The 56694-nt window shown below is 38.4% G+C and carries 67 protein-coding genes and 4 riboswitches (1 of these 71 only partly in view); of the genes, 52 read left to right on the top strand and 15 right to left on the bottom strand.

Annotated features, from left to right (window positions below; all coding sequences use genetic code 11):
• Window positions 1-126 precede the first annotated feature (126 nt).
• A riboswitch (FMN riboswitch) is annotated at window positions 127-257 on the top strand.
• A gap of 152 nt (window positions 258-409) precedes the next feature.
• The 9 genes from ribD to RST01_RS11485 all read left to right on the top strand — a co-directional run bounded on the left by ribD (window position 410) and on the right by RST01_RS11485 (window position 8830).
• On the top strand, window positions 410-1495 hold the full coding sequence (ribD, locus tag RST01_RS11445) for a bifunctional diaminohydroxyphosphoribosylaminopyrimidine deaminase/5-amino-6-(5-phosphoribosylamino)uracil reductase RibD (protein WP_147196937.1): 1086 nt from the start codon (window positions 410-412) through the stop codon (window positions 1493-1495).
• A 10-nt stretch (window positions 1496-1505) separates the two neighbouring features.
• Entirely contained in the window at window positions 1506-2144 is a 639-nt protein-coding gene (gene ribE / locus RST01_RS11450) for a riboflavin synthase (RefSeq protein WP_147197149.1), read from the top strand.
• 18 nt (window positions 2145-2162) lie between these two features.
• Window positions 2163-3353: a bifunctional 3,4-dihydroxy-2-butanone-4-phosphate synthase/GTP cyclohydrolase II gene (locus RST01_RS11455; RefSeq protein ID WP_147196939.1), complete on the top strand. Its 1191-nt coding sequence runs from the start codon at window positions 2163-2165 to the stop codon at window positions 3351-3353.
• 15 nt (window positions 3354-3368) lie between these two features.
• Window positions 3369-3839, top strand: coding sequence for a 6,7-dimethyl-8-ribityllumazine synthase (gene ribH, locus RST01_RS11460; RefSeq protein ID WP_147196940.1), 471 nt, complete (start codon window positions 3369-3371; stop codon window positions 3837-3839).
• 180 nt (window positions 3840-4019) lie between these two features.
• Window positions 4020-5144, top strand: coding sequence for an NAD/NADP octopine/nopaline dehydrogenase family protein (locus tag RST01_RS11465; RefSeq protein WP_147196942.1), 1125 nt, complete (start codon window positions 4020-4022; stop codon window positions 5142-5144).
• A 206-nt stretch (window positions 5145-5350) separates the two neighbouring features.
• On the top strand, window positions 5351-5785 hold the full coding sequence (locus RST01_RS11470) for a MarR family winged helix-turn-helix transcriptional regulator (RefSeq protein WP_147196944.1): 435 nt from the start codon (window positions 5351-5353) through the stop codon (window positions 5783-5785).
• Between the two features lie 19 nt (window positions 5786-5804).
• Window positions 5805-6455, top strand: coding sequence for a beta-barrel domain-containing protein (locus tag RST01_RS11475; RefSeq protein ID WP_147196945.1), 651 nt, complete (start codon window positions 5805-5807; stop codon window positions 6453-6455).
• 8 nt (window positions 6456-6463) lie between these two features.
• Window positions 6464-8287: a DHA2 family efflux MFS transporter permease subunit gene (locus RST01_RS11480; protein ID WP_147196947.1), complete on the top strand. Its 1824-nt coding sequence runs from the start codon at window positions 6464-6466 to the stop codon at window positions 8285-8287.
• Between the two features lie 108 nt (window positions 8288-8395).
• Complete coding sequence (locus RST01_RS11485) at window positions 8396-8830, top strand: hypothetical protein (RefSeq protein WP_147196949.1); 435 nt, start codon at window positions 8396-8398, stop codon at window positions 8828-8830.
• 44 nt (window positions 8831-8874) lie between these two features.
• Here the strand turns inward: RST01_RS11485 and RST01_RS11490 are convergent, their stop codons facing one another.
• From RST01_RS11490 to RST01_RS11505, 4 genes are all read right to left on the bottom strand, one after another.
• Window positions 8875-9156: a hypothetical protein gene (locus tag RST01_RS11490; protein WP_066790495.1), complete on the bottom strand. Its 282-nt coding sequence runs from the start codon at window positions 9154-9156 to the stop codon at window positions 8875-8877.
• A gap of 9 nt (window positions 9157-9165) precedes the next feature.
• The gene (locus RST01_RS11495; protein WP_147196950.1) at window positions 9166-9555 is read right to left on the bottom strand and encodes an SHOCT-like domain-containing protein; all 390 of its coding nucleotides are present in this window, start codon (window positions 9553-9555) and stop codon (window positions 9166-9168) included.
• 15 nt (window positions 9556-9570) lie between these two features.
• Window positions 9571-9933, bottom strand: a complete 363-nt coding sequence (locus RST01_RS11500; protein ID WP_066790488.1) for a DUF2089 domain-containing protein — start codon at window positions 9931-9933, stop codon at window positions 9571-9573.
• Between the two features lie 224 nt (window positions 9934-10157).
• The gene (locus RST01_RS11505; RefSeq protein ID WP_147196952.1) at window positions 10158-11987 is read right to left on the bottom strand and encodes a hypothetical protein; all 1830 of its coding nucleotides are present in this window, start codon (window positions 11985-11987) and stop codon (window positions 10158-10160) included.
• Between the two features lie 181 nt (window positions 11988-12168).
• Between RST01_RS11505 and RST01_RS11510 the strand changes: the two genes are divergently transcribed.
• The 7 genes from RST01_RS11510 (at window position 12169) to thiE (ending at window position 17332) form a co-directional block, all read left to right on the top strand.
• Window positions 12169-12897 (top strand): hypothetical protein, encoded by a 729-nt coding sequence (locus tag RST01_RS11510; RefSeq protein ID WP_147196954.1) that lies wholly within the window; start codon window positions 12169-12171, stop codon window positions 12895-12897.
• 1 nt (window position 12898) lies between these two features.
• On the top strand, window positions 12899-13633 hold the full coding sequence (locus RST01_RS11515; RefSeq protein ID WP_147196956.1) for a hypothetical protein: 735 nt from the start codon (window positions 12899-12901) through the stop codon (window positions 13631-13633).
• A 26-nt stretch (window positions 13634-13659) separates the two neighbouring features.
• The gene (locus RST01_RS11520) at window positions 13660-14088 is read left to right on the top strand and encodes a GNAT family N-acetyltransferase (protein ID WP_147196958.1); all 429 of its coding nucleotides are present in this window, start codon (window positions 13660-13662) and stop codon (window positions 14086-14088) included.
• A 71-nt stretch (window positions 14089-14159) separates the two neighbouring features.
• A riboswitch (TPP riboswitch) is annotated at window positions 14160-14258 on the top strand.
• Window positions 14259-14312: 54 nt separating this feature from the next.
• Window positions 14313-14411, top strand: a riboswitch (TPP riboswitch).
• Window positions 14412-14472: 61 nt separating this feature from the next.
• A complete protein-coding gene (gene tenA / locus RST01_RS11525; RefSeq protein ID WP_147196959.1) occupies window positions 14473-15153 on the top strand; it encodes a thiaminase II in 681 nt (226 codons plus the stop codon).
• Window positions 15140-15889 carry a hydroxyethylthiazole kinase gene (gene thiM / locus RST01_RS11530; protein WP_147196961.1) on the top strand — a complete coding sequence of 250 codons (750 nt, stop codon included), beginning with the start codon at window positions 15140-15142 and terminating at the stop codon, window positions 15887-15889. The genes tenA and thiM overlap by 14 nt, the downstream gene beginning before the upstream one ends.
• Window positions 15889-16755, top strand: coding sequence for a bifunctional hydroxymethylpyrimidine kinase/phosphomethylpyrimidine kinase (thiD, locus tag RST01_RS11535; RefSeq protein ID WP_147196963.1), 867 nt, complete (start codon window positions 15889-15891; stop codon window positions 16753-16755). The genes thiM and thiD overlap by 1 nt, the downstream gene beginning before the upstream one ends.
• Entirely contained in the window at window positions 16700-17332 is a 633-nt protein-coding gene (thiE, locus tag RST01_RS11540; protein WP_147196964.1) for a thiamine phosphate synthase, read from the top strand. Before thiD ends, thiE begins: the two co-directional genes overlap by 56 nt.
• 57 nt (window positions 17333-17389) lie before the next feature.
• On the opposite strand, the gene RST01_RS11545 is transcribed toward thiE, so the two are convergent.
• On the bottom strand, window positions 17390-18091 hold the full coding sequence (locus tag RST01_RS11545; RefSeq protein WP_147196966.1) for a hypothetical protein: 702 nt from the start codon (window positions 18089-18091) through the stop codon (window positions 17390-17392).
• A gap of 144 nt (window positions 18092-18235) precedes the next feature.
• Here RST01_RS11545 and RST01_RS11550 point away from each other — a divergent pair, with 144 nt between their 5' ends.
• The 5 genes from RST01_RS11550 to RST01_RS11570 all read left to right on the top strand — a co-directional run bounded on the left by RST01_RS11550 (window position 18236) and on the right by RST01_RS11570 (window position 22046).
• Window positions 18236-18775, top strand: coding sequence for a GNAT family N-acetyltransferase (locus RST01_RS11550; protein ID WP_147196968.1), 540 nt, complete (start codon window positions 18236-18238; stop codon window positions 18773-18775).
• Window positions 18732-19205 (top strand): GNAT family N-acetyltransferase, encoded by a 474-nt coding sequence (locus RST01_RS11555; RefSeq protein ID WP_147196970.1) that lies wholly within the window; start codon window positions 18732-18734, stop codon window positions 19203-19205. The genes RST01_RS11550 and RST01_RS11555 overlap by 44 nt, the downstream gene beginning before the upstream one ends.
• A 24-nt stretch (window positions 19206-19229) precedes the next feature.
• The gene (locus tag RST01_RS11560) at window positions 19230-20129 is read left to right on the top strand and encodes a TIGR01777 family oxidoreductase (protein ID WP_147196972.1); all 900 of its coding nucleotides are present in this window, start codon (window positions 19230-19232) and stop codon (window positions 20127-20129) included.
• Between the two features lie 115 nt (window positions 20130-20244).
• Window positions 20245-21048, top strand: coding sequence for an alpha/beta fold hydrolase (locus tag RST01_RS11565; protein WP_147196974.1), 804 nt, complete (start codon window positions 20245-20247; stop codon window positions 21046-21048).
• Between the two features lie 17 nt (window positions 21049-21065).
• A complete protein-coding gene (locus RST01_RS11570) occupies window positions 21066-22046 on the top strand; it encodes a sensor domain-containing diguanylate cyclase (protein ID WP_147196976.1) in 981 nt (326 codons plus the stop codon).
• 76 nt (window positions 22047-22122) lie between these two features.
• Here RST01_RS11570 and RST01_RS11575 read toward each other — a convergent pair whose 3' ends face one another.
• Entirely contained in the window at window positions 22123-22317 is a 195-nt protein-coding gene (locus tag RST01_RS11575) for a hypothetical protein (protein ID WP_066790465.1), read from the bottom strand.
• A gap of 251 nt (window positions 22318-22568) precedes the next feature.
• Between RST01_RS11575 and RST01_RS11580 the strand changes: the two genes are divergently transcribed.
• The 5 genes from RST01_RS11580 to RST01_RS11600 all read left to right on the top strand — a co-directional run bounded on the left by RST01_RS11580 (window position 22569) and on the right by RST01_RS11600 (window position 26535).
• The gene (locus RST01_RS11580; protein WP_184117600.1) at window positions 22569-23906 is read left to right on the top strand and encodes a TrkH family potassium uptake protein; all 1338 of its coding nucleotides are present in this window, start codon (window positions 22569-22571) and stop codon (window positions 23904-23906) included.
• 18 nt (window positions 23907-23924) lie between these two features.
• Window positions 23925-24578 (top strand): potassium channel family protein, encoded by a 654-nt coding sequence (locus tag RST01_RS11585; RefSeq protein WP_147196980.1) that lies wholly within the window; start codon window positions 23925-23927, stop codon window positions 24576-24578.
• A 68-nt stretch (window positions 24579-24646) separates the two neighbouring features.
• Window positions 24647-24940 carry a plasmid mobilization protein gene (locus tag RST01_RS11590; protein ID WP_147196982.1) on the top strand — a complete coding sequence of 98 codons (294 nt, stop codon included), beginning with the start codon at window positions 24647-24649 and terminating at the stop codon, window positions 24938-24940.
• 262 nt (window positions 24941-25202) lie between these two features.
• Window positions 25203-25685, top strand: a complete 483-nt coding sequence (locus RST01_RS11595; protein ID WP_147196984.1) for a KGG domain-containing protein — start codon at window positions 25203-25205, stop codon at window positions 25683-25685.
• 292 nt (window positions 25686-25977) lie between these two features.
• Entirely contained in the window at window positions 25978-26535 is a 558-nt protein-coding gene (locus RST01_RS11600; RefSeq protein WP_147196986.1) for an integrase, read from the top strand.
• A 47-nt stretch (window positions 26536-26582) separates the two neighbouring features.
• On the opposite strand, the gene cypC is transcribed toward RST01_RS11600, so the two are convergent.
• Window positions 26583-27845, bottom strand: a complete 1263-nt coding sequence (gene cypC, locus RST01_RS11605) for a CYP152 family fatty-acid peroxygenase CypC (RefSeq protein ID WP_147196988.1) — start codon at window positions 27843-27845, stop codon at window positions 26583-26585.
• A 171-nt stretch (window positions 27846-28016) separates the two neighbouring features.
• On the opposite strand from cypC, the gene RST01_RS11610 reads away from it, so the two are divergent.
• The 7 genes from RST01_RS11610 to RST01_RS11635 all read left to right on the top strand — a co-directional run bounded on the left by RST01_RS11610 (window position 28017) and on the right by RST01_RS11635 (window position 34282).
• Window positions 28017-28775 (top strand): polysaccharide deacetylase family protein, encoded by a 759-nt coding sequence (locus tag RST01_RS11610; protein ID WP_244946710.1) that lies wholly within the window; start codon window positions 28017-28019, stop codon window positions 28773-28775.
• Window positions 28772-29314 (top strand): NADPH-dependent FMN reductase, encoded by a 543-nt coding sequence (locus RST01_RS11615; protein WP_147196992.1) that lies wholly within the window; start codon window positions 28772-28774, stop codon window positions 29312-29314. Before RST01_RS11610 ends, RST01_RS11615 begins: the two co-directional genes overlap by 4 nt.
• A gap of 93 nt (window positions 29315-29407) precedes the next feature.
• A complete protein-coding gene (locus RST01_RS11620; protein WP_147196994.1) occupies window positions 29408-29779 on the top strand; it encodes a DoxX family protein in 372 nt (123 codons plus the stop codon).
• 107 nt (window positions 29780-29886) lie between these two features.
• Complete coding sequence (locus RST01_RS11625; protein ID WP_147196996.1) at window positions 29887-30816, top strand: hypothetical protein; 930 nt, start codon at window positions 29887-29889, stop codon at window positions 30814-30816.
• A 339-nt stretch (window positions 30817-31155) separates the two neighbouring features.
• Complete coding sequence (kimA, locus tag RST01_RS11630; RefSeq protein WP_371859448.1) at window positions 31156-32964, top strand: potassium transporter KimA; 1809 nt, start codon at window positions 31156-31158, stop codon at window positions 32962-32964.
• A 123-nt stretch (window positions 32965-33087) separates the two neighbouring features.
• Window positions 33088-33255: a hypothetical protein gene (locus RST01_RS16025; protein WP_158512605.1), complete on the top strand. Its 168-nt coding sequence runs from the start codon at window positions 33088-33090 to the stop codon at window positions 33253-33255.
• Window positions 33256-33385: 130 nt separating this feature from the next.
• The gene (locus RST01_RS11635) at window positions 33386-34282 is read left to right on the top strand and encodes a DMT family transporter (protein ID WP_147197000.1); all 897 of its coding nucleotides are present in this window, start codon (window positions 33386-33388) and stop codon (window positions 34280-34282) included.
• A 22-nt stretch (window positions 34283-34304) separates the two neighbouring features.
• Here the strand turns inward: RST01_RS11635 and RST01_RS11640 are convergent, their stop codons facing one another.
• From RST01_RS11640 to RST01_RS11650, 3 genes are all read right to left on the bottom strand, one after another.
• Window positions 34305-34739, bottom strand: coding sequence for a GNAT family N-acetyltransferase (locus RST01_RS11640; protein ID WP_147197002.1), 435 nt, complete (start codon window positions 34737-34739; stop codon window positions 34305-34307).
• 76 nt (window positions 34740-34815) lie between these two features.
• A complete protein-coding gene (locus RST01_RS11645) occupies window positions 34816-35130 on the bottom strand; it encodes a DMT family transporter (protein ID WP_147197004.1) in 315 nt (104 codons plus the stop codon).
• Window positions 35130-35471, bottom strand: coding sequence for a DMT family transporter (locus tag RST01_RS11650; protein ID WP_147197006.1), 342 nt, complete (start codon window positions 35469-35471; stop codon window positions 35130-35132). Before RST01_RS11650 ends, RST01_RS11645 begins: the two co-directional genes overlap by 1 nt.
• 53 nt (window positions 35472-35524) lie before the next feature.
• Window positions 35525-35621, bottom strand: a riboswitch (guanidine-I (ykkC/yxkD leader).
• 123 nt (window positions 35622-35744) lie between these two features.
• Here RST01_RS11650 and RST01_RS11655 point away from each other — a divergent pair.
• Window positions 35745-36674 carry a 1,4-dihydroxy-2-naphthoate polyprenyltransferase gene (locus RST01_RS11655; protein ID WP_147197008.1) on the top strand — a complete coding sequence of 310 codons (930 nt, stop codon included), beginning with the start codon at window positions 35745-35747 and terminating at the stop codon, window positions 36672-36674.
• A gap of 21 nt (window positions 36675-36695) precedes the next feature.
• A complete protein-coding gene (locus tag RST01_RS11660; RefSeq protein WP_147197010.1) occupies window positions 36696-37553 on the top strand; it encodes a putative RNA methyltransferase in 858 nt (285 codons plus the stop codon).
• A 228-nt stretch (window positions 37554-37781) separates the two neighbouring features.
• On the opposite strand, the gene RST01_RS11665 is transcribed toward RST01_RS11660, so the two are convergent.
• Window positions 37782-38261 carry a VanZ family protein gene (locus RST01_RS11665; RefSeq protein WP_147197012.1) on the bottom strand — a complete coding sequence of 160 codons (480 nt, stop codon included), beginning with the start codon at window positions 38259-38261 and terminating at the stop codon, window positions 37782-37784.
• 178 nt (window positions 38262-38439) lie between these two features.
• Here RST01_RS11665 and RST01_RS11670 point away from each other — a divergent pair, with 178 nt between their 5' ends.
• The 8 genes from RST01_RS11670 (at window position 38440) to RST01_RS11705 (ending at window position 44099) form a co-directional block, all read left to right on the top strand.
• Complete coding sequence (locus tag RST01_RS11670; protein ID WP_147197014.1) at window positions 38440-39432, top strand: YecA family protein; 993 nt, start codon at window positions 38440-38442, stop codon at window positions 39430-39432.
• Window positions 39433-39568: 136 nt separating this feature from the next.
• Window positions 39569-39757, top strand: coding sequence for a hypothetical protein (locus RST01_RS16030; protein WP_066790425.1), 189 nt, complete (start codon window positions 39569-39571; stop codon window positions 39755-39757).
• Between the two features lie 336 nt (window positions 39758-40093).
• Window positions 40094-40384, top strand: a complete 291-nt coding sequence (locus RST01_RS11680; protein ID WP_244946711.1) for a helix-turn-helix transcriptional regulator — start codon at window positions 40094-40096, stop codon at window positions 40382-40384.
• A gap of 156 nt (window positions 40385-40540) precedes the next feature.
• Complete coding sequence (lepB, locus tag RST01_RS11685; protein ID WP_066790420.1) at window positions 40541-41080, top strand: signal peptidase I; 540 nt, start codon at window positions 40541-40543, stop codon at window positions 41078-41080.
• Between the two features lie 10 nt (window positions 41081-41090).
• Window positions 41091-41558: a low molecular weight protein-tyrosine-phosphatase gene (locus RST01_RS11690; RefSeq protein WP_147197016.1), complete on the top strand. Its 468-nt coding sequence runs from the start codon at window positions 41091-41093 to the stop codon at window positions 41556-41558.
• Between the two features lie 144 nt (window positions 41559-41702).
• Window positions 41703-42551: a KPN_02809 family neutral zinc metallopeptidase gene (ypfJ, locus tag RST01_RS11695; RefSeq protein WP_066790415.1), complete on the top strand. Its 849-nt coding sequence runs from the start codon at window positions 41703-41705 to the stop codon at window positions 42549-42551.
• 131 nt (window positions 42552-42682) lie between these two features.
• Window positions 42683-43396: a YebC/PmpR family DNA-binding transcriptional regulator gene (locus tag RST01_RS11700; protein WP_066790412.1), complete on the top strand. Its 714-nt coding sequence runs from the start codon at window positions 42683-42685 to the stop codon at window positions 43394-43396.
• Between the two features lie 127 nt (window positions 43397-43523).
• Window positions 43524-44099 carry a YdcF family protein gene (locus RST01_RS11705; RefSeq protein ID WP_244946712.1) on the top strand — a complete coding sequence of 192 codons (576 nt, stop codon included), beginning with the start codon at window positions 43524-43526 and terminating at the stop codon, window positions 44097-44099.
• Between the two features lie 101 nt (window positions 44100-44200).
• Here RST01_RS11705 and RST01_RS11710 read toward each other — a convergent pair whose 3' ends face one another.
• Window positions 44201-45223 carry a YecA family protein gene (locus RST01_RS11710; RefSeq protein WP_184117596.1) on the bottom strand — a complete coding sequence of 341 codons (1023 nt, stop codon included), beginning with the start codon at window positions 45221-45223 and terminating at the stop codon, window positions 44201-44203.
• Between the two features lie 222 nt (window positions 45224-45445).
• On the opposite strand from RST01_RS11710, the gene RST01_RS11715 reads away from it, so the two are divergent.
• The 4 genes from RST01_RS11715 (at window position 45446) to RST01_RS16035 (ending at window position 49078) form a co-directional block, all read left to right on the top strand.
• Entirely contained in the window at window positions 45446-47143 is a 1698-nt protein-coding gene (locus RST01_RS11715; protein ID WP_147197022.1) for a M3 family oligoendopeptidase, read from the top strand.
• A gap of 178 nt (window positions 47144-47321) precedes the next feature.
• A complete protein-coding gene (locus RST01_RS11720) occupies window positions 47322-48401 on the top strand; it encodes an AI-2E family transporter (protein WP_147197024.1) in 1080 nt (359 codons plus the stop codon).
• A 23-nt stretch (window positions 48402-48424) separates the two neighbouring features.
• Window positions 48425-48892, top strand: a complete 468-nt coding sequence (locus RST01_RS11725; RefSeq protein ID WP_147197026.1) for an RNA 2'-phosphotransferase — start codon at window positions 48425-48427, stop codon at window positions 48890-48892.
• A 24-nt stretch (window positions 48893-48916) separates the two neighbouring features.
• Window positions 48917-49078 carry a hypothetical protein gene (locus RST01_RS16035; RefSeq protein ID WP_184117597.1) on the top strand — a complete coding sequence of 54 codons (162 nt, stop codon included), beginning with the start codon at window positions 48917-48919 and terminating at the stop codon, window positions 49076-49078.
• A 49-nt stretch (window positions 49079-49127) separates the two neighbouring features.
• Here RST01_RS16035 and RST01_RS11730 read toward each other — a convergent pair whose 3' ends face one another.
• Both RST01_RS11730 and RST01_RS11735 read right to left on the bottom strand, forming a co-directional pair.
• A complete protein-coding gene (locus tag RST01_RS11730; RefSeq protein WP_147197028.1) occupies window positions 49128-50129 on the bottom strand; it encodes an inorganic phosphate transporter in 1002 nt (333 codons plus the stop codon).
• A 15-nt stretch (window positions 50130-50144) separates the two neighbouring features.
• Window positions 50145-50765 carry a DUF47 domain-containing protein gene (locus RST01_RS11735; protein ID WP_066790398.1) on the bottom strand — a complete coding sequence of 207 codons (621 nt, stop codon included), beginning with the start codon at window positions 50763-50765 and terminating at the stop codon, window positions 50145-50147.
• A 241-nt stretch (window positions 50766-51006) separates the two neighbouring features.
• Here RST01_RS11735 and RST01_RS11740 point away from each other — a divergent pair, with 241 nt between their 5' ends.
• The 4 genes from RST01_RS11740 (at window position 51007) to fumC (ending at window position 55329) form a co-directional block, all read left to right on the top strand.
• The gene (locus RST01_RS11740) at window positions 51007-51534 is read left to right on the top strand and encodes an NfeD family membrane protein (protein ID WP_147197030.1); all 528 of its coding nucleotides are present in this window, start codon (window positions 51007-51009) and stop codon (window positions 51532-51534) included.
• A 76-nt stretch (window positions 51535-51610) separates the two neighbouring features.
• Window positions 51611-53137, top strand: coding sequence for a flotillin lipid rafts scaffold protein FloT (gene floT, locus RST01_RS11745; protein WP_147197032.1), 1527 nt, complete (start codon window positions 51611-51613; stop codon window positions 53135-53137).
• 133 nt (window positions 53138-53270) lie between these two features.
• Window positions 53271-53816 carry a PCYCGC motif-containing (lipo)protein gene (locus RST01_RS11750; protein ID WP_236717647.1) on the top strand — a complete coding sequence of 182 codons (546 nt, stop codon included), beginning with the start codon at window positions 53271-53273 and terminating at the stop codon, window positions 53814-53816.
• Between the two features lie 130 nt (window positions 53817-53946).
• Window positions 53947-55329, top strand: coding sequence for a class II fumarate hydratase (fumC, locus tag RST01_RS11755; RefSeq protein ID WP_147197034.1), 1383 nt, complete (start codon window positions 53947-53949; stop codon window positions 55327-55329).
• A gap of 49 nt (window positions 55330-55378) precedes the next feature.
• On the opposite strand, the gene RST01_RS11760 is transcribed toward fumC, so the two are convergent.
• Entirely contained in the window at window positions 55379-56233 is an 855-nt protein-coding gene (locus RST01_RS11760; protein WP_147197036.1) for a LysR family transcriptional regulator, read from the bottom strand.
• A 113-nt stretch (window positions 56234-56346) separates the two neighbouring features.
• Here RST01_RS11760 and RST01_RS11765 point away from each other — a divergent pair, with 113 nt between their 5' ends.
• A protein-coding gene (locus RST01_RS11765) for a YeiH family protein (protein ID WP_147197038.1) crosses the window boundary here: on the top strand, window positions 56347-56694 show its beginning. 633 nt of this gene lie beyond the right edge of the window; only the first 348 of its 981 coding nucleotides appear in the window; its start codon is at window positions 56347-56349; its stop codon lies off the right edge, out of view.

A 56694-nucleotide genomic window follows, 5' to 3' on the forward strand; every position in this document is an offset into this window, starting at 1 on the left:
ATGAAGAAAAAAAGCACTTCAATAGGTTTATTTGGTGATGTCTTTGCAGCCAAATTCCACAATGTACCCCGTAGAGAAATCTATGGGTTTTTCTTTTTTCTAAAGCTCATACACAATTTTATATGGTTTGTCCTTCGGGGTCGGGTGAAATTCCCAATCGACGGTGATGAAGTAATTCTAAGCCCGTGAGCCTTTTTTAGGCAGGATTTGGTGAGAATCCAAAGCCGACAGTATAGTCTGGATGGGAGAAGGACGTATGGTGAGTGGTACCAGCCTTTGGAAGAAAAATACACCTTCCTAGGTTTATTTAGTGCACCCATTTTTACATACAATCTCCTAAACTCCTTAGTTGACAATAGCTAAGGGGTTTTCTATTTGTAATGAACTACAGCAGATAGGGAGGAAAGAAATGACGGATGAATTTTATATGAGCCTTGCTTTAGATTTAGCAGGAACTACTAAGCAGCAAACGTCGCCAAATCCAGCAGTAGGAGCCGTTATTGTTTTAAATGGCGAAATAGTAGGCCTTGGCGCACATTTAAAGGCGGGGGGCCCGCATGCTGAAATTCATGCCCTACGAATGGCAGGATCACAAGCGAATGGAAGCACTGTTTATGTAACGCTGGAACCTTGCAGCCATTACGGAAAAACACCTCCTTGCGCTAACGCATTAATTGAAGCAGGTGTAAGTCGTGTAGTCATCGCTGCACAGGATCCCAATCCATTAGTTGCGGGCAAAGGATTGCAGCTTTTAAGAGATGCTGGGATTGAAGTAACAACAGATATTTTGCTAGAAAGAGCGCAGGCGTTAAATAAAGAATTCTTTGCTTATATTCAACAACGAAAACCGTTTGTTACTTTAAAACAGGCCATCACATTAGACGGTAAAATAGCAGCAAAAAGAGGAATCGGAGAGCAAATTACAAGTGAGGAATCACAGGTGGATGTTCATAAGGATCGCGAAAATCATGATGCCATTTTAGTAGGGATCGGCACGGTATGTTCAGACAATCCACGCCTTACCAATCGACTTGGAAATACAAAGAAGCAACCGATTCGAATAATTTTAGACACGCATTTAAGGATTACGCCAGATAGATTGGTGATAATGGATAGTTCCGCGCCAACGTGGATTGTAACAGGTTCAAAAGCTTCAGCAGAAAAGATTGCACAGTTAAGCCAGATATCACATGTGGAAATTCTGCAGCTTACAAAACCTTTAATTGACATAGAAGAATTATTACTAGAGCTGGGAAAACGCCAGATTATGAAGCTGTATGTAGAAGGCGGCCAAACGGTCAATGCAAGTTTTTTGAAATCCGGTTCAGTAAATCAATTAATCACATATATAGCGCCTAAAATTGTCGGTGGGACAAATGCTATTCCAATGTTTTCTGACTTAGGAGTGACACAAATGGAGGATGCTTTGGAACTCGAATTGCAAGAAATCCACAAAATCGGTGAAGATTTGAAAATAGTATCTGTATTGAAATGAGGTGGAATTCATTTTTACTGGAATAGTAGAAGATATAGGCAAGGTCAAAGCAATCAAACGTGGTGGCCAAAGTATGCAATTAACAATAGAATCTCGAAAGATAACAGATGACATTCATTTAGGTGACAGCATTGCCATTAATGGGGTTTGTTTAACGGTTACCTCTTTTTCGGAAAGTGCCTTTACGGTTGATGTAATGCCGGAGACAGTGAAAGGGACGAGTATTCAATCATTGCAATTGGGTCATAGTATCAATTTAGAACGAGCAATGCCGGCAAATGGCCGTTTTGGCGGGCATTTTGTATCTGGACATGTGGATGGTACAGGTATTATTTTGCGCAAGCGCAAAGTGGAGAATGCGATATATATTGATATTGGTATTGCAGAGGAGCTCAGAAAATATTGTATTTTAAAAGGCTCGGTAGCTATTGATGGCATCAGCCTTACTATTTTCGATATTCAGCCACGCCAGCTCACAGTTTCAATCATTCCGCATACTTTAAGTGAGACAGTGTTAGGCATAAAAAAGGAACAGGATCTTGTCAATATTGAAAATGATTTGCTTGGCAAATACGTGATTCAGCATGCTGAGAGGCAACAAAAAGAAACACCAATGACGATGGATTTTTTAATGCAAAATGGATTTTAAAAAGAGGCGGTGTTTAATATGTTTCATTCAATAGAAGAGGCAATACAAGATTTGAAAAAAGGAAAAATGATTATTGTAGTGGATGATGAAAATCGTGAAAACGAAGGAGATTTACTCGTCCTTGCGGAGTATGCAACACCCGAAAACATCAATTTCATGGCTACTTATGGTAGAGGATTAATTTGTACGCCAGTATCACAGGAGCTGGCGGAACACCTTGAACTTTATCCAATGGTTCACAACAATACAGACAATCACCAAACAGCCTTTACAGTGAGCATTGACTATAAGGATACAACCACAGGCATTAGTGCATTTGAACGTTCGGAAACCATTATGCAGCTATTAAACAAAGATGCAGGTGAGGCTGACTTTCGGCGACCGGGACATGTTTTTCCACTCATTGCTAAAGAGAATGGCGTTCTCGAACGCCAAGGGCATACTGAAGCAGCAATTGATTTTGCTAGGATTTGCGGCAGTGAACCCGCAGCCGTTATCTGTGAAATTATGAGCGATAATGGTGAAATGTCTAGAGTACCGGAATTACTAGTGTTAGCTGAAAAATATGATTTAAAAATCGTTACCATTGCAGACCTCATTCGCTATCGTTATATCCATGAAAAACTAGCAAAACGCGAAGCATCTGTGAAAATGCCTACAACACTTGGTGAATTCCAAATGGTTGGCTATTCAAACAAAATAGATAGCAAAGAGCATATAGCTTTAGTAAAAGGGGAGTTGCGGGAGGAAGATGCTCCGTTAGTGCGTATTCACTCGGAATGCTTGACGGGAGACGTGTTTCATTCAAAACGGTGCGATTGCGGACCGCAATTGGAGAAGGCGATAGAAAAGATTGAAGCTGCTGGTACAGGTGTCATTCTTTACATGCATCAAGAAGGAAGAGGGATTGGACTGTTAAATAAACTGAAAGCCTATGAGCTTCAAGAGCAGGGCTTGGATACAGTGGAAGCAAATGAACAATTGGGCTTTCCAGCTGAAATGCGTGATTATGGACTTTGTGCCCAAATGCTCCGCGACTTGGGTGTAACTAGGGTTCGCTTAATGACGAACAACCCAGAGAAAGTAGAAGGGCTAAGGAAATATGGAATTGAGATTGTAGAACGAGTAGCGCTTGAAACTGAGGCTGTTGCTGAAAATCAATATTATTTACAAACGAAAAAAATAAAAATGAATCATATTCTTGCATAGGGAGTGTTACAACACATGGGACAAGTATTAGAAGCACAATTAATAGGAACTGATTTAAAAATAGGGATTGTTGTAGGTAGATTTAATGAATTTATAAATGCCAAATTGCTAGGTGGAGCAATGGATGGTTTAAAACGCCATGGCGTATCTGAAGATGATATAGATGTAGCTTGGGTGCCGGGAGCATTCGAGGTACCATTTATTGCAAAGAAATTGGCGGATACGAAGAAATATGACGCCATTATTGGTCTAGGTACGGTGATTAGAGGCTCCACATCTCATTATGATTATGTTTGCAATGAAGCGGCTAAAGGAATTGCAAATGTTGGATTAACTACTGGAGTGCCGGTTATCTTTGGTATTGTTACAACGGAAAACATCGAACAAGCAATCGAACGTTCTGGAACTAAATCAGGAAATAAAGGATATGATGCAGCTGTTTCTGCGATTGAAATGGCTAATTTAAATAGTTTGATTGGAGAATAAGCAATTATAAATGGTATGAGGCTTAGCATTTTAGCTAAGCCTCTTATTTTATTGGAAAAAATCAGGATGTTTAATGTGAGGGAAGTACGGGAATAGAAACATGAAAATGAAAAAATATGATGATTAATTTTAAATAGAAAAAACATGAAAACGCTATCATAGAAAGGGAGACTGTTATTTATGAAAATTACAATCGTTGGTTCTGGGCATGGAGGATCTGCTGCAGCAGCAGCGATGGCACAGGCAGGGCATGAGGTCAGCATGCTAAAACTAAGCAACCGACCAGATCAGCATTTTGAAAAGCTAAAAGAAACAAAAGAAATCAAGTTAGAAGGCATCGAAGGCAATGGTACATATCAGCTAGCAAATGTAACAAATAACCCTGCAGCGGCTATTCCTGAAGCGGATATCATTTTAATTTATTACGTTTCGAATTACCACGAGAATTTAGCTAAGGCGCTTGCCCCTTATCTCCATGCTGAGCAAACGGTTTATATTTGCCCAGGGTATTTAGGTAGTTTACTCTTTAAGAGAGAAATGGAACGAATCGGACGAATTCAAGAGGCCCCATTATTTGTAGAAGGCGAAACACTTCCGTATAGCTGCCGTATTACATCCCCGGGTGCAGTAACTATTTATTCTAAGAACTATGGACACCCAATAGCAGCATTGCCGGCGAACCGTATTGAAGAGGCATGCAGAATATTAGAACCAGTACTGGACAACCCTATACCACGCGACCATATAGTAGAAGTCGCTCTCCACAATCCGAATCTCATCATGCATACTGTAGGGATTGCAATGAATGCTGCATATATTGAAAATTCAAATGGAACTTTCTCTATGTATACAGAAGGTTTTACCCCATCTATTTGGAAAGTGGCTAATGAACTGGATTGCGAAAAAATGGCGGTCTTAAGAAAAATCGGTTCATCTCCTCTTTCTTATATCGATGAATTTAAAGTGCGGACTTTTACAGATCCAGAAAAATACTCTGAAAAAGAAGCGTTCGCAATCTACGCAGACAGCGTAAGCGATTTGCATACGGATAAAGTTGAAAATCGGTATATTACGGAGGATGTACCAATGGGTCTTGGCTTACTTTATTCGCTTGGTAGAGAGCTTGGTGTTCCGACACCTGTTGCAAATTCCATTATGACATTGTCTGGCATTATGACAGATTCTGATTACTATAAACAGGCCCGTACGGTAAAAAGTCTTGGCTTCAAAGATGCAAGCGAGCTAATGAACGAAGTGGGCAACAAAGAAGATAAAATCTTTTTACAAACAGCACGTCAAAAGTAAAATAAGTAAAACACGTGTATGGCTGGAGAAGTTGCAGCATACCGTGTTTTTTATTTGGTTTTAAAGGGAAGAAGTTGGAAGCACTTTTTTATTTTTAGGATAAAGAGTTATTGTTGACATACTTTTTAGATGGTGTTATAAATGTATAGTCTTATTTCGTATGCGAAATATACGGAAGCGAATTAAATGTAAGCAAGGGGGAAGAAATGAAGAACGTCTTTAATAATGAGATTATCAATTCTTTCTATAGTATCTACATGCAGGAAAGAAAAATTTTACAAAGTGACGCAGAGAGAGTGGGTCTGACTGTTGTCCAGTTGAGAGCTCTTTATAAGATATCCGTTCGTCCGAATGTGCGATTGGCGGAACTTGCTGAGCGAATGAAATCGACGAACAGTACGATTAGTAGTGTGATTGATCGGTTAGTAGATAAGGAGCTTGTAGAACGGAAAACATCCGAGAACGACCGCCGGGCTATAACCATTTGCCTTACTATAAAGGGTGAGGAGAAATTGAGAGAATTTCAGGAGAGTAAATCGGAGACGGTTCAAAAGCTCCAAAGAATTAACGATTTGCCTGCGGAGGATATAAAACGTTTGTTAGAAATTCACCAAAAGATATTAAGTATTTTAAAGGATTAATGAAGGAGGAAGTTTTTTTATGAAGGCCAAACGCATGATTTTATTAAATGTGATTTTGCTTATAGTCTTAGTTGGAGGTGGGTTTGTAGGCTATTATTATTTCAATCAATCTATGAACTATATCTCTACAGATAATGCACAAATCGCAGGTCAACAAGTAAATATCGGAGCACCAGGCAATGGCAAATTGGTAAGATGGGATGGCAAGGTTGGAGATACATTTAGCAAAAACGATACAATCGGTACAGTTGATATGCAAGGTGCTGACGGGAAATCTGTTAACATGCCAATCAAAGCTCCACAAGATGGCACAGTCGTGCAAAGCAATGCTGTAGAAAATGCAATGGTTGCTGCTGGCACACCTCTTGCTATCAGCTATGATTTAGATCATTTATGGGTTACTGCAAACATTGAAGAAACAGATCTAGATAGTATTAAAAAAGGTCAAGACGTAGACATTACAGTCGACGCATTCCCTAACACAACATTAAGCGGTAAAGTACAAAAAATCGGTTTAGCAACAGCCGGCACATTCTCATTGCTGCCATCAAACAATTCATCAGGCAATTACACAAAAGAAACACAAGTAATTCCTGTGAAAATCTCAATCGATAGTTACGGAGTAAAATTAGTTCCTGGAATGAATGTAACCGTGCGAATTCATAAGTAGGTGATAGCATGTCAATTTATATCATTGGTTATATTCTCATATCCGTCATTCTGCTGATTGTTGTGAACTTTATGGTAAGAAGACAAAAGAATAGTAACACAAAAGATGAAAAAGTGACGCAAGGAACAATGGCTAACAAGAATCAAAAGATGGATTCTAAAAAGCCAGTAGAAGTACAAGAGTTTAACAATGCTGCTCCTCAGCCAGTACAGGAGGAAGAGCATGCAGAAGAAATACAAGAACCTAAAAAAGAAGAGGCTACGGAGGAAGTGCCGCCTGTAAGAGAAGAGGCTAAAACTCCGCCTGCTAAAGTCATAGACAATAAGGGTAAATTACTCGTTACGATGATGATTGGTGCATTCGTTGCTATATTGAACCAAACATTATTAAATGTAGCCATCCCGCACATTATGAATGATTTAAGTGTATCTGCAAGTACTGTGCAATGGTTATCAACAGGCTACATGCTGACGAATGGGGTTTTCATTCCGATTACTGCGTTCCTTATCACAAGGCTGGGGACCAGAAAACTATTTATATCGGCCATTACGTCATTTACAATCGGCTCGATTATTTGCTCGCTTTCCACAACATTTTCACTATTAATGCTCGGAAGGGTTGTGCAAGCGGCGGGTGCCGGCGTTATCATGCCTTTGCTTATGACCGTATTCCTTACCATCTTCCCGCCTGAAAAACGCGGAGCGGCGATGGGACTATTCGGTGTTGCAATTTTATTCGCACCAGCAATTGGGCCAACATTATCCGGTTGGTTAATTGGCCATTATTCTTGGCGCGTACTATTTGATATCGTTATTCCAGTCGGTATAGTTGCAATTCTAATGGCACTTAAATGGATGGTTGATGTTGTAGAAATCACCAAACCAAAATTTGATACATTCGGTTTTATCTTTTCAACAATCGGTTTTGGCTTCCTGCTTTATGGCTTTAGTGAAGCAGGTAACAATGGCTGGGACAGTAAAGTTGTATTGATTTCATTAGCCATTGGTATCATCGGCTTAATTGCCTTTGCTTGGCGTGAATTAACAGTAGAACAGCCAATGCTGGATTTAAGAGTATTTAAATATGATATTTTCACGCTAACAACAATTATTAGTATGATTATAAATATGGCAATGTTCGCAGCCATGCTCTTGCTACCTATTTACTTGCAAAACATCCGCGGTTTCTCAGCGCTGGATTCTGGCTTGCTCATGCTGCCTGGCGCGATTGTCATGGCGATTATGCTACCAATCTCAGGGAAACTATTCGATAAAATGGGAGCAAGATGGTTGGCAGTCATTGGATTGGTTATAACAGTAGTCACTACTTATCAATTCTCTAAACTATCAATGACTACTTCCTATAGCTATATCATGCTACTTTATGTAATGCGTATGTTTGGTATGTCGTTCTTGTCCATGACCGTATCAACAGAAGGGATGAATCAGCTACCTCAACATTTGGTGGGCCACGGGACATCTGCTTCCAATACAGCTAGAACCGTTGCGGGAAGTATCGGTACCGCCTTTTTAGTCACAGTCATGACAACGAGAAGTAATTTCCATACAGCAAATTACGGAAATGTCATCTCAAGCGACAATCCATATTTAACAAATCAGTTGCACAGTTTAGGTAGTACATTCTCAGCGATGGCTGGACTTCCTGCACAAGGAGGCCAAGTGTTGGCGACTAGTTCAATTTACGGGCAAGCTGTCAAACACGCGACAGTCAGTGGAATCAACGATGCCTTTATTGTTGCGACAGGCATTGCGGCTGTGGCATTAGTTTTAGCTTTCTTTATTAAAAGAGCTAAACCAAATGCAAAAGATTAATCTGTTTAATAGGCTGGATCCTTATTGGATTCAGCCTATTTTTTTGAGAAATTGAGTATAATAGAATGTGAAAAATGATTATGTACCAATGAGGATGAGAATTTATAAGTGAGTGGAAGAAAAGAGAGAAAGCATCGGAATAGAGTAAGGAATTGGAAGCTTGCTCTTTTTCTAGTGATAGAAGCAGGCTGGATTATATTGTTTCGCGAATGGTTTGATGAATGGCGGCAAAAGGGTTGGTTATATGTTGCTTCATATACAGCCTTATTTGCAGTAGGATGTTTTTATATAAATGAGAAGTTGAGCCCCTTAAAGGACGAACGAAAAGAAGAGAAATTCAACAAAAAATATCCTTTTATTAAAGATCTAGGGGAAGAGCAGACTTTCACTATTTATATGAAAAATGGCAAAGTTATAGAGAATGCTAGTCTTATGGTCCACATAAGCATGGAAATCATCGTTGCGACAAATTTAACGTTTGATGAGCTTGAATCAGAGGTGCATACAATAAAGCTAAAACACATAGAGTCTGTCAGTTTCTAATATATAGCCTTTTAAAAAAGAACCCTAATCATCAATTAGGGTTCTTAAAGTTTTACCTTCACCTCTGTACCATCTTTTGCTTTCACATCTACTAGTTGAATACCCTTATAATTCTTCAGTTCTTTAAGGATTGGCTTCAATGTTTTTTTGTCGAGATGAGGAAAGGTGAAGTCTATTTCTTTTCGTTCAAAATGATTTTTTGTCCATTTATTTAGATTTTTATGGAAAAGATTAGATGAAACAACGGTAATGGCAATATTTAATAATACATAAGGAACTGGAATGATAAATCGGAAGCCTTTTGTTTTTATTTTTACGTATATCATAAGAAATCACTAATCAATGATGACCGAAACGGTATCACCGTTTGCTGATTTGATATCAACAATTTGGCCATCTAGTTCATTTTCGATTGCTTCAATAATCAGGTTTATGTCTATATCCTTCATGTATTTCTCTGATTGAGGAATACTTGCTGCGATGCTATATCCAGCCACCAATACAACTTTTACAAGCTTAATCGGCACATTGACTGTTACATTATCACTTTCAGTTGATACCACACGAACCTTTAACGTTTTATCTAAATAGGTTGTTGGTTTTTCAGTAAGCTGATTATTTGGTTCTTCTTTCTCTTTTAAGATGTGAATCAATTCGGCTCCTTTATCAGCATCAATCTTTCCTTCTTGAATCATCGTGATGACTCTTGTAATTTCTTCTTTCATGTGGAGCGCTCCTCTCTACTCTTTTAAAAGCTTAATGGCTTCTTCTGGTGTAATTTCACCGTTTTCTAACATGGTAACAACTTTCTTTTCGTCTACTTCATTTTTCTTCTTCTGTTCATATCCAAGGGATGAGATGATGTCTGATAGCTTGCCTCGAACTGTCGGATACGAAATGCCCAGTTCTTTTTCAACTTCTTTAATATTTCCTCGGCATGTCAAAAAAACTTCTACAAATTCTAGCTGCTCTTTAGACAACGATGCCAGCTTTGATAATTCAAACTCATTTTCAATCGTAGTTTGGCAGTGTGAGCAATGTAACTTCGTGATTTTCATTGTATTGTTGCAAACAGGGCAATTTGTGATTACTTTATAGGCCATAATGAAATTCCTTTCTTTGATTGATTTGATTATATAACAAGGATTAGAATTTTTAAAGTTATAATTTTAATTTTTTTATATAAAAATTTAAACAATATTAATAAAGGTATTAATAATATTAACTTTAAATTTAATAATTTGCAATTGAATTTAAATGATGGAATTGGGGCAAGGAATAATTAAAAATGAAATAAAGCGAAAGCAGTTGCTTTCGCTTTTAGTATTTATTTTAGAAGACTTTTAGCTATTTTGCGATTTTCTCTATCTTTAGATTCTTTAGCCACTCGTTTGATGTGGGAAAGAATTGTAGGAGTATTCCAGTAATCTGTATCCCATTCATAAAAGGCGTTTAAAGCCATGTATTCAAATCTTCTATTATTTAATTGCATACATTTTTCTATAAAAGAAAGACCTATTCCTTCATAATCACTTATATAAGAAATCGCTATATCAATGCATTCTTCTTGTTCAGGCGTCATGTGTTGTAAATCAATTGCTTGCTGAATAAATTGGATAAGCTTTTCTACTACCTGCCGATTATGAGATTGCATGATGTATATGTAGAGCGATATATCATAGTTCCCATGCATGATCTTCTCCAAAAAAATATGAGATAAATCAAATTGTATTGCCTGTGCAACGCGTATAGGAATATAAAGGTCAGGCTCTACATCTAAAGACTGTACTATAAGTGGTTTCCATTTAGAATTTTCAAGGATGGATTTAATCTCATTTTCAAGTGAAAGTTTTTCTGCCAGTGTTCCGTTATATTCCACGTAATCCCCCTCTACCTCACCCGTGATAAAGCATTGGATGACGGCAACGGGGTACAGTTTTTTAAGGGTAGTGGCATGTTTTTTTGCGTGCTGAATATAAAAATTTAGGACTTCTCTTGCATGTGGGTATTCGTCAATTGTATAGGATGGCCCTTCTTCTATAAGACCTTCTATTATTTGGCCTGCTCCGTTGTACAAGGATTCAGATATGGTAGGCTGTGCCAATGCCACGTCTAGCTCGCCTTTCATAGCGCAGTTATAGGCTAGATAGTGATTCATAATTGAATTTTCACAGCCATTTGTTAAAAGCCATGCTTTTATTTCGGCTGTTATAGGCTCCAAACGCTCTACGCAAGCGATTTTGCCCCAACCATTTACTTCTTTTGCTAGCAAATATAAATTTTCATTTGGATTCTTTGTACCCTGCAAAAAAGCATCTGCTACATATAATGTAAACTCTTCGTGCAATCCTATTGTGTGTAAAAGTGTCAAATCCTCTTCACAATTTGAAAAACCAAGAATCATAATACCAAATTGCATGGCATACCGATGTGACGAGTGGTGAATAAACCAAAGTGCTTCATTGTGCAATGCTTCTCGATCTATCCCTTCTTCTTGTTTTAACAACTCCCGAAAGATTCCAACATATTCAGCAAATTCCTTATCTCTTACTTTTTCATAAATAGCTCTGCGGGTTTTATGGTTAGGTGTATTTAATTGTTTTAACAGTAATTTCAATAATGATTTTGCGTCAGAGGAAAAGCCGTATGTATCATCTATCAGCTGATCGGCTGCGCCAGGAGCAAAACGAATATCATCGTCTTCTAGAAAATAATAAGATTCATCCGGCAATGTTTCATTCACAACTTTACCGTTTACTTTCACCTGATTAATGATAAAGGGGAGGATAGCTTGTCGATATTCTGATGGATTGAAGTCTAATACTTCTTTTTCTTTAAAAATAGTTGTGCCATCGACTTTTATAGTACAAACATAGGAAGTAAAGCCTCCTATGTCCGCGTCAATGATATAAGTTTCACCATCTATTTCAACTTTTTCTTTTAGTTTCTTGAATGTATAGAAGTGGGAAACAAAGCTTGGATATTGAACTTGTTTCACTAATGTTTGATCTACAAATAATTGTTTTGCATGAATATCCATAACGACTTTAATTATATGTCCCTTATAGTTTGTTTCCCATTCATAATGAATGTCCTCTTTAAATTCTTCTTTAAAATTCTGCCACTCTAAACGCATGAATCGCTTAAATTTTGACATGGGTCACCTCTTTAGCTCTCTTAATATACTGTCTATCATATAATAAAAGCTTATTGGTTTGTTAAATGCATTTACCAAAAAGGTAAAATTATGCTATATTGGTTGGATTCCTTATGACATAATGATGTATATAGGAAGTAGGGACATCATCCGAAAATGAGAAGCAGAAGGGGGAGAGAGTGTGGTTACAATTGATTATTCATCCATTGCTATTATACCTGTCATAACTCTACTTTTAGCATGGTGTATCTGTGGTTACCTATTCTACCGTAACTATAAAAAACATGGAGGCGGCATTAAAATTTGGAAGGCTGTACTCGTGTTATTCGTAGGTCTTTTTTCTTTTTCTATTAACTTGAATATCTGGAACACAGCGCTAAAACTATCCATTTTGCCTTTAGGGGTATGGATTTTATACTTTATATTAAAAGGCAGAAATCGATGGAAATCATATCGCTCTTTTGCTTGGCTGGGGTTTAGCTTCAATTTCATTTTTATAGTAGCTTCACTTGTAGCAATACCCTTTCAACAATGGATTTTTCCAGACAAAAAACCAGCAACATACCTAGCGAATTTAGAAAATGCAAAATTAATTACTATTCATCCTTCAGCAAAAAAGAAGATAGTGTTAGATAGAAAGAAGCTAGCAGGGAAATTCACACATATGAAACAGCGGGAAATCTATAGCGATAAGTGGTTTTCAAGCCTATATGGGATGAGTCCCTCAGAAATTAACAAAAAAGATGAACATTTTCCTTATCAGCTTGCAGGAGTAAAGCCGAAATGGGGAAGTGGGCTTCCATCACCGGTACTGTACATAGAAAAAGACGGAAAAGGAATTTTGATAACTACACCTCAGCAACAGCTTTATTACCGTTTAAATAATTCCGTGCTAAAGGAGGAGCAATAATATGAAGAAAAGAAAAGGAATGTTTGCTCTTTTAGTGGTGGTTATTGGTATTATAGGTCTATTCTTCTATTCTTCTTTTTCAAAACCAGCGCCTTTTCCAACAGAGGAAGCGCTGAAAAAGGATATAAATCAGACCTTCCCTGAGGCTAGCGTAAAAACAATACAAGATATAATCCACGTTGATGAACGCCATAAAGTGGTTCCTTTTATTTCTTTGAATAAAGACTATGGACTTAGCTATTGGATTTGGAAGAAGAATAAATGGCGAGTCGCTGAAGTGGATAATCGAGAAGAACCGATGATATGGAAGATAGAAGATAGAAAACGTCCAAAGTATGTATATGTGTGGAATATTTTCCATAAAAACAAGGTGGATTCATTTACATTTTATCTACTGAGGCAGCGTGATTATATCACCTACGATAGGCAAAGTCTTTATATTCCACCAGTTCAAATGACAGAGAAAGTGCTATTGCATAATAAGACATATGGGGTTTTTTCTATTCCAGAAGATTGGGCTACGATTAAAGATTATGCTAGACCTGTTCAAACGGATTGGCTCTTCGTAAATGGGGAGGATGGAGATGCGTTTAATTTTGGATGGAGACCGAATGCCAAGCCTGGCGTAAAAGAGCCGATTATTTTTACTAATAATGGAGAAAGTTTTTCAAACGGAGATATCATTTTACGCTTTCCGGAACGTTTCGAAAAGGGAAGTCGTGATCTTTATGAATGAGTATCGATAATCTAGGAGGTGTTTTTATGAAAATGATAAAAAATTTAAACTCAAAAGATGAAATTATGGATGCCTTTCCGGTCATGAGCCAACTCAGAACACATTTAGATATAAACACATATGTAGAATTAGTGATGGAAGCGATGGAAAAGGAACAGTATAAGCTCTATGCACTCGTTGACTCTGATGAAATAGTTGCGGTGGTCGGTTTCCAGCCAATGATTACACTTTATTATGGAAGATATATATGGGTATGTGATTTAGTGACAGATGCATCTAAGCGCTCGTTCGGTTATGGAGAAGAGTTGCTTGAATTTGTAGAAGCATGGGCGAAAGAATATAAGTATGAGTGTGTGGCCTTATCTTCTGGGTTGCAACGTACGAAGGCACACCGTTTTTATGAGGAAAAGATGGGGTACGACAAGGTAAGTTATGTGTTTAAGAAAGAATTCTAATATGTTGTAAAAAGCTATGCTTGTTTTATCCTTGAATGGCATCCAGTTGAATGGTACGATGAATATAACTTAAATATTTGCAGGGGGACACGAAAGTGTTGAGAAGGTTTAAGCCTGACCCTTAGAACCTGTCAGTTAATACTGGCGTAGGGAGCAAAGTACATATGATCGTTTTGTACAGCAGCTCTCCGTTTATGGGAGAGTTTTTTTGTACCCAACCAAATATTTTAGTGCGGGGGGACACGAAAGTGTTGAGAAGGTTAAAACCTGACCCTTAGAACCTGACAGTTAATACTGACGTAGGGAGCAGATGAAGGTATGAAATCTCTATGTCTACTCATAGGGATTTTTTGCGTCTACGTCCACTTTAAAGGAGGACGAACAGTGAGATTTGATGAAGTTGTTAGAGAAGAAGCAGATGCATATTGGGATGATAGCATGGTACACCCATTCGTGAAAGGGTTAGTACAGGGCACACTGCCAATGGAGAACTTTAAATTTTATATGATGCAGGATGCCATTTATTTAAAGCATTACTCAAAAATATTGGCAATAGCAGCATCCAAATCAGAGACGAACCAGGAAATGGCCTATTATCTTGAATCAGCTAGAAGTATAAATGAAGCAGAACTTGAGCTCCACCGGACTGTTTTCAAAGAACTTCATATTGGAGAACAAGAACAAGCGGAGCTTATTCCTGCGCCGGCCAACAACAATTATATTAACCATATGTATAACGCCGTTCTAAACGAAAGCCTGCCAGTTGCATTTGCCGCGTTGCTGCCATGTCCTTGGTTATACCAAAGTATTGGTGAAGCGTATAAAGATGAAAAACCGACACAGAAGTTATACAGAGATTGGATTGAATTGTATAGCGGTAAAGAGTTTAAAGATCAACTGGACATCCAAAAGCAGATGCTCAATAAGTATGCGAAAGAACACCCAGCTGACCATCAAAAGATGAAAGCATTTTTCCAAATGAGTGCCTATTACGAATGCAAGTTTTGGGATATGGCCTGGTCTTTAGAAAATTGGAAGGAGCTTTCACCTTATGAGCTTGCTTAAAATAAATCAGAAAAATCCTTTAATCCACTGTATAACAAATTATGTAGTAGCAAATTTTACAGCAAACGGACTGCTCGCGATTGGGGCATCGCCAGTTATGGCAGATGAAATCGCAGAGGTAGGAGATATGGTTTCTGTTGCAAGTGGTTTACTTGTTAATATTGGTACCATTAATGGCCGAACAAAAGAAGCAATGATTGTAGCTGGACGCAAAGCGAATGAAGTGGGAATTCCTGTCGTTCTAGATCCGGTAGGCGTAGGCGCCACTGCCTTTCGTCGCGAGACGGTGAAGAATTTATTGAGAGAAATTAAATTTGATCTTATTCGCTGCAATACTGGAGAACTTGCAGCAATCGCAGGTGTCAATTGGGACTCAAAGGGAGTAGACAGCGGCGTAGGAGAGATGGATACCGAGCAGACAGCAAAAGCTATAGCGAAACAGTACAACTGTTTTGTTATTGTCACCGGCGAGGTGGACATTGCAACAAACGGCGAAAGTATTGATTATATAGCAGGCGGTCATGAGCTCATGACGAAGATTACGGGTACGGGGTGTTTGCTTAGCGCTATTTGTACAGCAGCCTTAGCAGTAGAAAGAAATAACCTTTCTATCTTAACCGACGTTTTGAAAGACTATAAAAAGGTTGCCGAGATGGCATGCCAGAAGGAATGGTTAGGTGCTGTTCAACAAGAAGTACTTAATCAATTGCAACAGGTTTCAGGGGGGCGAGCATAATGAATATTGCCATGACTATTGCCGGTTCTGACAGCGGTGGAGGAGCAGGTATTCAAGCAGATCTAAAGACTTTCCAGGAGCTTGGCGTTTTTGGCACATCAGCTATTACGGCATTGACTGCACAAAATACGCTAGGTGTTGAAGGTATATACCCAGCCCAACCAGAATTTGTTCAGCAGCAAATCGAAGTAGTGATGAGGGATATGCCGATAAAAGCGGTGAAAACGGGCATGTTGTTTTCTGCCGAGATTATTGAAGCTGTAGCACATAGTTTGCGAGATAAAGAGACACAATTGGTAGTAGACCCAGTGATGATTGCGAAAGGTGGAGCATTTTTGCTACAACATGAGGCAGTGACTGCGCTGAAAAAATTCCTATTGCCGCGTGCAACTATTCTTACGCCAAACATACCAGAAGCAGAGGTAATAAGCGGAATCGAAATAAAAAGCCCAAAAGACTTAGAAAAGGCTGCAAACGCAATGCTTGCAATGGGTGTTTCATGCGTCATTATAAAAGGCGGTCATTTAGAAGGTAAGGATGCAGTAGATACTGTATTTTTTCAAGATGGTTCGTTCTTTTCAATGCAAACGAAGCGAATTTCCACTGTTCAAACACACGGTACAGGATGCACCTTCTCAGCAGCGTTAACCGCTTTTTTGGCACAGGGCTTCTCTTTAAAAAGTGCCATAATAGAAGCGAAAAAATTCGTCCATTTAGCTATTCAACATCCATTAAATATAGGGAATGGACATGGTCCTACAAACCATTTTGCGTATAAAAAATTAAGCGGCAACTGTGAGGTGACAATTAGTGAGGAAAGAGGATTTAGCAGTTTATCTGATTATGGGCACGCAAAACTGCATTGAACCACCCCTCCAAGTGCTCGAACAAGCATTACAGGCTGGTATCACAATGTTTCAGTTGCGTGAAAAGGGTGAAGGGGCATTAACTGGCAAAGATCTTGAAATGTTTGCGCGTGAGTGCCAGAGGCTCTGCAAGCAATATGAGATCCCATTTATTGTCAATGATCATATCGAATTGGCTTTGAAGATAGAAGCGGATGGTGTGCATATCGGGCAAGAAGATATGGAGCTGGAAAAAATACGGCCGGAATTTAAGGGGAAGATGATTGGTGTATCAGTGCATACAAAAGAAGAATTGGTGCAGGCAGTGGATCAAGGTACAGATTATGTCGGGATTGGCCCTATATATGAAACGAAGTCTAAACAAGATGCCAAGAAGCCTGCAGGAGTAGCTTTTTTACAACAAGCTAGAATTTTGTATCCAAACCTCCCTATTGTGGCTATCGGTGGTATTACGGTCGAGAACGCACAGCCGTTAAAAGAGAGCGGAGCAGATGGTGTGGCCGTCATTTCAGCGATCTGCCAAAGTGAAGATTGCAGACCAGTGATTGGATCCCTTCAATCTATTTTTAAAGCATAATAAAAGCTGCATGAAATGTCTTAGCGACAACTTCATGCAGCTTTTTTAGTTCATGTATTATTTTGTTTCCTCTTGATCAATCCAGCTATAGCTTAGCTCCTCTGCTTTACCATGCTCATCTGTCTCGATTCGAACCGTTTTGTTTTCCAATTTGTTTTGAGATTTCGCTTCATCATCTAACTCAAAGTCATGCGTTTTCTGGAATGTTTTATTGCCATTTGGCGTTTGAAGAGTTAACCCTTTTGAATCGTTTTTAACGAGTTTGCCAATGATCTCTTTTTCATCGCCATCTCTATCATATACACCATCCTGATCTGCGAGTGTTTTGTCTGTTGGCTTAACACTTTCTGCAACGGCTTTATTTGTGGATACTTCCACAACCACTTGCTTGTCTTGCCAATCTCCTTTCATACCTTTTTTGTCGCTTTCAAATGATACTTTTTTTTGAATGGCTATTTGCTTTCCATGTACCTCTAAGGTAATCTCGTCGTTATTTTCTTTTACATATTTTCCTACTAGATCAAAGTCACCTTCTGATGAATCATTTTTATCTGGATCCTTTGAAAGGTTTTTTAGAGTTTTTAATTCGGTATTTTCATTACTGCTTGTACTTGTATTACTGCTCTCAGTTTGTTTAGGCTGAGAACTGTCCTTTTGAGGGCTTGTGCTTTTGGTATCATTGCCGCACCCTGCTAAGATAACCCCTGCTGCCAGAAATAGTGATGCTTTTGGTAGATACTTTTTCATATTATTGTTCAATTGACTTCACTCCCTAAACAATAGTATTTCCTTTTTCTTTAAAAGTGAAACGTAAAAGTTAGATTTAACAACAGAAGCAGGAAATAGTATGTGGTAGATAGAAGTTAACTAGAAAGAGTTATATATAGAAGGGAGTACAAAAACATGAAGTTAGTAATTCGGAAAATGAGTTATCCAGATATCCAAGAGGTCCAAGAAATCGCGCAGACGAGTTGGCATTCAACATACGAGGGAATCATACCGCGTGATGTGCAGGATCGGTTTCTTGCACAAGCATATAATCCAGACATGTTAGAAAAAAGATATTCTGGATCTCCTTTTTATGTGGCTGAACAAGAGGGAGTAATCGTTGGTTTCGCCAATTACTCGAATATACAGACTGGCCAATGGGTTGAATTGGCTGCCATCTATCTTCATCCTGAATATCAGAAGCAGGGGATAGGGACTGCTCTTTTACAAAAAGGCATTGAAGATTTGAAGCCAGCGTATGTATGCATAAATGTAGAAAAAGATAATACAATCGGTATGAACTTTTATAAGGCAAAGGGGTTTAAAGTAGTAGAGGAATTTGAAGAAGATTTCGATGGGCATCAATTACAAACGGTGCGGATGAAGTTAGATGTTAAAGAGGGAGAAACGTATGAAAAATCATCAGTCCAACAAGCTCCATTTTCAAAGAATTGAAGAGAATGAGCGCGCTAAGTATGTATCCTATTTGAAGCTAGCCGATGAGGAAGCAATAGTGCGTACTTATTTAAATAAAGGTGTACTTTATGGCATATGCAGCAATGAGGAGACTATCGGTGTGGCGCTATTTATAGAAATAGACGAGCATACGATTGAATTGAAAAATTTAGCTTTAGAAAATGCTTGGAGAGGGAAAGGGTTAGGTAAAGAAATTATAGCTGAATGTACGTTCCTGTTCACACAAGCTGGTTTTAAAAAAATGATTGTGGGAACGGCTAATTCTAGTATTGATAACATTGCTTTTTACCAAAAATGTGGCTTTCGTTTATCTGGGGTGAAAAAAGGCTTTTTTGCTGCGTATCCTACCCCTATTTATGAAAACGGGATTAGAGCGCTGGATATGGTAATGTTTGAGAAAGAGCTATGATAAGAATTTGGAGGTTATAACTATATGAAAGTGGGTATAACGGGCGGTTCCGGATTTGTAGGGAAAAGGCTAGCAGAGCTGCTACTGGAGATTGGCCATGAAGTTTATATCCTGACAAGAGGGCATTCAAAAAAAGAAAATGGAATAACCTATGTGAAGTGGCTTGGTGAAGAAGATGCTCCTGAAAAGGAATTGGATTCAATCGATGCATGGGTTAACTTGGCAGGAAAATCGATTAATGATGGGCGTTGGACAGAAACGCATAAAAAAGAAGTAGTAGATAGCCGTATGTTAGCCACGGAGGAATTAATCCGCATTATCAAAGCAGTCTCATATAAACCGACTGTACTTGTTAACGCGAGTGCGATTGGCATCTATCCAGCTTCTACGACAGCTAGTTATACCGAAACATCTACAGAAAAGGCAACAGATTTTCTAGGTGGAACAGTTCAAAAATGGGAAGGTATGGCGAATAGAGCAGAAGAGGCAGGAGTAAGGACAGTCCTAGCCAGATTTGGCGTAATTCTTGGGGATGAGGGCGCATTACCGCTTATGGCATTGCCTTATAAGTTATTTGTAGGCGGTACAGTAGGAAGCGGAAGACAATGGGTTTCCTGGGTTCATGTAGACGATGTTGCTCGTGCAATCTTATATGCAATTAACACCTCATCTTTAAAAGGGCCAATTAATGTCACAGCGCCTACCCCACTTAGAATGAAAGATTTTGGTCGTGCAATTGGTGAAGTTTTAAGGCGGCCTCATTTTCTTCCTGTCCCAAGCTTTATGATGAAGCTATTGCTGGGCGAAAAAAGCACAATAGTACTCGAAGGCCAAAACGTGTTCCCTCAAGCGTTGTTAGATTCAGGGTTTAATTATAAATACCCAACAGCAGAAGAAGCGCTACAAAATATACTGGGTATATAATACTATATAAATTATTTATTGTATGTATGTAATAGGTATTACATTATGGTATAATTTATTAAAAAATAAAATAAATAAGTACTATATTGATGCTAAAATAAAAGGTGATGACAGTATGCTAGATTTTATAAAAAAGAATAATGTAAAAATGAGCGGTGAAGGAGAACAAGCTATCATTTTTGCCGCGGGTTTTGGCTGTGACCAAACTATGTGGCGCTATGTTGCACCGCAATTTGAAAAAGAATATCGCGTCATTTTATTTGATTATGTAGGAGCGGGAAAATCTGATTACTCTGCATATCAATCTGAAAAATATAAAACCTTAGAAGGCTATGCGCAGGATGTAGTGGAAATGTGCAAGGAGCTAAGACTGAAGGAAGTCATTTATGTTGGGCATTCTGTCGGTGCTACGATAGGTATGCTTGCATCACTACAAGAACCGGCGCTTTTTAAGCAGCTAATCATGCTTGGACCATCTCCTTGCTATATAAATGATTTGCCTTCCTATAAAGGTGGATTCGAACGAGAGGATTTAGATGGGCTTTTCGAAATGATGGAGCTTAACTACATTGGCTGGGCTAACTATCTTTCTAAAGTGGTCATGAAAAATTTGGAAAGACCAGAGCTTGCTGCTGAATTGGAGGGAAGCTTTTGCTCCACAGATCCACTATGTGCAAAAGAGTTTGCAAGGGCTACTTTTTTATCTGATTATCGCCATGTGCTTCAACAAGTAACTGTTTCAACGTGTATTTTACAGTGTAAAGACGATTCAATAGCACCGAAAGAGGTAGGCATATATATGAATGAACATATAAAAGAAAGCGCTATCTTTTTTATGGAGGCAACTGGACATTGTCCACATGTAAGTCAGCCGGAAGAAACAACGCAGTTAATTTTCTCATGTCTAGCGAATATTTAAGAGGTAGATGATTAAGTATGAATGAACAATTAAATTATGCCCCCTGTAGTTATTTACTGCTTGCAGAAAATGGGCGAATTTTGGATGCTAATTTTATGCTACTTCAATTGCTTGAATTTGAAATGTCTGAACTCAAAGGAAAGTCCATTCAGTCCCTTTTGACGGTTCCAAGCCAAACGTTCTATCAATTATTCGTATTGCCAATTATTGAAATGGAAGAAAGCGTAGAAGAAGTGTACATATCTTTAATGTCAAAGACAGGCAAAGAAGTTCCTGTTATTATGAATGCAATAAAGCAGTTAAACGATGGGGAAATAACAATTTCGTGTGCCATGATAGCAATAAAAAAAAGGCGTGAATACGAAAAAGTGATATTAGCAGCTAAGAAGGAAGCTGAGGAAAGAAATATCGCTAAGAAAAAGGCAATCCAGGAACTAAACGGATTACGCAAAGAACTGGAGAATAAGCAACAGGAGTTAATCGGTATGAACACCATGCTTCAAGAGCTGGCGATGACAGACGAGCTTACAGGTTTGCATAACCGAAGGGGTTATTCAGAGAAGATGGTAGAATGTATCAGTCTATTTAATAAATCAGGCAACCCTTTTTCCCTATTAATTATCGATATTGATCATTTCAAGAAAGTGAATGACACATTTGGCCATCCGATAGGTGACCAAGTGTTAAAAACAATTTCCCAAATGATTCAAGAGAAGATAGGCGGCGAAGATATTGCGGCTAGAATTGGCGGAGAGGAATTTGCTGTAATTTTGGGAGAGGCCAATCAGAGAAAGGCTTTAGAGGTAGCAGAGGGTCTACGCGAATATGTAGCTGGTTCATTATGGACGATTCCTACCGTCACGATCAGTATAGGAGTAGCGACAGCGACAAGGGGCGTTACTGAGCAATCAATTCAAGCGCGTGCAGATGAAGCACTTTACACATCAAAAGAGAAAGGGCGCAATATGGTAACGCATGTAGCAGAGATTTATATGTAAAAAGTGAAAAGACGATTTTTTGTGAGCAGGGGGGCAAAAAAATCGTCTTTTTATATTAATAGGAATGGTAGCTGTCTTATTTTTTAAAAGAGAACATTTTAAATAGTTGTAATCTCTTTTTATCAATAATTTGTAATTCTTCTTTAATGATATGATGTTCATGTTTGGCTAACCATTGTTTTAATTCATGTTTATCCTTGCAGTTTGTTAGGTAAATTTGTCCTTCTGTACCAACAGCATTTACGGTATATCGGTTGTTTGTTTGTCTCATGTTAGCCACCTTTAAAGAGTAGTTATAGGGAACTTGTAAGTCGCTGCCTTTTTCTTCGTAAATCAATCTGTCATGTATAATATATGATATTTGAAGTTATTGTCAATACCCAAATGATTGATATAATCATATGCAGTTAAAGTAAAATTATTCGCATAATTCTAGTTAGCATGTGGTAATATATGAGATAAATTTAAATCAATCCGCGTTTAAAATAGGATGTCGGAAATTTCAAGAAAATAGGAGTAGCGATAGTGAAAATAAAGAGAAATATAAATCCATCTAAAACGTTGGTGCTCGGTTTTGCGATATTAATTTTGTTAGGCGCAACTCTTTTATCTTTGCCAGCTGCAACGGAGAATGGTGAGGGATTGCCCTTTTTGAAAGCCTTATTTACAGCTACGTCCGCGACGTGTGTTACAGGCTTAGTCGTGGTAGACACTGGGAGTACATTTTCTCTTTTTGGCGAGTTAGTCATTCTTTCTTTGATCCAAATCGGCGGACTAGGATTCATGACCTTCGCATCTTTTATTTTTATGCTACTAGGAAAGAGAATTTCCTTGAAAGAAAGGTTGGTATTAAAAGAGGCTATTAATGTAAATGACTTTACAGGTATTGGGATTCTGGTGAGAAGGATATTGCTTTTTACAGGTGTAATTGAATTATCGGGCGCTCTTCTTTTAGCGATTCGTTTTTCGTACGATATGCCAATTGGAAAAGCTATTTATTACGGAATCTTCCATTCCATTTCAAATTTTAATAATGCTGGTTTTGATTTATTGGGAGGATTTCGTAGTTTGACATCTTATGTGGATGATCCCGTCATTGTTCTAACCATCTGTGTTCTAATAACACTAGGAGGAATTGGCTTTATTGTAATGAATGATTTGTATGAGTATAGAAAAACAAGGAAACTATCCTTGCATACAAAGATTATGCTAATCACATCTATATCTCTTACGCTTTTCGGGACAATAGCTATATATTTGCTTGAACTTGGCAATACCAAAACACTTGGTCCACTTTCACCATTAGGTCAAGTATTGGGTGCGTTATTCCAATCTGTAACTTCTCGTACTGCAGGCGCCAATACATTGCCTATAGGAGATTTAACGCACGCAACGTTGTTAATTATGATGTTTCTTATGTTCATTGGAGGAGGATCAGGTTCGACTGCAGGCGGTATCAAAGTAACAACCTTTGTCGTCTTAGTTGCAACAGTTTGGAGCCAAATAAAAGGGCGAGAAGATATTGTGATTTTTAAGAAAAGACTGGTAAAGGAAATCGTATTTAAAGCATTCACAGTAGCAATGTGTGGTTTTGCTATAGTTGCTTTTGTCACCTTCATATTAAGCATTACAGATACAGGGCATTACTTTATTATGTATTTATTTGAAGCAACATCAGCTTTTGGAACGGTAGGTTTGACAATGGGTTTAACAACTGAACTTTCACCGATCGGCCAACTGCTCATTATACTCACGATGTTTGCAGGGAGACTAGGTCCACTTACAATTGGTATTGCCATTACACGGAGACGCCAAAAAGAAACGTTCCATCGACCAAAAGGTAATATTATGATCGGTTAATGAATAGGAGTGAAAATGATGGTAGTTAGACAATACGCAGTCATTGGATTAGGTAGATTTGGAACAAGTATCGCACGCAGGCTGCATGAGGCTGGCCAAGAGGTGTTAGGTATCGATATTAATGAAGAACGAGTCAATGATGCTGAACAATATGTAACAGAAGCTGTTATTGCAGATGCTACGGAGAAGAAATCGCTTGTTTCATTAGAAGTTGATACGTTTGATTGTGTCATTGTAGCAATTGGTGATGACTTACAAACAAATATATTAACAGCGATGCTTTTAAAAGAGTTGGGTGTTAAAAAGACGATTGCAAAAGCCCTTGGCCGACGTCATGGAATTCTTTTAGAAAAAGTAGGTGTTGATTGGGTTATTTATCCGGAACGAGATATGGGCGAGAGGGTAGCGAACCAACTGTTATCCCCTAACATGCTAAATTATATTGAGCTTTCTAAAAATTATAATATCGAAGAAATAGTCATACCTAAGCACATGGAAGGTAAGACATTAAGGGAACTTGATATCCGTGCAAAGTATAATTTAAGTGTTATCGCATTGTTGCGGGACGGAGAAATCATTGTTACACCACCTGTTGATCAACAATTCGAAAAAGAAGATCTTCTGGTAATGATTGGTCATAGAGACGATTTGGCGAAATTTTCGAGTTTATAGGTTGTGTGTTTGAATTTCCGAGAAAGTAGGTAAAGGTAGATAGAACTACTAGAAAGGATGATAAACATATGGCACAACAAATAACAATACAGCTGCAGGATGAAGAGATGACACAACTGGAAGCGAAGGCAAAAGAGCAAGGTTTGCCACTAGAAGAGTATGTACGTCGACTTGTTGAGAATAATCTATTAGAAGAAAAACAATCTAATCCATCTGTAAGCGGTACAAGTGATGGCGACCAAATCGAAATTGCTGCAAATGAAGCGGTTTCTTCTGAAGGCAAACGCCGACAAGCATTAAGCAATGAAAATGATGTGAAGTTTAACGAATATTCTAGTACAGATGGAAGAACAAATCCGTAAAAAGAACTGCAGGCTATGGCTTGCGGTTTTTTATATAATGAAGGACATTCCTATGAAGACATGTTTAATAGAAAACGATAAGAAGGGGGGAAATCAGAAAGCAATATAATTACTAATTAAGCGATAAGTATATAAATATCTAAAAAATTTCAAAAAAAGAGTTTAATAATTTGGTCCGCGGGAATATAAATAATGAGCTTAACTAAGAAAGAATAAGTTCAAAAAAACATCAAAATACCAAACATACTAGGAGGAATTTAAAATGGCTAAAGACAATAAAGAACGTAAAGATGCAAAAATGACAGTGGAAGAAGCAGGACGCAAAGGCGGAGAAACAACAGCTGAAACACATGGCCGTGAATTCTACGAAGAAATTGGTAAAAAAGGTGGAGAAGCAACAGCAGAATCACATGGTCGTGAATTCTACGAAGAAATCGGTAAAAAGGGTGGAGAAGCAACAGCTGAAAACCATGACCGTGACTTCTATGAAGAAATCGGCAAAAAAGGTGGAGAAGCAACAGCTGACAACCATGATCGTGATTTCTACGAAGAAATCGGTAAAAAAGGTGGAGAAGCTACTTCTAAAAACCATGACCGTGACTTCTATGAAGAAATTGGCCAAAAAGGCGGAGAAGCTCGCAGCAACCAACGCTCTGATAGCGATGACAACGACGGCAAAATGAGCCGCGAAGAAGCTGGCCGTAAGGGCGGAGAAGCTCGTGCTCGTAAAAACCGCAAAAAATAAGACAGAGATTAATCAATAATTAATTAATCTCTATCATTACTAGGTGTATTTATTTTAGCACACAAAAGTGAAAATTACTAGGTAAGAGTGTTTGTGAGGATTTATTCCTCACAAACACTCTTTTTTTGTGTCAAAAATAGTATTTTTTAATATTTAGAATGATTTTTTTTATTGTGATGAATATTTTCCCTTGAATTTACATATTACTTCGTATATATTATATCAAGTTTGATTTTTATTGACGGGCTTGGCCCATTTCTTGCGAACGAACATTTTGAGGAGTTAATGCATTATGCAAGCACAGTACACATCACAACATTTTCAAGAACTTATTCAATCAATTATGGAAGTCGTTAATATAGGAAAAGAACTTAGAGAAGATCAATCAGGAATTAATATGAGCTATAATTTTATTGGAGATTATGTTAGTTTTGATCCATCTCGTTTGTTGAAGGCAAATGACGAACTAACACATAGAGTTTCAATTGAAGAATATGTAAAAGCCATTACGATTCATGAACTTGGCCATGCTATGGACAGGGATGCTTTGCTAGCATCGTTGACTAGAACTTTTGAGATTTTTGACTTAAAGGAGTGCCATACTTTTGATGAGTTTTATGCTGATCAAACATTAATGAGTGTGCTTATAGAAGAGCATGAAATGAATATAGTATTTGAAGAAACAGCATGGGAGAACGCAGAAAAGTTAAATCGTCTTTATCAACTTGTTGAGGAAGAAAGCTTTCATCTAATAAAAGAACATAGTTTATCTACTTATCGCAAATTATATCAGGAAGATTTGGAACACTTTCAAAAACTTCAAAGTGTGCCAAGTTTACAGCCTGCCTAATGAAAAAAAGCCCCCATATGGAGGCCTTTTTTATTGTAGAGAAAAAATTACCCTTTTTTAGGTTCCACATTCGTAAGAATAATTTTGCTCTTAGGGATGCTCGGAATGTCTGACATGCTATAGCTTAAATCTTGTGGGGGCATTGTATATGTTAATTTGTTTACTAGATAATCAAGGCAGACCTTCAAAATCTCTACCGTTGCCCATTCACCAGCACAGCGATGTCCCATTACAAAATCACCGCCACCTTGTGGAATAAATGAAAAAGGACTTTCCTTCCAATCTTTAAATCGTTCAGGTAAGAACTTATCAGGATTTTCCCACTCATCAGGATCATGGTTTGTTCCATATAAATCTAATAGGGTAAGTGTACCTTCTTCAAAGTCATACCCCTTCCACGTAAAGCTTTCTTTTGTTGTGGCTCCTGTGAACGGGAAGAAAGGATAAAAGCGTCTTACTTCTTGAATGAACATTTGCGCATACGCTGGATCACCTGTTTCAAGTTTTTTTCGGTCTTCTGGATAATTGTGTAGAGCTAGAGCTAAAAAGTTTACAAAAATAGAAACAGCTACAATCGGGCGCAAGATGTTTAATATTTCGACCGCAACCACATGCTTATCCAATAAGTGATTATCTAAATCACGATGTGTAGCAAAAATCGATAAAATAGAATCCGCTGAAACGGTCACCTTTTCTTCCCGAATAGCCTCTACTAACTCAATGAGTGATTTTTCAATTCTATTACGTGACATTCTGCCACCCCAATTACGAGGACCTACTGCCGCTGGTGTCTCAAATAAAGATGTTAAATCTTTCGAAAGCTTTTGTATTTGGTCTTTTGATAGAGGTACACCTGCCCACTCACATGCAACTTTGGTCAGAAGTAATTGCATTTCTTCAAATAAAACGACCTGTTCTTGGCTTCGCCATTTGTCTACAGCCATAGCGAATTGCTGGCCGGTGATATCTGCAAGCTGTTGTAGCCGTTCCTTTGTCATAACGGACATAAACATTTTTTTTCGATGTGTATGTTCTTCACCATCAAGTCCTTGTACACCGCCTTTTCCAAATAGGGTTTGAATAACCCGTTCGGGTACGACCCCGTGACGAATAAATTTTTTATTATCGTAGAATAATTCTGCTGCTTCTTTGCCACTTAGACAAATTGCCTTTTTTCCAAGTACTCGCGTCTCAAAAACTTTGGAATTCAGCGTATTACGGCGATTTGCTAAAAATAAATAGCCTTCTTTTAATAAACTGAGAGTGTGATCAACGCCTTCTTCTTTGGGTAAAGTATTTTCATTTGGCATCTGTAAATTCATCCTCCTAAAACGCATGATTACTTAATATAAAGTGTTCCCTTTTTTACATAAAAAAAACTGCATTAAACTTATTTGAAGTTAATTTTCTATGTCTTTTTTATGAGGCATAAATTATCGCTATTTGTAAATAGTAATAATAAACGCTTTGGAGGTGATGATGTGACAAGGAATAAATTAATATGGATTGCTGTTTGTGTTCTAGTCATCTCCATTGGTTACGCTACCTTAAGCAAAGCGGAAAATAAGGGACGGCAATACTATGAGCAAACAGGACAAGTACTGTGGGATGTGAAAACAGATGAAAAAATGATTGCATTAACTTTTGATGATGGGCCAGATCCAACATACACGCCGGAGATTTTAGATGTGTTGTCAAAATATAATGCGAAGGCCACTTTTTTTGTGCTGGGCAAAAGCGCAGAAAAGCACCCAGATATTATTAAGCGTCAATACGCTGAAGGCCACGAATTAGCAAACCATACTTATTCACATCCGTATAAGGTCAATAGCAAGACATTAGTGGAAGAATTGAACCAAACGAATGAAATAATTCACAATATCACCGGGTTTACACCAAGTCTTTTTCGACCGGTTGGCGGCAATTACAATGACCAAATGATACGGATAGCACAAAAAGAAGGCTATAAAGTCGTGATATGGTCATGGCATCTAGATACACAAGATTGGAAAAATCCTGGCGTTAACAAAATTACTAAAAAAGTATTAAATGGAGCGAGACCAGGCGATGTTGTACTATTCCATGATGGAGGCGGGAATCGGAAGCAAACTATTCAGTCTCTTGAGGTCATCTTAAATAAATTGCAGAAAAAAGGGTTCAAGTTTGTGACAATATCAGAATTAATGGGTAATATAAAGAAGGAAAATAATGAAAAGAGTTTAGAGGAGGAATTAAAGTGAAAGTCGTAGCAATTGTCGGAAGTATTCGAAAAGAGTCTTATAATTTAATGTTGGCACAATATATCGAGAAAAAGTATTCTAACCAATTTGATTTAGAAATTTTACGTTTAAATGATATCCCAATGTACAATCAGGATACAGAAAATGAGCCACCACAATCGGTGATTGATTTTAAACAAAAAGTAAAAGAAGCAGATGCTGTTCTTTGGGTAACTCCTGAGTATAATGCTTCTATTCCAGGTGTACTTGGTAATGCGATTGACTGGTTATCTCGTGTTGACCAAGTAATGATTGGTAAACCATCTCTTATTATGGGTGCTTCTATGGGCAACTTGGGCACAGTTAAAGCGCAAGGACATCTACGCGATATTTTATTTGCCCCAGGCTTAGGTTCTCCAGTTCTTCAACGAAATGAAGTATATGTGGGAGCAGCACACAATAAATTCGATAGCAATGGAAACTTAACTGATGAGAGTACAGTGAAGTTTTTAGATTCTGTTATCGAAAACTTCATCGAATGGATGAAATTATACGTATAACGTTTAAAACAGCATAAATTTGCCTTTATAGATTCTAAAAAAGATCCCTCGCCTATATATAGTAATAATGAATATATAGTAGGGGGATTTTTAATGCTTAGAAAATATTCAGCACATGTTATTCAATTGCTCTTGTCTGTTGGCTTTATGTATTTTGGCTATTTGAAGCTGACCGCACATTCCATGCATGTTTCAAACTTTACGGAAGTATTTGGCTACGGAAAAGTAATCATGTACGGCGTGGGTGCACTCGAAGCAACTTCAGGGGTAGGCCTATTGCTTGGCTTCTGGAAAAAAGGTTTTGTGCCAATTTCTAGCTGTATCTTGGCTGCATTGATGGCAGGTGCCGTTTCCACACATTTAATTGTTGGACAAGGCTTGGATGTCGCTATTAAACCATTCATCCTTTTCGTCTTATCTGCTGTCATTTTTTTAATAGCTACGAGGGAAATTCCGAAAGTATAGAGCTGTCCTATGACGGCTTTTTTTATTGGAAGCAGGAGACAAGGCTACGTTTAGATTTAACAAAAATGGGAAGTGATATAATGAGACAAAAAAGGAGAGATGCCAACATGAAATATTCTGCAAAAATTTTAAGCTGTTTTGTCGCTGTTGGCTTGCTGACGGCATGTTCAAGCAATACTGACAAGAGTGCAGATCACCGAAATAATGATGAAGATAATCAAAAAACAGGACAAGTAGAAAAAAGTGACAATGACAAAAAAACAAATGAAACAGGTAGCACAAACACATTAGGTGGCACAGAGCCTGAGGCGGATATGGAAAAGGCGAATAAGGTAGAAGGGCAAGGCAATAAATCGAGCGATGATTCTTCTTCAAGTACGTCTAAAACGGGAAAAGAAGTAGACAAAACAAATAGTACAGTGGTTGAATCCATCCGGAAACAAATAAAAACAAACTTACCAGTGATGCTGCCAACTGATTTACCAGTAGAAGGCGGTAAATATTTGACTGCAAAAGTGCAATCAAATAACAATAATTACTCAGTTGTCTATTACCAAACGGACAAAGAAGTACCGATTAATGATGAATCTGTCAAAAAGTTAAGTAAAGACGATGTGATTGCGAAATTTACAGGACATCAATATGCGAGCACTGACGAGGCTTCCGACCAAATCGGTTTTGAAGAGTACAGTAAAGCCGGTGGGGAAAAAGTAGATCTAGGACATAACATTACAGGCTATCAAGATGCAGGTGCAGGTTCATTGTGGATTGGTTGGAATGAAGGTAGATGGTCACTTGCTGCTCGTACGACAACAGACAAGCCAAAAGATGGACTTGAACTTGCAAAGCAAGCCGTAAATTATTTAGAAGACAATACGTTGCCAGCACCTAAAGACCACGGTATGATTCACCTATCTGCCAAAAAGTCATCAGGTAACTTTGTGAAATGGCAAAATAATGGTGTCGTGTATTCATTAGAAAGAATAGAAGATTCAATGGATATGTTAAAAACCGCTACATCAGTGAAAAAAGACTAGAAATAAAGGGGAGGCTCATACAAATGAGTCTCTTTTTTTTTCTTCAAAATAACCTATTTACTTTTAATAAAAATGGGAGTAATATTACGGCACGCTTCATAATTTGATTGTCAGGCTACGAGCTAAAGAGATGCTTTTATAGAGCGGCGAAACTCATTGTAAAGCTTTTTTAGCTTAGGTCGGCCATCTTAAAAAAAGAGAAACTGAGGCTTGCATGGCTGCATAATATCTACAAGGAATTTATGCTCCTGCAGGTTATTTCTGCCTGCTTATAAAACAAGGTTATGAAGCGATACGCATCCAAAGTAGGTGTTTTTATTGAGAATTTCAGTAAAACGAATGTTAATTGGCAAACCACTAAAATCAACAGAGCTAGGTGAGCAAAAACTGAGTAAAACAAAGGCGCTCGCTATTTTGTCATCAGACGCGCTATCTTCTGTTGCTTATGGGCCTGAACAAATATTAATTGTTCTAATGGCATTGGGGGCAGCAGCGTTTTGGTACTCCATCCCAATTGCCGTGTTTGTCGTGGTTCTGTTAGTGGCGCTTATTTTATCATACAGGCAAGTCATTTTTGCCTATCCGCATGGTGGGGGGGCCTATATTGTTTCTAAGGAAAACCTAGGGATAACTGCGGGCCTTATATCTGGCGGTTCATTATTGGTCGATTATATTCTGACAGTAGCGGTAAGTGTATCTGCAGGAACAGATGCTATTACATCGGCATTTCCAAGCTTGCATGAATATAATATAGAAATCGCCATACTATTTCTTTTGTTTTTGACAATCATCAACCTGCGAGGAGTAACAGAATCTGCTTCAATCCTTGCATATCCTGTGTATCTCTTTGTTGCAGCCCTTATTATACTAATTGTCACAGGTATTTATAAAATCTTGACTGGGCAATTTTCGCCTAATCTCCATGCGGCAATTGGTACGCCAGTTGCGGGAGTCAGCTTATTTATACTGCTGAAGGCTTTTGCTTCAGGTAGTTCCGCTCTTACAGGAGTTGAAGCCATTTCAAACGCGATTCCTAATTTTAAAAAGCCTGCTCCTGTCAATGCAGCCAAAACTTTATTGGTTATGGGCGGATTGTTGGCTGTGCTGTTTGCCGGGATTGTTTTCTTGGCTTATTATCTAGGGATTGCGCCGGATCCAAAGGAAACTGTTGTATCCCAAATGACAAGAGACGTTTTTGGACGGTCATGGCTTTATTTCTTTATCCAAGGAATTACAGCGCTCATTTTAGTATTAGCGGCTAATACAGGCTTCTCAGCTTTTCCGCTATTAGCGGTCAATCTTTCGAAAGACAAATACATTCCAAGAATGTTTCAAGTAAGAGGTGACCGTTTAGGCTATTCAAACGGCATCATTATGCTGGGCGTATTTGCCATGTTACTTATTCTTGTTACACAAGGATCTACAGAAAAATTGATCCCTTTATATGCAGTCGGCGTGTTCATACCGTTCACATTGGCGCAAACAGGTATGATGGTGAAATGGTGGCGAGAAAGGCCTAAAGGATGGCAAGGGAAGTTTTTGATCAATACAGTCGGCGCCTTTATTTCATTTGTTGTTGCGGCGATTTTCTTCTTAACGAAGTTTGATCATGTGTGGCCAGTGCTCATCTTTTTGCCAACATTGATTTATATTTTCCATAGGATTAAAAATCATTATGATTTAGTTGGCGAACAATTACGCGTAAATAAATTAACAAATGAACTTCCACGTATTGATGGAAATGTTATTTTAGTGCCGGTTGGAGGCATTAGTAAGGTAGTAGAACATTCTATCAGCTACGCAAAGTCATTGTCTCCAGATCTGTTAATTGCTATTTATGTAGCATTTGATAAAGAAGAATTGCATGCGTTTGAGAAAAAATGGGAAAGTAGATTTCCGGATGTTAAGCTTTTAGCTCTTTATTCACCATATCGGAGCATCGTTTCCCCGTTAACGAAAGCCATTGATAAAATTGAACATAAGGCTAACTGTGAAAACCGACAAGTGTCGATTATTATTCCACAGTTCATACCGAAAAAAGGGTGGCAAAATATATTGCACAACCAGTCTAGCCTATTGATCCGAACATGGCTTTTGTATAAACGAAATGTAGTGATTATTTCAGTACCTTATCATCTGACTAAATAAGAAAGTTTCAAAATGATAATAATAGGGTATATATAAGCATCTGAAATTTTGGGCATATTAAGTGAAGAAAACGTATAAAGCGCAAGGATACACTTTTCGCCACAAGTAAGGAGGCTTTACCCAATGAGATATTTACTGTTTTATGCTGGCCTGCTCTTATTGATTATTGGGCTGGCACATCCGCTTGGTATTGTTGAAGCTAATCTATTTAAATATATGTTGTACACCGGCATTATAGCGTTCGGTATAGGTGTACTATTATTGCCAGGTGAAATGGAAAATAGAGAATAGGACGATTGAGCGCCTTATTCTTCTGATAGGAAGAAGCTGCTGAGGAAGCAGCTTCTTTTTTTGCGTACGAACTATAAAATTAGTAGTATAGTTATTATAACATTCAGTTAATTGAGAGAGGAGAGATAAGTTGAATAAATCTGCTGCAGTAAAAATGGCCGTTTCTATGGCGATATTTGGATCTGTCGGTTTTTTTACAATCCATACTGGTATTCCAGCTGAGGAGCTAGTTTTTGTCCGGTGTATTTTTGCAACTCTTTTTTTAAGCGCAGTTTGGGCTTTGACAGGTGGTTACAAAAGCGAAACATGGAGCAAAAAAGAGATGCTTTACACAATTATATGCGGCGTATTTCTTGTATTGAATTGGGTCTTTTTATTTAAAGCCTTCCATGATATGGCCATTTCACTCGCCATCTCTATCTATAATGTAGCGCCCATTTTTTTACTTCTTTTAGGAAGTGTTTTTCTAAAGGAAAAAATGTCGATTGGTGCAGTATTAGCAGTAATCGTCTGCTTTTTAGGAAGCTTTTTGATTGTCGGCACAAAGCAGTTTTCTTCATTCAGTATGTTGATGGATTCGGGATTTGTCTGGGCCATTCTTTCAGCCATCTGTTATGCGATGACAATGTTTATTGGGAAGGGGATTAAAGAGCTTAGCACTTATGCTTTAACGTTTATTCAAACATCTGTTGGTATTGTGATGCTATTGCCGTTTATGGATTTTGGAGTCTTTAATGGTTTGAGCGGTTTAAATTGGTTTTATATTTTAGGGACTGGCATCATTCATACTGGCTTTGTATATTATCTCTTCTTTGATAGTTTACGTAGCCTTCCAGCCATCATTGTGTCTGCCTTAGTGTTTTTAGATCCGCTTGTAGCTATTTTGCTTGATATCACTATTTTGGATTTTAGTCCAACCATCTGGCAAACGCTTGGCATGATTCTTATATTTGGAGGCATTCTTTATACACTAAAACAGCCGGAAAAAAATACAGATAAAAAAGAAGCTGTCCAGGAAGCTAGTTGACTTCCTGAACAGCTTTTGTTCACTATAATGGTTTAACCATGAGCACATGCTCTATACCTGCATCTAAAAAGACGTCTGATTTAACTTCGTAGCCAAGCTTTTCATAAAAACCCTGCGCTTGCACTTGTGCATCTAATTTCGCTTTTTTAGCGCCCAGTTCTTTCGCTTTGTCTTCACAAGCTTGGATGATTAAGCGCCCGATTCCATGTTCACGGTATTCTTTTGATACGGCAACACGTTGAATCTTTCCATAGTCTTCAAGTAAGCGAACACGTCCTGTACCTACAGCGATATTGTCATCAGTAGTGACAAGAAAATGTTTGCAGTTGCCGCCAAGATGATCTTGATCATCTAGTTCTTCCTCCGCTGGCACCTTTTGTTCGTCTACAAAAACCTTTAGACGGATATCAAATTCTCTTTGCAAATCTTCTTGTGTAGTAACTTCAAATACTTTCATCTCAAAACCCCAACTCCTCTTTTGCTCTATTATAGCTAAAAAAATTTTCAGAATATAGATTCTACACAAAAAAGAATTAAGAAGCTAGTTTTAATCCGACAGCTGCAGTCAAAATCATGATGATGAAAAGAATACGACGCCAATTGGTCGACTCGCCAAAAAAGATCATGCCAACCAAGGCGCCGCCAACTGTACCGATTCCAGTCCAGACGGCATAAGCAATCCCCATCGAAACAGTGTTCATGGCATATGACAATAATAAGAGGCTGACACCGAAGCTGATAATTAGGAGCAGAACCGTCGACAGTTTTCGATCTAATTGAAAACGGTTCATCATTGCAACTCCAAAAACTTCACAAAATCCAGCCAATATAATAGCAACCCAAGCCATTATGAATCACCCTCCGTCTCTGTTGATGCTGGCGTGACCAATTTTAGGCCTATTACTCCTGCCATTAAAAGAAGTAGCAATACAATTTTTATAGCATTAAGCGATTCACCAAATACAAAAGCACCTACGAGTACAGTGCCTGCTGTCCCTAAGCCTGCGAAAACAGTATAAACAGTCCCAACAGGCAAATATTTGCCTGCTACTAATAAAAGATAAAAAGTAAAACAAACAGCAATGACAGTCACAATCCATGCAAGTGGCGTGTGGGCATGTTTCAAGCCGACAACCCAACCTACTTCAAACAATACTGCGATTAAAACAATTAACCAATGTCTAAGCATAATATCTCCTTTCATGGAAAAAAGCCTGAAGAATACTGATGCGAACATCAGTAATCTCCCAGGCTTTTCTCCTTCCGTGGCATAGCAATTGCTATGTGATTTCTCTCGGACCAGACCAAATCACATTGCGGAACCCTAGAAATCAATCATTTATTTAATTAGCCTTATTCTAACAAATCATTTAGCCAAATTCAAACCACAATCCTTTTTGGCACAGTAGCGAAAAATCAGTTAAGATAGAGTAGTTATACAAAGTAGAAAGGAAGACTTACGATGAATCAAACTTCTTCACAGATTGAGGAAATTAGCACATTTAAGTTAATGTGGCAGCTGACTCGGCCCCACACATTAACAGCTACTTTTTCACCAGTCATATTAGGGACAGTACTTGCGCTGTTCGATATTAAAATAAATTGGCTTTTATTTATTGCGATGTTGGTGTGCTGTTTATGCCTCCAAATTGCTACAAACCTATTCAATGAATATTACGATTTCAAACGTGGTTTAGATACGGCTGAATCAATTGGGATTGGTGGTGCGCTTGTTCGTCATGGGACGAAGCCAAGTACTATATTGAATTTTGCCTTGATACTATATGCATTAGCTGTCGTTATAGGTGTATATATCTGTATGGAAAGCAGCTGGTGGCTAGTTGTTATTGGTCTTATAGGTATGGCAATCGGTTACTTTTATACAGGTGGGCCTTATCCGATTGCTTATACGCCATTTGGTGAATTATTTGCAGGGCTCAGCATGGGTTTTGCATTTGTATTGATATCTTACTATATTCAAACAGGGGATATTAGTTTAACAAGCGTTCTAGTTTCCGTCCCTCTTGGCATTTTAGTCGGTGGTATTAACATGGCAAACAATATTCGCGATATCAAAGAAGACACAAAAGGCGGACGAAAAACGTTAGCAATACTAGCAGGGCGTGAAAAAGCAATTAATATATTAGGCTGGTCATTTATCGTTTCATATCTTTGGATGATCGTACTCATCCTTTGTGGTATTGTCAGTCCTTGGTTGTTGGTTGTGTTGATTAGTGTACCAAAACCTATTAAGGCCATTAAAAGCTTTAAAGAAGCAGAATCTAATCCGCCAAAGTTGGGCCTAGCGATGAAGTCCACAGCTTTGACGAATACGCTTTACGGACTACTTTCTTCTGTAGGCTTATTACTTAGCTATATCACGGGATATTAAAATTTGCCGGGAGGTGTTTTGATGGGAATGACGAAGAAAGAAGCGAGCGCCAATTATATGCGGAAACACCAAGATATATTGTCTTGCCCTCTTTGTCAAAAAGAGATGAAGGTCACAGAGGAGTCCACCGTGATCTGCGAAAATCGCCATACATTTGATCTGGCAAAGCAAGGCTACGTTAATTTTATGACTCATCCTGCTCCATCTATGTACGGCAGTGAACTTTTCAATGCAAGAAAAAAGGTTATTGATAGAAATCTCTATCACTTGATGTATGAAACAATCGTTGAGCAGTTGAATCTTTATGAAAAAGATTTGACTGTATTAGATACAGGCTGCGGTGAAGGCTCCCATCTGGTAAAAATAAAAGAAGCTTATGAGCAGTCTGGGACATACAAAATGCACGCTGCTGGAATTGATATTGCTAAAGAAGGTATAGTGGCTGCTGCCAAAAATTACGGTGGAATGATGTGGTATGTGGGTGATTTAGCTAAAAGCCCATTTAAAGACCAAAGTTTCGATTGTATCTTAAATATCCTTTCGCCTGCTAATTATAGTGAGTTCCAAAGGCTTCTAAAACCCGATGGAGTCGTGGTCAAAGTCGTGCCACAAAGCGGTTATTTGAAAGAATTAAGAGATCAATTCTTTGTAGATGAAGATAAAAAGACATATTCTAATGCCAAAACGGTTGAACGATTTAAAGAACAGTTCAAAGAAGTAACGGTCGCTCGCATCACAGCAACCTTGCCGCTTGAAAAAGAACTCGTACCAGATTTAGTCCATATGACACCGCTTGGCTGGCATCAAAAGGAAGATATAAACGAGAAATCATTAAGTAAGGTAACTATTGATTTGGACGTATGTATCGGCAAGTTTTAATGAAATGCTGGTATAAGCTGAATTAGAAGCTAAGAAGAACAAACTTAAAGATAGAAATAGAAGGCGTCGATTTCTGTAGGAATAGCTTGAGCTGAAATTCCCACAGGTACGTAGTGACGAGAAGACTGTCACGGAATACAAAATAATAAAAAGATAAACCGAACAAATGTGAAATTATCACATATAGTTCGGTTTTTTCATTACCTTATTTTTTTGTCATAGTCACTTTTAATGTGCTTTCTTTTTCGCACGTCGTTTCACAAGGATTGAGATGCCATTCCAGATGAGCAATAAGACAATGGCTCCACTAGTGTCTAAGAGTACATCTTGATAGGAAGCGGTACGTCCTGATGTAAAATACTGATGAAATTCATCTATCACCGCTAAAAGGCATGCTGCCAAGACAGCTAAGACAAAACGATACTTTCTTCTTGGTAAAGCAATATATACAGCAATCCCAATGGCACCAAATGTAAAGAAATGGGCAGCTTTTCGACATAGGAATTCAAGGAAATAATAGTAGCCTCTTGTATCTACAGAGATATCCATCCCATAGTAATAGAAGTGAAGTTTTGATAGTAAACCTCTGAATGGTTCATTTGGAAAATATGCTTGCAAGGTAGGGACAATAGTTTGCTGCTCATAGGATTGGCTTGAAGAAATAAAGATAGCCAAAATTAGAATAAGGAGCGGGATATATTTTTTCATATAAAAACAGTAACACACTTATAGTAAAAATTCATAGATTTTATGTAAACTTTCACTAGCTATCAAAAAATGATATGCTAAAAAAGCTCTTTATTTTTAATAAAGGCTTCGGTCAGTAAACCAGCTATAATTAGCGAAGGCTTGCTGCCGTAAGAGCAGGATAAAGGAAGTGTTAAGAATGCCAGGACGTAATGATCCATGCCCATGCGGGAGCGGAAAGAAATACAAAAAGTGCTGTGCGCAAAAAGCGGCTATAACAGTAGAAGATGTTTATATAGAGGAATTAGATCGTGTATTGCAAACTTTTTACGATGTGTATCCGTTAAGGAAAGACTATCAATCTTATATACAAATGGCGGATGAATGGAAAAAAAGCCTCTCCCCTTACTTAATTGAGGAGATGACAGAGGCCATTGTAATGGATTATTTCTTTTTCCATGAACGTACTGATATATGGACAAGTTATTTAGAGAAAACTAAAAAAGAAATGGTTCGACCTAAAACAATTGAAGTTCTAGAGACATGGAATCATCCGTATATGATTCTAGCTAGAGTTGTTGGAGTAGAGGACCACTATATTGTTGTTGAAGACATACTGACTAGAAAGCAAGTAAAAGTAAGAAGAGAAGGCGAAAAACCAGTTCCGCTGGATGTCCATGTTTTCTGCTTTATCTTGCCAGATGGTTCTGGAATGGAAGAGAGCTATTTAGCCATTTCAAGCATGATCTTCTTCCCGAAAGACCAACAACAGGTATTTGATACGTGGATCACGAGTTTTAAAGAACAAGAGCAAAGTGCAGAAGATTTCTACAAGGCACATTCAATTGAATTGTGGGAGAGCTTAGGGGAAAATGGCTTTGACGGTTTAGAGTTTACTGATTTCGAAGCAGATGTATTCTTAAAAATAGAAGCATTCTTGGAAGAACGAAATCGTCCATGGGAAGAACTTGTAGATATAGTAGAAGACTATGTAGTTGAAATTCAGCCAAAAGCCCGAAAAGCCGTCGCCATCGCTGCAGGTGCCATCCGTTTTGGTAGCGAGGCAGGGCTATTCGAGCCTGTTGGAATGACAATCAAGGAAATAGCGGAGGAGTTTGGAGTTTCTGCTTCTTCTCTAAACAAATATTATAACGAAATAAAATCTTACTCAGAAACACGCGTGGCACAATAAAGAAAACTTTCATAAAGAATGTAAAAAAGCCTATTGGAAATATAGGCTTTTTGCATATTATTTTATATACAGAACGGTAGAAGATTCCTATTGCTAATGATAAGATGAAAAAAATAAATAACAGGAAGTGAGAGCCATGTTAAAAGGACTGCCATTTTATGTAGTATTAATAGCTATCGGTTCATTAAGCATTACGTTCGCTGTCACAAGAGATATCCCTATGAAAATGCAATGGGTATTGCTTATAGGCGGAACGTTAATCAATATTATCAGCCTGATTGCACTTATGATTTTTTTGGCAAAAAGTGACCGCCAGCCCAAATAAGAATAAACCATTTAGAATATTATCCTAAAAATATGATAAAAGTTATTACACTTTTAGAAAATTTAGATTACAATAGAATGAATGGCAAATAAATAGAGTCAAAACCAACCATTGTTAGTTTATGCAATGGAGCAACTTAAATTATAAGAATATTAACTATATTTCAATTTTCTGTAAATTTAATGTTGTATAGTCAATATTCTTGTTTAATCATTCCATTAGTTACTTACAATAATTTTAAGAGGGAATTTTTCATCTATGTTTATGCAACAATTAGCGGAAGTAACTACTGGCAAGGAAACAGAAAGCCTAATAATTCTTTAAAGGAGTGGTCTAGTGGTTACTTCAAATGTATATGACCCACAAGATGAAAATGTAGTACAACAAGAAAATTCACCAGATGCAATGATGGCAGTAAAGCGTAGTGAATTAATCTTTAAATATCGGATGGCTGTCGGTCTTACGCAATCAGAGCTAGCACAGCAAGCAAATGTAACGCAGAAGACAATTAGTCGGATTGAGCGTGGAGATCGCAATGTAAGGCAAACAACATTGAAAAAAGTGTATCAGGTATTAGGTATACCGGATGAGGAGCTAGAGGCACTAAAAGTACAGCTCGATACATAAGGAAACAATGACCATATTTTAGGCAACCTGTACACCGATGTAGCTAAAAGGATTTATTTGGAGAATAATTTGTTTTTTAAATGACAGTTCCTTCTTGCTAGTGGCATAATATGATAGAGTTATTAAAGAAGGCCGCACATATAGAAGGTGATAAAAATGGAAAAAAGAAATATAGGCAAGGAATTGCTGTCATGGGTTTGGCCAATATTGCTTGCAGTCATTATTGCTGTAGTATGCAGACAGTTTTTGTTTTCTCCTGTAACGGTCAAAGGTGAGTCAATGGAGCCTACTTACCATAACAATAATAAAATTATTATTAGTAAGGTCAGTCATATCGACCGTTTTGATATTATTGTTTTTGATTCACCCGTTGAAGATGACCATTACATTAAGCGAGTTATCGGTTTGCCCGGCGATACAATAAAAGTAAAAGATGATCAATTGTATATCAATGGGAAGAAGTACAAAGAGCCATACCTCAAACAAGGCATTAAGGAATACGAAAGTCTAGGCGACAACTTTACGGAAGACTTTACATTAAAAGAAGTGTCAGGTGTAAAGAAAGTACCGAAGAATTCCTATTTCGTACTGGGTGACAACCGCCAAAACAGTAGCGATAGCCGCGACTATGGCTTTATCAAAAAGTCAGCTGTTACGGGAGAAGTGAAATTCCAATTCTATCCGCTGAAGTTCTAGGAGGTAAATGATGAAAACTAGCGTACTTTTTGTGTGTCTGGGGAACATCTGCCGCTCGCCAATGGCCGAAGCAATCTTTCGCCACCTCGTGGAAGAAAAAGGGTTAACAGATGCATTTGACATTGATTCAGCTGGCACAGGTGATTGGCATATAGGTGAAGCGCCGCATGCTGGAACAGCACAAATTCTTGCTCAGTATCAAATACCTGCTAAAGGCATGTTTAGCCGCCAATTAAAGCAAGAAGATTATAGTCGCTTTGATTATATTGTTTGTATGGATGACAGCAATATTCAAAATGCCCTGCCGATGCTAGGTGTAAAAGAAAGTCCTAAGGTATTTCGTCTGCTTGATTTGGTCGAAGAGAAAAAAGATGTTCCAGATCCTTATTTTACAGGCGACTTTGAGGAAACCTATCAACTTTGCTTGGCAGGCTGTAAGGCATTGCTTGAGAAAATTGATGCTGACAAAAACAAATGACAAAATGAGATTCTTATTAAAACTGAACGCAAAAATGCAGAGTCAATTGCATTTTTGCGTTTTTTCTATTTTCGCTAAGTGTCTATAGGGGAATAAAACGGGGTATAAATAGATGGACTTCAATAAGGGCGGGTGATTTTTCTAATGGATTGGAAAGGAAGAAGAGAAAGTAAAAATGTAGAAGACCGTCGGGGGATGAGTGGACCTGCAGTTGTAGGTGGAGGCCTTGGCGGCATTGGTATTATCATCGTGATTATTTATACATTACTTGGAGGCAATCCCCAAGATATATTAAATACTGATACGCAAGCTCCGCAAAGCCAGAGTACCGGATATAAATCCACTGCAGAAGAGGATGAACTAGCGGACTTTGTTAAAGTCGTTCTCGCTGATACTGAAGATGTTTGGACAGATGTATTTGCAAAAGAAGGAAAAACCTATAAGGATCCAACGCTTGTTCTCTTCACAAACAGTGTCCAAACAAAATGCGGTAATATGAGCACAGCGGTCGGGCCATTCTACTGTCCAGGTGACCAAAAGCTTTATATAGATTTATCGTTTTATCAGGAATTGAAAAACCAATTTAAAGCACCAGGAGATTTTGCTATGGCCTATGTTGTGGCGCATGAGGTAGGCCACCATGTGCAGTATCTGCTTGGCACCTCCTCCAAGGTTAGTGCACTTGAACAGAGAGCATCAAAGGCAGAGGCGAATCGGCTATCCGTCAAGCTAGAGCTTCAAGCAGATTATTATGCTGGGGTATGGGCGCACTATGTACAGGGTGAAGGATATCTAGATAAAGGCGACTTTAAAGAAGCTCTTACAGCTGCCAACGCAATTGGCGATGATACACTTGAGAAGAAAGCGCAGGGCTATGCAGTGCCAGAAACCTTCACGCATGGTACATCAGCTCAACGAATGAAATGGCTAGAACGAGGTTATAAATACGGCACCATTGAAGATGGCGACACTTTCAATGCGAAAGATCTGTAGCAGCTGTAGATAGATAGGCTAGCTTTTTCATTTTTCAATTATAGTGTATAATACAACAGTAATTTAATGGCTTATTGAATATGAAAAAGCAATTAGCATATCTATCGATTAAAAGAAAGAGAGTGAATCCGATGGGACGTAAATGGAATAACATTAAAGAGAAAAAAGCAGCAAAAGACCAAAGCACATCTCGCATCTATGCAAAATTTGGACGTGAGATCTATGTTGCTGCAAAACAAGGCGAACCAGATCCAGAATCAAACGGCGCTCTAAAAGTTGTGTTAGAAAGAGCGAAAACATACAGCGTACCAAAACATATCATTGACCGTGCAATTGAAAAAGCAAAAGGCGGCGGTGAAGAAAACTATGATGAGTTACGCTATGAGGGATTTGGACCAAGCGGTTCCATGATCATCGTAGATGCACTTACAAATAACGTAAACCGTACAGCGGCAGAAGTGCGCGCTACTTTCGGGAAAAACGGAGGAAATATGGGTGTCAGCGGTTCTGTAGCTTATATGTTCGACACAACAGCCGTATTTGCCTTAGAAAACAAATCAGCTGATGATGTACTCGAGCTATTAATTGAGTCAGACGTTGACGCACGTGATGTATTCGAAGAAGGGGATACAACTATTATTTATGCAGAGCCTGATCAATTCAATGCAGTCCAAGAAGCATTAAAAGCACAAGGGATTTCTGAATTCAATGTAGCGGAGTTAACAATGCTTCCACAAACAGAGGTTGAGCTACAAGGCGAAGATTTACAAAAATTTGAACGCCTGATTGAACTATTGGAAGACCTAGAAGACGTACAGCAAGTGTATCATAACGTAGACTTGTAAAATAAATGGTAGAAGGCCTGGTATAATTAATTGCCAGGCCTTTGCTATAGGTTGCTAGATATATACGAGATTTATAGATTCTATTAAAATACATAACAACATATAAAGTATAAAGGAATGGTATGAGGTGAAAAGGAAGAAGATGTGGATTATAGTAGTCATAGTTTTGGTAATCGCTGGCTTTTGGGTGTTGACGTCAAAGTGGTTAGCTGAAGGGGAAAAGCCAAGAGCAACAGGTGCTAACAAATATCTAGTGGTCCTGGGGGCAAAGGTGAAAAAGGGAGCGGTTCCATCTAAGTCATTGGCATATCGTTTAGATGCAGCACTCGAATACGCTAAAAAGTATCCTAAAGTTCTGATCATTGTAACGGGTGGACAGGGTCCTGACGAAGATGCGACAGAAGCTTCTGTGATGAAAAACTATTTAGTAGACAGAGGGGTAGATGAAAAAAGAATTAAGCTGGAAGACAAATCTACTACGACATATGAAAACCTCGTAAATGCTAAAAAAATAATTGGGAATGAGAGTAAGAAAATCACAATCGTTTCGAATGACTACCATCTGGCACGTGCGAAAATGCTGGCAGAGAATGTGGGATTAGATTGTGATGTTATTCCTGCAAAAACACCGAAAAGTGTCGAAGCAAAATCAAGATTGAGAGAACGTTTAGCACTTTTAAAAACGGTCGTTCTTGGGAAATAAAAATAGCCACCCGCATAATGTGAGGTGGCTATTTTTAATATTCCCAGTTCTTTCTGAAAGAAAGAGCTGATAGGATGGAAAAGCTATGTTGGCTATTCTATCTATTTGGTCATGTATTCACTAATTTGGTCGCGGTATTTGGAAATAGAAGAAGCGGACACATTGAAGTAGCCTGCTACATCTTTCACTTTAACCAAACCGCCTTCTGGAATTTCACCATTTGCTTGTCCAGCTAAGACAGCGCCTGCAGCAACTGTTTCAGCTTTTTTCGCTTTGATTGCTGTCTCTTCAAGGAAGCTTGTTAGCAATTCAATAAATGCAGGTGCCACTAGTTTATGTTCTGTTAAATAGCGGTCTGTTAGTGTTAGTACCTCAGTTGTAAAAGGTGATAAACTCACAGTGCTATCAACTGTGGAAGCTACTTCATCATCTGCGCTTTTTATTTCCTGAGCTGCTTCCTCTACAGGTATATTTGCCTCTTCTACAAATGATTGATAAAGATCAAGTGAATCTTTATAGCCATTTTGAAGTTTTGAGCATAGAATCTCTGTGACATTTTCTTTATCTTCTGGAATAAATACAACACTGCTCGTAGCAGTAAGGCCATTTTCGCCTTGGCGTGCATCAGGCATAAATATACCGAATAACCAATTGCCGGAGAATGTTTTCGATGGAGTGCCGCTCATTACGTAACTTTTGTTTGTCACCATATCTGTAATAGAGATAGTTTCTGGTGTTTGGGCATCCACTTTAGCCAGCATATAAATAGGTTTTAGCCATGAAGTCAAAATATCGCTCACTTGCTTGCGAGTTTGCAATGTTAGCTGTTGATTGATATAGCTTTGCCATAGTTCAAGATGGTCGATGTAAATGTAAGTTTCCATCGCAATTTTATCTATTAATTTAATTGAAAAAGTTTGTTGTAAAGAATCTCGCCAAACTTGATTTCTTTTTTCTAATTGACGGTAATCTGCAGGATGGAAAGATTCCTTCACAAAGCCCTCCACAATACGATCAATCTCTTCGCTTACAAGTGTAGTAATATCGCCTTGAGCGTTTTTACCATGACACTTTTTGTATTTCTTTCCGCTGCCGCATGGGCAAGGATCATTACGACCTATCAATGTATTGCACCTCACTTTAAAAATTGCACATAAAAATAGGTTAGCACAATTTGAAGAAAAAAATAAGTATTATAATTTTTCCAGCGTCAAAAACTAAACAAACTATCAAAAAAGAATGATTTTCATAAGAATAGTTGAAATTTTTCTGAATATAATAAATAATGTAATCAATACTTCGCTTTACGAAGAGTACAAGTACATAATAGAAATGGGGAATAGTAGATGCTTACATTTAATGAATATCAATATACACGCCCAGACTTGGAAGACATGAAGAAACAATTTAATAGTCTTCTACAAGAATTCAATGAGTCAAAAACCGTAGAAGTGCAAAGTGATGTGATTGAACAAATCAATCGTTTGCGTAATGATTTCTCAACGAAATATAACTTGGTTTATATTCGTGCTTCTATCGACACAAACGATGAATTCTATCAAAAAGAGCGAGACTATTTAGATGAAATTACACCCGAAGTGGAAGAATTAACAACGAATTACTATAAAGCCCTTATTGCTTCCCCTTTCCGCAAAGATCTAGAAGAAAAGTGGGGCTCTCAATTATTTTCGCTAGCAGATAACCAAATCAAGGGATTCTCACCGGAAATTATGGATCTTATGCAAAAAGAGAACAAGCTAACATCTGAGTACTCCAAATTGGTGGCGTCTGCACAAATTTCTTATGATGGCAAAGAATTGACGCTTGCACAGCTTGGTCCTTATACAGAGTCTACAGACCGTGCGACACGGAAAGAGGCGAATGAAGCTCGCTTTGGATTCTTCCAATCGCATGAAGAAGATTTCGATCGTATTTATGATGAATTAGTCAAAGTGCGCCATGAGATGGCAGTCAAACTTGGCTATAAAAACTATGTAGAGCTTGGTTATGTCCTGATGAACCGAATTGATTACAACGCAGACATGGTTAAGAAGTACAGAGATCAAATTCGCGATGTAGTGGTTCCTTATGCAACAGAGCTTAGAAAACGCCAAGCAAAACGAATTGGTCTAGAAGATTTAAAGTTCCATGATGAGGGGCTGAATTTCTTAAGTGGCAATGCAACGCCAAAAGGAACGCCAGAGTGGATTGTAGACAACGGCAAAAAGATGTATGACGAGCTTTCTCATGAAACATCTGAGTTCTTCCACTACATGGTTGACCATGAGTTGATGGATTTAGTAGCGAAAAAGGGGAAAGAAAGCGGTGGTTACTGCACATTCATCGAAGACTATGACTCGCCGTTTATTTTTTCAAACTTCAACGGCACATCAGGGGATATCGATGTATTGACGCATGAAGCGGGTCACGCTTTCCAAGTATACTCAAGCCGAAAGATTGGAATACCAGAATACCTTTGGCCGACATTTGAATCAGCCGAGATTCATTCTATGAGTATGGAATTTTTCACATGGCCATGGATGGAATTGTTCTTTAAAGAAGACACAGAGAAGTATAAATTTGCGCATTTAAGCGAGTCACTTCTATTCTTGCCTTACGGTGTAGCCGTCGATGAATTCCAGCATGTCGTTTATGAAAATCCGGAAATGACACCGGAGGAACGAAAAGCTGCGTGGAAGAAAATCGAAGGTATCTATTTGCCACATCGTGATTATGATGGCATCGACTATTTAGAAAAGGGTGGCTTCTGGCAACGCCAAGCACATATTTATAACAGCCCGTTCTATTATATCGATTACACACTTGCTCAAGTGTGTGCATTCCAATTCTGGAAGAGATCTCGTGAAAACCATGAGGAAGCATGGAAGGATTATATCCACCTTTGCAAGCTAGGCGGAAAAATGTCCTTCACAAAATTGGTGGAAGAAGCAAATCTTGTTTCTCCATTCGAAGATGGCTGTGTAGATTCTGTTATGGTTGCGATTCGCGACTATCTTGATAGTGTAGCAGATGACCAATTATAGAATTATATAAACTGAAAATCCCGTTGCTCTCTAAGAGTACGGGATTTTTTATTGAGCGTAAGGTGGCTATTTTCAGTTTATAGTTGAATAGCGTATACTGATATAAGAATATATAGTGAAACGTCAATTATTGTAGTTTTTACAGACTGTTATTAATGCCGAAGAGGAAGTGAACCATTTGACAAAGAAACTATGGTTTCAAGCGGGTGTCGGGATTCTATTAGCTCTATTGATTATTAAATATTTTCTAGAGATTAAATCCCTTTTCTATCCGATTGCAGTCATACTAAGTGCTATTTTTATTCCGTTGCTAGCTGGGGGCGTTCTATACTATGTCACAGAACCCATTCAGCGCTTTTTAGAAAAAAGAAAGTTTCCAAGATGGGCAAGCATCTTATCTATACTGGTCATTATAGGGGCTCTTATTTATGCGTTTATCGCCGTTATTGTGCCGCCAATCAATAACCAAATTAATCATTTGATTAAGGCAGCGCCCAATCTCGCAAATGAGCTTTCAGATATGATTGATTATATCTTAAAGAATCGTGAAAAATTCCCTGATCAGTTGAATGATGCGATTGAACGAATCACCAATTCGATACAGCAATACGCTGTATTTACAAGTAAGTTTTTGGTGCAACTTATTTCTAGCCTCGTATCCGGTGCCTTCATTTTAATTCTGGTACCATTTTTCTTCATCTACATGTTGAAGGATCATGAGAAGTTTGCCCCTGCGATCTATAACTTATTCTCAGGCTCACGTCGCCAATGGGTGAAAAAAACGTTAACAGATATTGATGATGTATTACGTAATTATATCCAAGGTCAAATATTAATCAGTTTTATATTAGCGACCCTTATTTTTATCGGCTATAAAATTATAGGCCTTGAATATGCGCTCCTGCTCGCTATGTTTGCATTTTTCATGAATATGGTGCCTTTTATCGGCCCATGGGTTGCGCTTGTGCCTGCCATCATTGTAGGCTTCCTAGACGACCCTATGAAAGCTGTATGGGTGTGTGTGGTAACACTTGTTGCTCAACAAATTGACAGCAACTTTATCACGCCCAACATTATGGGCAAGACGCTTGATATTCATCCGCTTACCGTTATTACGATTATCTTAGCTGCAGGCAATATTGCCGGGTTTATCGGAATTTTACTCGGAGTGCCACTCTATGCTGTCGCTAAAGTCATCGTCAAAAATGTCTATGAACATCGGAAAGATATTAAATCTGCTGCTACTAAAAATATATAGAGGGATATTAAAAAGGAGATCATATGCTAACATTTGAAGAAAAACAACAAATCATTGAGAGTTTTAAAGAATTAACCCGTAAAGAGATATCGATGGGCCGTTTAAACTACCACTTTGAGGGTAGCCAATACGAGAAGAAGATTGTAGTAGAGAAGCTTCACCCAAACGGTAATGGCTTTGTTTATGTTGGCGACTTGCTGCGTTATCCAACAGCCCAAAAAGGTCTTGTGAATATTAGAGATTTCACAGAGCAAGAACTGCGAGAAGTGGTCGAGGATTCAATCATGTATCTTTCAGAGGTTGACGAACCTGTAGAGGAAGAAAAATTTGAACAAACCTGGCTTAATCGAGACAAAGCAGAGCTTTTGCTAGTAAATGATGATCCTTATTGGAATATTTATCATGGAGAAAATTTAGAAGAAAGCTTTGGTACACGCGATGATGCTGAAGACTATTTATATGCAGAAGGATTTAAGCCGTCTGCGCAATAATAATGAATAGAAAAGGAGAAGACTATGTCTGGTAAAAAGATGACATTCATAATCATTGGAATTGTCCTTGTATGCTTAATCTTAATCTACCTGTCTATTGCGACCTTCTTTAAAAATAATCCCCACCAACCTAATCAGACTGGCCATGCAACAGAGCTACATGTGGATAATAGTATTAGAGGATAAATAAGAAAAGCCGCTCCTAGGAGCGGCTTTTTTGTATAGCAAAATACTATTACATAAATAAGTTAAAAATATAAAAAATCAAAGCACCAAGCAATCCGGAGATTGGGAGTGTAATAATCCATGTCATGACTATTTTACGTGCCACGCCCCATTTAACGCCTTTTACATTTTGTGCAGAACCTACACCCATGATAGAAGAAGAAATAACATGTGTTGTAGAGACAGGCAAATGGAAATGGGTAGCTCCAAAAATAATGATTGCTGAAGATAAATCAGCAGCCACCCCATTTACAGGGCGAATTTTCATGATTTTGCCACCGACTGTTTTGATAATTTTGTATCCACCGATAGATGTACCCAAGCCCATAGCGGTTGCAGCGCTAATTCTTACCCACATCGGCACATCTCCGCCTTGGTTCACGAAACCGCCGGCAATTAAAGCCATAGTAATGATACCCATCGATTTTTGGGCATCATTCGTTCCGTGTGAAAAAGATTGTAGAGCAGCTGTGAAAATTTGCACTTTTCGGAACGAATTGTTCATACGGCTTAAGTTGCGATCTTTAAATACGAATTTAAACAGCGACATCATAAGGAAACCACCAATGATCGCGATAAAAGGAGAGAAGATTAGCGCCTTAAAAATTTTCCCAAATCCTTCATAGTTGATCACGCCGAATCCAGAAGATGCAATCGCTGCACCTGCAAGCGAACCGATTAAGGCATGCGAGGAGCTGGACGGGATACCGAAGTACCAAGTCAGTAAGTTCCAAATGATTGCAGATAGCAATGCAGCTAAGATAATGACAACACCATGTTTTAAAGCGAATGGATCTACAATGTCTTTTGCGATTGCTTGGGCTACCCCTGTAAAGGTTACCGCGCCGATAAAGTTTGCTGTAGCTGCCATAATAACGGCTGTACGAGGTGTTAACGCACGTGTAGAAACGGCAGTGGCAATCGCATTGGCTGTATCATGGAAACCATTAATAAAGTCGAATAATAGAGCAAAGATTACGACCAGTACAGTTAAAATCAGTATTGTATTCATGTATTACTACATCTCCTATGCGTTGCGCATGATAATCGTATCCATTGCATTGGCTACGTTTTGGCAATAGTCAGCCACTTCTTCAAGCTGTTCGTAGATATCTTTAAATTGAATAATGCGGATAGGATCTTTTTCATGTAGGAATAGTTGCTTAATGGAAGTACGCAATACTTCATCGCACTTACGCTCATAATCTTTAATTAAAATGGCATGATCGCGCATATTAATTAGTTTTTTATTTGCTAAATGCTGCATAGCAGCAGCAATTTCGTCGGTGCTTAACACAATGTATTTCAAGAAATCTCTCATATAATCATCGACTTCTGTAAGTGAAAACATTTCAAAGTGGGCAATGCAGCCTTCCACTCCATCTAGAATGTCATCCATGCGTACAGCTAATTCCAAAATATCTTCACGCTCGATTGGGGTCATGAAAGACTTGTTCAACATTTGAATAAGGTCATGGATCAGCGAATCGCCATCTGTTTCATATTTCTTCAGCGTAACGCTGAGTTCTTTTAAACCCGCAATGCTTGTAATTTTAAAGTCATCTGCATAATGAGATGCTTCCTTTAAATTCTCAGCAATTTTCAATAATGTTGCAAAGAAGGGATCTTCTTTTTTTGTGCTAAACATACAAAGCCTCCTAATTATAAAAACCGGTAGATGTTTTAAATAAAAACACAACTATAATAATAACAAATTGCGATATAAATCCCTACAAATTTCGTCATGGTCCGATTAAAATTTACATTCCCGTAATATTTAGATTGCACACATTTAAAATTAAATAATCAGAAAAAATGAAACTTTTGACCTTCTGAACCGTAGATATAGATAGTAACGAAGAAAGCGAGCGAAGAAGGGGGTGAATTCAATGGATTTTCACACTTGGTCGATTGAACAGTGGTATTTAAGCTTATTGATTATTTTAGCGATTTGTATGGTCTTTTATTTGTTTTTTGGCGATATGGTTGAGGGCGTAGGAGAAGGTATTCCTTTTTTTAATCCGGCAGTCATACTTGCATTTTTAACCTTTTATACTGCAATGGGGTGGGTCCTTGAAACTTTCACTGCACTAAATAGTATAAGCATTGCCATCATTTCAGTAATTGCCGCTATTATTTTAGATATTCTTTTATATTATTTTGTGCTTATTCCTTTAAAATCAGCCGAAGTTTCCATGGCCTATACAGAAGAATCTCTTGGAGGGCAAGTAGGAAAAGTTATCGTACCAGTGCCGGTTGATGGATATGGGGAAGTTGTAATCGAGACGGTGAATGGCATTATATCAAAAAGAGCGGCAAGCTATGATCTTGTGGAAATACCCTATGACGCAAAAGTATTAGTTATAGAAGTAAAAGAAAGTACTGTATTTGTAAGGGAGTATAGCCCGATTTTCTAAAGCTGCTTTTCAAGTGAAGAAGTAATATTTTTTGATAACTACTTGGATCAACATGTAAAAATAGGAGGAAAAAATTATGCCTTTAGCATTGATAGTTGGCGGAATTATAGTTGTTTTAGTATTGGCGATTATTGGCGTCTATGTAAAGAAATATCGTACGGCAGGACCAGATGAAGCATTGATTGTGACAGGGAGCTATCTTGGCTCTAAAAATGTCCATAAGGATGAAGCAGGCAACCGCATTAAGATTATTCGCGGTGGAGGTACATTTGTATTACCTGTATTCCAACAAGCAGAACCGCTTAGCTTATTATCAAGCAAACTGGAAGTTACTACGCCAGAAGTCTACACAGAGCAAGGTGTGCCTGTCATGGCCGATGGTATTGCTATCATCAAAATTGGTGGCTCTATTACGGAAATTGCCACAGCTGCCGAACAATTTTTAGGGAAGCCAAAAGAAGAACGCGAAATGGAAGCAAGAGAAGTATTGGAAGGTCATCTACGTTCCATCTTAGGCTCTATGACAGTGGAAGAAATTTATAAAAACCGTGACAAATTCTCGCAAGAAGTACAGCGTGTTGCTTCACAAGATTTAGCTAAAATGGGCCTAACGATTGTATCCTTCACTATAAAAGATGTACGTGACAAAAATGGCTATTTGGAATCACTTGGTAAACCACGTATCGCCCAAGTTAGACGCGATGCGGATATCGCGACAGCGGATGCTGAAAAAGAAACTCGCATCAAACGAGCGGAATCAGATAAAGAAGCACAAAAGGCAGAGCTAGAACGTGCAACTGAAATCGCGGAAGCAGAGAAAGAGAACCAATTGAAAGTGGCTGAATATCGTCGTGAGCAAGATATCGCAAAAGCGCGCGCCGACCAAGCCTACGAACTTGAAACAGCAAGAGCGAAGCAAGAAGTAACGGAACAAGAAATGCAAATCAAGATTATCGAGCGTCAAAAGCAAATCGAGCTAGAAGAAAAAGAAATTCTTCGCCGTGAAAAACAATACGATTCAGAAGTCAAGAAAAAAGCTGATGCAGATCGCTATGCTGTTGAACAAAATGCAGCGGCTGACAAAATGAAACAATTAGCCCAAGCTGATGCAGAACAATATCGTATTGAAGCTAAAGCGAAAGCAGAAGCTGAAAAAATTCGTTTAGACGGTTTGGCTAAAGCTGATTCTGAAAAAGCCCAAGGGGAAACAGAAGCAGAAATTATCCGCTTGAAAGGTCTTGCGGAAGCAGAAGCTAAACGTAAAATCGCAGAAGCCTTTGAGCAATACGGCCAAGCTGCAGTATTAGATATGATGATTAGCATGCTGCCTGAATATGCAAAACAAGTGGCGGGCCCACTATCTAATATCGATTCAATTACGGTTGTGGACACTGGCGGCGGAGCTGGTGGCGGCGCAAATAAGGTGACAGGCTATGCAACAGATTTGATGGCTTCATTACAAGAATCATTGAAAGCCTCTTCGGGTATAGATTTGAAAGAGATGCTAGAAAACTACTCAGGCAAATATAATATTAGACCAAGCATTGAGCGCTTAGTAGAAAGCAAAAATGACGCTCATACAGCAGCAACTGTAGAGAAATAACACAGATAACCTCATCGGAATTTTTTCCGATAGAGGTTATTTTTTTGAAAGCATCTTGACGTCAATTTGTCATACGACTGTTATACCCTGATAAGGTATAATGAAAGAAAAGCGTTTGAAGGAGTAGAACAATTTGAAGAAAAAGTGGTTATCATGTTTATTGGCGGGCACGATGCTTTTAGCTGCTTGTGGCAACAGTGCAGATAAAACAGCGAAAGAAAACCAAGATAGCGAGAAAGCAACTCAGTCAGAAAAGACAGAACACACGGCACACCAAGGGGGCCAGCATGAGTTGCCTAATGGTGATTTACAAGAGGAAACAGCATCAAGTGATATTTTGCCGAGTTTCTTGGACAAACAATCAGAGGATTTAAAATTGGTCTATCAGGCAGCAGGCAAAGCGACAGAAGTACTTAAATGGATGCCATGCTATTGTGGCTGCGCAGAAAGCGCAAATCATGAAAGCAATCTAAACTGCTTTATTAAAGAAGTTAAAAAAGACGGCTCGATTGTCTGGGATGATCATGGTACACGCTGCATTGTTTGTGTAGAAATTGCAATTAAATCCATTAAACAAGCACAGGAAGGCGTTCCTTTAAAAGATATCCGTAAAAAGATCGACGAAGACTATAAAGAAGGTTATTCGAAACCAACAAAAACACCAATGCCACCAGCTTAAAGATTAGATAGGTTCTTTCTAGCTTTCTCAGCAATTTGCTCATTCTAAACAGATTAGCAGACAAATAATGGGGAAAACGCTATCATATGAAGTGAGTATTCAACAATCTTAAGAAATGGAGTTGGAGAATTTGGACTATCGTATTGAACATGATTCCATGGGAGAAATTAAAGTACCTGCAACACATAAATGGGGAGCCCAAACACAGCGAAGCAAGCAAAACTTTAGAATTGGTTCTGAACATATGCCAATCGAATTTATCCATGGCTATGCATTACTTAAGAAATCAGTAGCGAAAGTTTGCGTTGATCTAGGAACCTTGTCACAAACAAAAGCAGATGCCATAGCACATGCGGCAGATGAAATCATTGCAGGCAAATGGGATCAAGAGTTTCCTTTAGTCATCTGGCAAACCGGAAGCGGCACACAAACAAATATGAATGTCAATGAAGTCATCGCACACCTTGGCAATGAGTATCTAGAAGCACAAGGCAGTGATGAGCGTTTGCACCCAAATGATGATGTCAATAAATCACAAAGCTCCAATGACTCATTCCCAACTGCTATGCACATTGCTTCAGCGATTGCGGTAGAGAAGAACTTACTTCCTGCGTTGGAACAAATAAAAGCAACATTGAAAACAAAATCTGAAGAATTCATGCAGTTAATCAAAATTGGTCGTACACACTTGCAAGATGCAACGCCTCTTACATTAGGCCAAGAAATCAGCGGTTGGCTTTACATGATTGAAAAATCAGAGGAAATGATTAAAGAAAGCGCTAAGCACATGCTAGAGCTAGCAATTGGTGGCACTGCTGTCGGAACAGGTTTAAATGCACCAGAAGGCTTCGATGAAAAAGTAGTAGCTGTTCTTGCGAAAGAGACAGGTTTGCAATTTGTACCATCGCCAAACAAATTCCATGCACTGACTTCTCATGACCAAATGGCTACAACGCATGGTGCAATGAAAGCTTTAGCTGCAGATTTGATGAAGATTGCCAATGATGTTCGCTGGTTAGCTTCTGGCCCTCGTTCAGGTTTTGGAGAAATTTCAATTCCAGAAAACGAGCCAGGTTCATCTATTATGCCAGGTAAAGTTAACCCTACACAATGTGAAGCAGTGACAATGGTGGCTGTCCAAGTGATGGGTAATGACGTTACATTAGGCATGGCAGCTTCTCAAGGTAACTTTGAATTGAATGTATTTAAACCAGTCATTCTGTATAACTTCATGCAATCAGTTGAATTGTTATCTGATGTCATCAGAAGCTTTGATGAACACTGCCTGCAAGGCATTACAGCAAATGAAGATAAATTAGAACACTTCTTAAACAATTCTTTAATGTTGGTGACAGCATTAAATCCACACATCGGCTACGAAAATGCAGCGAAAATTGCAAAACATGCCCATAAAAATGGATTAACGCTGAAAGAAGCCGCATTAGATACAGGACTTGTGACAGAAGAACAATTTAATGAATGGGTTGTACCAAGCAAAATGATTAAGTTTTAAAAAGTAAAGGCTGTGGATAAGCTTGCAAAGATGCAAGTTTTCCACAGCTTTATTTATTTCTCTTCAAATAGTCTAAAAATGTATCCGTTGTTTTGGTTAAAAAGGGAGTATTCAGATGGATTGCATGAAAGTCTCGCTGATAATGAAAGTCTTCTCGGCGGATGATTTGCAATTTATTTAGGTGAATTTCATCTTGAATGGTCCATTCAGAAAGCAATGCAAGTCCGAGACCATTCGCAACCGCTTCTTTAATCAGCTGAGTACTGCCAAATACCATCGTATGTGTTGGATTCAATCTATGCTCTTTTTTAAAATTGTCAAAAGCCTCTCGGGTACCCGATCCCTCTTCTCTTATAATCCATGTATGTGCGTCTAAGTTATGCACAGGTTGTCCAGACTTTGCTACTACAACTAAATGATCTGTAGCAATTTTGTGCGATTCTATCCACTTATTGTTGACAGTGCCTTCAATTATCCCCAAATCCAATGTTTGATCCACAATCTTTTCTGCAATCTCTGCTGTATTGGCAATACAAATGCTCGGGACAACTTGTGGATAAACATCAAGAAAGGCTGCTAGTCTTTTTGGAAGCAAATATTCCCCATAAGAGTAGCTCGCACCTAGCAATAAATCACCGCCCACATGGCTTGTTAAATCATCTAATTTTCGCTTCATGCTTTGGGACAGTTTATCTATTTCTTTTCCGTAATAGGCTACGATTTCTCCGGCCTTCGTTAATTGAATTTGCTTATGGGAGCGATCAAATAACTGGACTCCAAGCTCTTCTTCTAAATTCTTTACATACTGGCTGACAGCAGGCTGCGTCATGAATAATTCCTCCGCCGTACGGGAAAAATTCATATTCTTCACAACGAGGAGGAAAATGCTTAACTTATCATTCATATAACCATCCTTCTATAAGTAATTACTTATGATAAAGATTAAAATGATTAATTATCTTTTTAGGTGAGTACATCTTATCATATAAATAGAAATTATGAATTGGAGATGAGCGTATGAAACACAATAGTGGATTCTATAAAGGAATCTTAATGGTACTCATCATTGCAATAGCATCCTACTTCCTAAGCAAGGTTCCGATGCTCAATTATCTGGGACCTTTAGCTATAGCCATCCTGATAGCAGTGATTATACGTAATACACTGCCTTATCCACAAAAGTGGAAAACTGGCATCGATTTTGCCGCGAAGAAGATTTTGCGGTTTGCTATCATTTTGTATGGAATCCGCCTCAATATCGCTGTCGTTGCCCATGAAGGGCTGCCGTTGATTGCTCGTGCGGCCGGCGTTATTGTAGGAGCCATTTTGCTAACCATCATTATAGGAAAGCTTTTAAAGGTAGAA

It is taken from the genome of Rummeliibacillus stabekisii, from assembly GCF_007988965.1.
Taxonomy (GTDB): domain Bacteria; phylum Bacillota; class Bacilli; order Bacillales_A; family Planococcaceae; genus Rummeliibacillus; species Rummeliibacillus stabekisii.

Excerpts from the sequence above, each read along its gene's own strand:
- ribD (WP_147196937.1), top strand. The coding sequence starts at position 410 with ATGACGGATGAATTTTATATGAGCCTTGCTTTAGATTTAGCAGGAACT.
- RST01_RS11455 (WP_147196939.1), top strand. The coding sequence starts at position 2,163 with ATGTTTCATTCAATAGAAGAGGCAATACAAGATTTGAAAAAAGGAAAA.
- ribH (WP_147196940.1), top strand. The coding sequence starts at position 3,369 with ATGGGACAAGTATTAGAAGCACAATTAATAGGAACTGATTTAAAAATA.
- RST01_RS11465 (WP_147196942.1), top strand. The coding sequence starts at position 4,020 with ATGAAAATTACAATCGTTGGTTCTGGGCATGGAGGATCTGCTGCAGCA.
- RST01_RS11470 (WP_147196944.1), top strand. The coding sequence starts at position 5,351 with ATGAAGAACGTCTTTAATAATGAGATTATCAATTCTTTCTATAGTATC.
- RST01_RS11475 (WP_147196945.1), top strand. The coding sequence starts at position 5,805 with ATGAAGGCCAAACGCATGATTTTATTAAATGTGATTTTGCTTATAGTC.
- RST01_RS11480 (WP_147196947.1), top strand. The coding sequence starts at position 6,464 with ATGTCAATTTATATCATTGGTTATATTCTCATATCCGTCATTCTGCTG.
- RST01_RS11490 (WP_066790495.1), bottom strand. The coding sequence starts at position 9,156 with ATGATATACGTAAAAATAAAAACAAAAGGCTTCCGATTTATCATTCCA.
- RST01_RS11495 (WP_147196950.1), bottom strand. The coding sequence starts at position 9,555 with ATGAAAGAAGAAATTACAAGAGTCATCACGATGATTCAAGAAGGAAAG.
- RST01_RS11500 (WP_066790488.1), bottom strand. The coding sequence starts at position 9,933 with ATGGCCTATAAAGTAATCACAAATTGCCCTGTTTGCAACAATACAATG.
- RST01_RS11505 (WP_147196952.1), bottom strand. The coding sequence starts at position 11,987 with ATGTCAAAATTTAAGCGATTCATGCGTTTAGAGTGGCAGAATTTTAAA.
- RST01_RS11515 (WP_147196956.1), top strand. The coding sequence starts at position 12,899 with ATGAAGAAAAGAAAAGGAATGTTTGCTCTTTTAGTGGTGGTTATTGGT.
- RST01_RS11520 (WP_147196958.1), top strand. The coding sequence starts at position 13,660 with ATGAAAATGATAAAAAATTTAAACTCAAAAGATGAAATTATGGATGCC.
- thiM (WP_147196961.1), top strand. The coding sequence starts at position 15,140 with ATGAGCTTGCTTAAAATAAATCAGAAAAATCCTTTAATCCACTGTATA.
- thiD (WP_147196963.1), top strand. The coding sequence starts at position 15,889 with ATGAATATTGCCATGACTATTGCCGGTTCTGACAGCGGTGGAGGAGCA.
- RST01_RS11550 (WP_147196968.1), top strand. The coding sequence starts at position 18,236 with ATGAAGTTAGTAATTCGGAAAATGAGTTATCCAGATATCCAAGAGGTC.
- RST01_RS11555 (WP_147196970.1), top strand. The coding sequence starts at position 18,732 with ATGAAAAATCATCAGTCCAACAAGCTCCATTTTCAAAGAATTGAAGAG.
- RST01_RS11560 (WP_147196972.1), top strand. The coding sequence starts at position 19,230 with ATGAAAGTGGGTATAACGGGCGGTTCCGGATTTGTAGGGAAAAGGCTA.
- RST01_RS11565 (WP_147196974.1), top strand. The coding sequence starts at position 20,245 with ATGCTAGATTTTATAAAAAAGAATAATGTAAAAATGAGCGGTGAAGGA.
- RST01_RS11570 (WP_147196976.1), top strand. The coding sequence starts at position 21,066 with ATGAATGAACAATTAAATTATGCCCCCTGTAGTTATTTACTGCTTGCA.
- RST01_RS11575 (WP_066790465.1), bottom strand. The coding sequence starts at position 22,317 with ATGAGACAAACAAACAACCGATATACCGTAAATGCTGTTGGTACAGAA.
- RST01_RS11585 (WP_147196980.1), top strand. The coding sequence starts at position 23,925 with ATGGTAGTTAGACAATACGCAGTCATTGGATTAGGTAGATTTGGAACA.
- RST01_RS11590 (WP_147196982.1), top strand. The coding sequence starts at position 24,647 with ATGGCACAACAAATAACAATACAGCTGCAGGATGAAGAGATGACACAA.
- RST01_RS11595 (WP_147196984.1), top strand. The coding sequence starts at position 25,203 with ATGGCTAAAGACAATAAAGAACGTAAAGATGCAAAAATGACAGTGGAA.
- RST01_RS11600 (WP_147196986.1), top strand. The coding sequence starts at position 25,978 with ATGCAAGCACAGTACACATCACAACATTTTCAAGAACTTATTCAATCA.
- cypC (WP_147196988.1), bottom strand. The coding sequence starts at position 27,845 with ATGCCAAATGAAAATACTTTACCCAAAGAAGAAGGCGTTGATCACACT.
- RST01_RS11620 (WP_147196994.1), top strand. The coding sequence starts at position 29,408 with ATGCTTAGAAAATATTCAGCACATGTTATTCAATTGCTCTTGTCTGTT.
- RST01_RS11625 (WP_147196996.1), top strand. The coding sequence starts at position 29,887 with ATGAAATATTCTGCAAAAATTTTAAGCTGTTTTGTCGCTGTTGGCTTG.
- kimA (WP_371859448.1), top strand. The coding sequence starts at position 31,156 with ATGTTAATTGGCAAACCACTAAAATCAACAGAGCTAGGTGAGCAAAAA.
- RST01_RS16025 (WP_158512605.1), top strand. The coding sequence starts at position 33,088 with ATGAGATATTTACTGTTTTATGCTGGCCTGCTCTTATTGATTATTGGG.
- RST01_RS11640 (WP_147197002.1), bottom strand. The coding sequence starts at position 34,739 with ATGAAAGTATTTGAAGTTACTACACAAGAAGATTTGCAAAGAGAATTT.
- RST01_RS11645 (WP_147197004.1), bottom strand. The coding sequence starts at position 35,130 with ATGGCTTGGGTTGCTATTATATTGGCTGGATTTTGTGAAGTTTTTGGA.
- RST01_RS11650 (WP_147197006.1), bottom strand. The coding sequence starts at position 35,471 with ATGCTTAGACATTGGTTAATTGTTTTAATCGCAGTATTGTTTGAAGTA.
- RST01_RS11655 (WP_147197008.1), top strand. The coding sequence starts at position 35,745 with ATGAATCAAACTTCTTCACAGATTGAGGAAATTAGCACATTTAAGTTA.
- RST01_RS11660 (WP_147197010.1), top strand. The coding sequence starts at position 36,696 with ATGGGAATGACGAAGAAAGAAGCGAGCGCCAATTATATGCGGAAACAC.
- RST01_RS11665 (WP_147197012.1), bottom strand. The coding sequence starts at position 38,261 with ATGAAAAAATATATCCCGCTCCTTATTCTAATTTTGGCTATCTTTATT.
- RST01_RS11670 (WP_147197014.1), top strand. The coding sequence starts at position 38,440 with ATGCCAGGACGTAATGATCCATGCCCATGCGGGAGCGGAAAGAAATAC.
- RST01_RS16030 (WP_066790425.1), top strand. The coding sequence starts at position 39,569 with ATGTTAAAAGGACTGCCATTTTATGTAGTATTAATAGCTATCGGTTCA.
- lepB (WP_066790420.1), top strand. The coding sequence starts at position 40,541 with ATGGAAAAAAGAAATATAGGCAAGGAATTGCTGTCATGGGTTTGGCCA.
- RST01_RS11690 (WP_147197016.1), top strand. The coding sequence starts at position 41,091 with ATGAAAACTAGCGTACTTTTTGTGTGTCTGGGGAACATCTGCCGCTCG.
- ypfJ (WP_066790415.1), top strand. The coding sequence starts at position 41,703 with ATGGATTGGAAAGGAAGAAGAGAAAGTAAAAATGTAGAAGACCGTCGG.
- RST01_RS11700 (WP_066790412.1), top strand. The coding sequence starts at position 42,683 with ATGGGACGTAAATGGAATAACATTAAAGAGAAAAAAGCAGCAAAAGAC.
- RST01_RS11715 (WP_147197022.1), top strand. The coding sequence starts at position 45,446 with ATGCTTACATTTAATGAATATCAATATACACGCCCAGACTTGGAAGAC.
- RST01_RS11725 (WP_147197026.1), top strand. The coding sequence starts at position 48,425 with ATGCTAACATTTGAAGAAAAACAACAAATCATTGAGAGTTTTAAAGAA.
- RST01_RS16035 (WP_184117597.1), top strand. The coding sequence starts at position 48,917 with ATGTCTGGTAAAAAGATGACATTCATAATCATTGGAATTGTCCTTGTA.
- RST01_RS11730 (WP_147197028.1), bottom strand. The coding sequence starts at position 50,129 with ATGAATACAATACTGATTTTAACTGTACTGGTCGTAATCTTTGCTCTA.
- RST01_RS11735 (WP_066790398.1), bottom strand. The coding sequence starts at position 50,765 with ATGTTTAGCACAAAAAAAGAAGATCCCTTCTTTGCAACATTATTGAAA.
- RST01_RS11740 (WP_147197030.1), top strand. The coding sequence starts at position 51,007 with ATGGATTTTCACACTTGGTCGATTGAACAGTGGTATTTAAGCTTATTG.
- floT (WP_147197032.1), top strand. The coding sequence starts at position 51,611 with ATGCCTTTAGCATTGATAGTTGGCGGAATTATAGTTGTTTTAGTATTG.
- RST01_RS11760 (WP_147197036.1), bottom strand. The coding sequence starts at position 56,233 with ATGAATGATAAGTTAAGCATTTTCCTCCTCGTTGTGAAGAATATGAAT.